Source organism: Sphingopyxis sp., assembly GCF_016793825.1.
Taxonomy (GTDB): domain Bacteria; phylum Pseudomonadota; class Alphaproteobacteria; order Sphingomonadales; family Sphingomonadaceae; genus Sphingopyxis.
The window spans coordinates 113021-168258 of record NZ_JAEULM010000021.1; the positions used below are offsets into that span (position 1 = coordinate 113021).

Consider the following 55238-nt stretch of genomic DNA (forward strand, 5'->3'; position numbering starts at 1 on the left):
GCCGCGCCTGTCGTGGTTGCCCGCGGCCGCGGCGATGTCGCGCTGTCGATCCGCGAACTGGCGCGCGCAGCCAATGTGCCGATCCTCGAATATCCGCAGCTCGCCCGCGCGATCTATTTCACGGCGCGCGCGGGGCGCACGATCCCCGAAGAGCTGTTCGTCGCGGTCGCCACCATTCTTGCGTTCGTGTTCCAGCTCGAACGCGCGGTCACTGAGGGCCTGAGCAAGCCTTGGGTCGAGGTTCCTCCGTCGCACCGCTTCGACCCCGAGGGCCGCCGGCAAAATTGATCCATCGGCCCTTAAGGTCCGGGAAACGGGACCGTTAAGAGATACGAAGGATATCTGCCATGGTTACGTCTATCGCCTCTTCGCTGGGTGCCGGGTCGGGAATCGACATCAAACAGCTCGTCACCGACCTCGCTGCGGCATCGCGCGATCCGAAGGTGACGCGCCTGAGCGGCCTTGTGACCGCGAACCAGGCGCGGATCAGCGCGGTATCGCAGGCCCGATCGGACCTCGTCGGCTTTGCCGATTCGCTCGAACAGATGATCTCCGACGGTTCGCTGCGCAGCAAGCCGACCGTTTCGGACGAAAGCGTGCTTTCCGCGACCGCACGCGCGGGGCTGCAGGCCGACAAGTTCGCCGCGACGATCGTCGTCAACAGCCTCGCCCGCGCCCAAAGCAGCTATTCGGGGATCGTCGCCGACAAGACCGCCGCGATCGGCACCGGCACGATGACGCTGACGGTCAACGGCGTCGCGAAGACGATCACGGTCGGGGCCACGAACAACAGCCTCGAAGGGCTTGCCACGGCGATCAACGCGAGCGGCGCCGGCGTCACCGCATCGATCATCGCCGACCAGGGCGGAAGCCGCCTGATCCTGAAGGGGGCAACGGGGGCAGACAATGCGTTTACGCTGACCGCCGATGGGGGCGCCGATCCCGGGCTCAACGGCTTTGCGACAAACGGCGGCCTGTCGGTCGGCCAGGCGGCGGCGAATGCCGAATTCACGCTGGATGGCGTCGCCTTCAGTCGCGCGTCGAACACGATCGACGACGTCGTGCCCGGCATGTCGCTGACGCTCAAGAAGGCCGCGCCCGGCCAACCCGTCGATTTGGGCGCCAACCGCCCGCTCGACATGATCAAGCAGACCGTCGGCGACTTCGTGGACGTGTACAACCAGCTCAAGAAGAGCTTGCAGGCCGCGTCGAAGCTGTCGGGTGTGACGACGGGCCTGCGCGACCTCGAAACACAGCTCCAGGGTTTGGTGAACAAGGTGCTGACCAGCCATGGCAGCATCAGCAAATTGTCGGATATCGGCATTTCCACCGCGAAGGACGGAACCCTGTCCCTCGACAAGACCAAACTCGATGCGGTTCTCGCATCCGATGCCGGCGCGGTCGAGGGGCTGTTCAATCCGCTGCGCGACGGGACGCACAACGAAACCACCGATCCGGGTATCGCCGGCATGCTCGACGCGATTCGCGACAAGGCGATCGCCAGCGACGGCGTTATCGGCCGCGTGGAAAAATCGCTTTCGGACAAGAACAAGTCGCTTGCCGACCAGCTCAGCAAGGTCGAGGAGCGCGAGGCGGCCTACAAGGCGCGGCTCGAGAAGCAGTATAGCGCGCTCGACGTCAAGCTGAACGCTTTCAAGGCGACGCAGGCCTATCTTGAACAACAGATCAAGATGTGGACGAAGTCGGACGATTGATGATTACGACCGTGCCCGCCACCGCCTCGACCGTCCGCGCTGCCGGACTTTACCGCCGCATGCAAAATGAAAGCCGCGCGGTCGCGTCCGACCCGATCGAACTCGTCACCATGCTGTATGACGAGCTTGAGACGGCGGTCGGCGTCCTCGTGTCGATGGTGCGCCAGGGCCAACGGGTGTCGGCGACCGAGCCCGCCCACCGCGCCCGCGCGATCCTGATCGGACTCGACGTCGGGCTCGACCATGACCAGGGCGGCGACGTCGCCGTCGCGCTATCGCGCGTCTATCGCAGCATGCGCCGCAAGCTCGACGATGCGGTCACGGCGAACGATGCTGACGACCTCGACGAGTTGCTCGGCGGGATTGTTACCGTCAGTTCCGCCTGGCGTCAGATTCGCCAATAATTTCCGTGATCTGAAAAGGGTTTCGGCACCGGCCGCTTCCCTGCTGCCGCCAATGTGGGGACAGGCGGCAGAGGGAAAGGTGCGACCGGTGCCGAATTCAGCGGCGCCGAAACTGGTGGGGTAGTTGTCAGGCAGCCTGTTGCTGAACTCCATATTTGCGCATCTTTTCAATCAGCGTCGTCCGCTTGAGAGTCAGCAGGCGCGCCGCCTCCGAGATGATTCCGTCGGCAAGGTCGAGCGCATTGTGAATCTGTTCGAGCTCGATCGTCTCGATCTCGCGCTTGAGGTCGATCGGACGACCCGGCGCCGGCGTCTTTGCAAAGGGCATCGCCGCATGATGGTCGTCATCGTCGCTGGCCAGCACCGCGGCCGGGCTGCTGGGGACAGCCGGCCGTGGCGCCAGCGCTGCGGTGGGGTTCAAAAGGATGAGGACGTCTTCGGCGCCGAGCGTCTCGCCACCATGCAGAACACTTGCGCGTTCGACAAAGTTGCGGAGCTCGCGGACATTGCCGGGCCAGCCATGCTGCATGAGCAACGCCATCGCGGCATCGTCATAGCGGCATTTGGCTTCGGTCGGCATCCTGCGCTGGAAATGGCGGATCAGTGCAGGAATGTCCTCGACGCGGTCCGAAAGGCTCGGGACCTGGACCACGACGACGCCAAGACGGAAAAACAGGTCTTCGCGGAAGCGCCCTTCGGCGATCGCGGCGCCAAGATCCTGATGGGTCGCGGAAATGACCCGGACATCGACGCTTTTCAGATCGCTGCTGCCGACGCGAACGATCGTCCGGTCTTCCAGCACGCGCAGCAGCTTGACCTGCATGTCGAAACGCATGTCGCCGATTTCGTCGAGGAAGAGCGTGCCGCCCTCGCTCGCTTCGAAATGGCCGATGCGGCGGGCGTGGGCGCCGGTGAAGCTGCCCTTTTCATGCCCGAAAAGTTCGGATTCGATCAGTTCGCCGGGGATGGCTCCGCAGTTGATCGCGGAGAAGGCCTTGCCCGAACGGGCGCCTTCGTCGTGGATGGCGCGGGCGACAAGCTCCTTGCCCGATCCCGAAGGACCGCAGAGCATGACCGAAGCGTTCGAGCGGGCGACCCGCCGGATCATGTCGCGCAGGCGGACCACCGCCGGGCTGTGCCCGATGATCAGCGCCTCGAGCGCCGATGGATCCGTCCTGTTCCCCACCTCAGTCATTGTCGTCTCCACCGCGCCCCCCAATCGGCGCTTTCGATGGCGACAGAGATTGAGGAAAATGGTAAACGAAAGATTATCCAAACCGACACAAGTCTTTGAAAATAAAGAGTTATTGCCAGATTGGCAGCAATCTTCTCGCAATTGCGTCGTTAAGGATTTTCAATGCTGCCAAACTGGCACTATTTTTCAGTGTCGACCCGCCAGCCCAGGGTGATCGAGATGCGGCGATTGCGCGGATCGAGTCGATCGGTGGGGTTGTAAGGCTCGCGATCGGCGACTCCTTCGATCCGCGCATAGCGTTCGCCGGCGACTCCGCGATATTCGAGGAAGCCCCGAACGACCTCGGCGCGGTCGACCGACAATCGCCAATTGTTCATGCCGGCGTTGGCCGACCAGGGCGCCGCGTCGGTGTGGCCGCGGATCATCACCTGGTTCGGCGTCTCGGCGATCGGCTTGGCGATTTCGCTGAACAGTTTCGCACCCGACGGGGTCAGCTGGCTGGTCCCCATCACGAACATCGAATAATCGGCATCATCGACCACATCGATCCGCATGCCTTCGGTCGTGACGGTGAAGCGCAGGTTGCGCGCGAGCCTCTTCAGGTCGCCCCTTTTCTGGATACGGTCCATCATCGACTTCGCGACCTGCGCGAACTTCTCTTTCTGGCTCTCGCGGCCCGCGGCCTCTTTCGGTCCGCCAACGGCATCCTTCGGGATGGTGAGCGAGCGCGAACCCGTCTGCCCTGCCCGGTTCGGATATTTGTCGGCCGAGACGATCGAATCGCCGCCGAACAGGCCTGAGCCCCCGGCCGCGTCGGTCTTGGTCTTGATGAGCGTCGGCGCGAAATAGTCGGCGAGCGCCTTGCGCTGCTTTTCGGTTGTTGCGCCCAGAAGCCACATCAGCAGAAAGAAGGCCATCATCGCGGTCACGAAGTCCGCATAGGCGACTTTCCACGCGCCGCCGTGGTGGCCGCCGTGCCCCTCCTCGATAACCTTCTTGACGATGATCGGGCGGACAAGGTTGGGACGCGCGGCCATCAGCGACCCCGCATCCCGTCAAAGACCTCGGCAAAGCTCGGCTGGTTGTGATGATCGACCCCCGACCGCGCGGCCTCGATCACCAGCGGCTGCGGGTGGCCGTGGAGCGAGGCGATGATCAGTTGCTTCACCGTGTGATAGATTGCGGCGTCGCTTTCGATCACCGCTTTCGCGCGCGTCGCGAACGGACCGACGAGGCCATAGGCGAGAAGCACGCCGAGGAACGTGCCTACGAGCGCAGAGCCGATCATCCCGCCAAGGATCGCGGGCGGCTTGTCGATCGAACCCATCGTCTTCACGACGCCGAGCACCGCCGCGACAATACCCAGCGCGGGCAAGGCGTCGGCGAGATTCTGCAAACCGTCGGCGGGCTTCATCGCATGGTGGCGATGGCTCTTCAGCGCATTGTCCATCACTTCTTCGACGGCATGCGGGTCGAGCGTCCCCGACGAGACGACGACGAGGCGCAGCGTATCGCAGATCAGATGGATCAGCGTGTCGTCCTTGAGCAGCTTGGGATATTGCTGAAAGAGCGGGGAGCTTTTCGGATCCTCGATATGCGGTTCGACCGCCACGGGTCCGTCGGTGCGCATCATCTTCATCAGCGTCGAGACGAGCAGGATGCAGTCGAGATAGTCCTGCTTCTTGTAGGCCGGCCCCTTGAACACTTTGCCCAGTCCGCCGGCCAGCGCCTTCAGATCGGCGCCCGAATTGCCGATGATCAGCGAGCCGATCGCGGCACCGCCAATGATGAGCATTTCGTGAGGAAGCGCATGGAGAACGGGCTCGAGGTTGCCGCCGGTCAGCGCGAAGCCCCCAAACACCAGCAGGATCAGTACGACGATGCCGATTACGGGAAACATGCGCGATCCACTCCACTCGGGGCCGACCTCGCAAGATCGGGTGCCCCGCAAAAATCAAAGGACGTCTTTATGCTTAACGGCAGGTGCCGGCAGACATTGAGGCCGATCAGGTCAAAAGATCGAATAAGGTCTGCCGATTGATCTTCGCAAAGGCAGCCTGCGCCGCGCTCAGCGTCAGATCCTGGGCATTGAGCTGCGCGATGGCGGTCTGGAGATCGACCTCCTCGACCGACTGCCGTTCGTCGGCAATCGCGATGCCACGCGCCGACAACCCGTCGCCGATGCGTTCGAGCCGGCCGGCCGCAAGGCCAAGTGCCGCATTCTGGTCGGCGATATGCGCGACCGCGCCGGCAATGCTGGTGAGCGAGGCGTCCATGCCCGTCCGGTCGCCTGCCGCCACCGCGGTGGCGGCATCGCGAAGACTGGTCGACAGCGCATTGCCGCCGACCACGAATGCCGCCGCTGCCGATTGCACCGGCGCAAAACTGACATCCGAATCGAATCGGACCACGCGCGCGCTTCCGGCCGCGAATAGCGGTTCGCCATTCGAATCGCGCGTTGCCGCGAGACCGTCGATCTCGTCGGCGATCGCATTGATTTCGGCTGCAACGGTTGCCCGGTCGGCCGGGCTCATCGTGTCGTTCGCGGCCGACAGCGTCAGTTCGCGCGCTCTGGCGAGCAAGTCGCTCGTCGATCCGAGCACGCCGGCCGCCTGCGCGACCTGCGCCTCGGCCGATTTGATGTTCGCCTGCCAGCTCGCCATGCTCGCCTGCGTCGTGCCGATCGTCAGGATGCGGCGCGCCGCGACGGGATCGTCCGACATGCGCTGAAGGCGCTTGCCGCTCGAAATCTGGATCTGGGTGCGCTCGAGCGCGTCGGCGAGTTTGGCCTGGCGCGCGATCTCGCGCGTCATGCGATTGCCTACGGCGTTAATCATCGTCCGCCCTTTCCTACAGGGAGTTCAGCAGCGTCTGCATGGTCTCGCGCGCCACCTGGATCGTGCGCGCTGCCGCCGAATAGGCTTGCTGGAAGCGCAGAAGTTCGGCTGCCTCATTGTCGAGATTGACTTCGCTCACCGTATCGCGCGCCGCGGCGGCGCCATCGGCGCGGGTCGTCGCGGCGGCATCCTGCGCGCGCGCCGAGGCCGTCGCCTGCGCCTGGGTGGCCAGATGCGCGGACCAGGTTGCCTCCGGATCGTTCGCGCCGCGCATGGCGCCGATCGTCAGCATATTGCCGTTGGTCGCCGTCGGCGTCGCGGCCGCGACCTGGCTGGCGGTGAGCGCAGTCGCGGTCAGCGTGGCAGCGCTGGTGCCGGCAAAGAGCGGCTGACCGGCGTTACCGTTCGCATCTACCCCCGCCTGATGCGCCGAGTTGAGCTGGGCCGCGAATTGCGTCGCCATCGTATCGAGCCCGCTGCGTTCGTCGGCGATATGGTTGGAAGCTTCCGCAAAGCCCGCGAGCGACCCCGTCGCGTTCGGGAACGCAGCGCCGCCGATGGTATAGGACACGCGGCCGTCGGCGGCGGTGGTCATCGCGATCGGTGTCACGACGCCGCCCCCGACAAGCAGGTCGCCGCTTCCAGTCGCACGCAGCGTCACGGCGCCATGCGTGTCGAAGGTCGCACTGACGCCGGCCTGCGACGATAGCTGGTCGAGCAACCGGTCGCGCTCGTCGAGCAGGGCCGCCTGATTGGTCGATCCTTCGCGCGCCTTGCGCAGTCCGACATTGATCTGTTCCAGTGCATCGAGATTGGTGTTGAATTGCGAGACCTCGGCCGTTGCCGCACCCGACACGCCGTCGGCGAGGCTCGACAGCCGGCTCGCCGCCGTCTGAAAGCCCGCCGCGATATCGCTGGCCGCTTGCAGGAATTGCGCGCGCAAGGTCGGATTCGATGGATCGGCGGTCAACTGGTCCGCCGTGGTATAGAGTTTGGTGAGTGCCGTCTTGACGCCGTTGGTATCGTCGCTGAGCGCACTCTCGACCCGGTTCATCCAGTCGAGTTTCGCCGACGCACGCTGGGAATCGCCCGACGAGATACGCGCATCGTTGATCAGCCATTGATCGACCGAGCGCACGACGCCCTTGATATCGACACCGCCCGGGGTGACGTTGCCGCGATACAACACCATGTTGCTCCCGGCCGGCACTTCGGACAGGGCAAGCCGGCGCCGAGCATAGCCGGGAGTCTGGGCATTGGCGATATTGTCGCCGACGGTCGACAGCGCTTTCGAATAGGCGCGCAGCCCCGTGTAGCCGATGCTGAGAAGATCGCTCACCGCGCGCCTCCCGTACCGGCACCCGCAATGCGTCCACGCAATTGCGCCTCGACCATGTCGGCGATGCCGAACTGGCGCAGCGATGCCATCGAATCCGCGGTCCTGGCGTCGGCCATTTCGCGGAAATTGTCCGATGCGCTCGATCCGAAGATATCGTCGCCGAGCTTGGCCTGTCGCATCGACGCCATCAACTGGCGGAGGATCACGGCCTCGAAGGCTTCGGCCGCCTTGCGCAGGCTGCCGTCGCCGCCGCCCGCCGCCGCTGGCGTCGGGGTGGGACCGAGGGAGGAGGAAATGGGCGTCGTCATATGATCACCAGTTCCGCAGTCAGCGCGCCGGCCTGGCTCAGCGCTTCGAGGATGGCGACAAGGTCGCCGGGAGGAACGCCCATGCGATTGATCGCATCGACGAGCTGGGACAATGATGCGGTGGATTTCACCATCATCATCGGACGATATTCCTGGTCGACGCCGATCTCGCTCGACTGTTCGACCGCCGTTTCCCCGCGGCTGAACGGTGCGGGTTGCACCACCGTGGGCGATTCCTTGATCGAGACGGTGAGCTTGCCCTGCGACACCGCCGCGGTGCCGACCCGGACCGCACCATTAATAACGACCGTCCCGGTACGAGCATTAACAATGACTTTTGCCGGCGGTTCGCTGCGGATAACCGCCAGATTCTCGATTCGGGACATCAACCGCATACGCTCGTCGCCACCGCCCGAGGCGCGGATCGCGATGCTGGCCCCGTCGATCATGACGGCGCTGCCGGGCAGCGCCTGATTGATCGCATCGGCAACCCGCTGCGCGTTGGTTGCGTCGAACTGGTGAAGGTTGAACGTCAGCTGGTCGGTCGTGGCAAAGCCGGTATCGACCGCGCGCTCGACCGTCGCGCCGCCGGCGATCCGGCCGCTCGACGGTACATTGACAGTCAGCTTGGACCCGTCGGCGGCATCGACGCCCAGACCCCCGATAACCAGATTACCCTGCACCATCGCATAAATCTGACCATCGGCCCCATAGAGCGGCGCAAGCACCAGCGTGCCGCCGCGCAGGCTCTTTGCCTTGCCGATCGCCGATACGGTGACGTCAAGACGCTGGCCGGGCTTGGCGAATGGCGGCAATTCGGCGGTGATCATGACCGCCGCGGCGTTCTTGAGCGCGGGATTGACCCCGGCCGGCAGCGTCAGGCCAAAGCGCGACACCGCCCCCTTCATCCCGAGCGTCGAGTAATCGAGACTGTCGTCGCCCGTGCCCGCAAGCCCGACAACGATGCCATAGCCGGTGAGCTGGTTCGCGCGCAGGCCCTGAAACTGGCCCATGTCCTTGATCCGTTCGGCCTGCGCCGGCGCGGCGAAGGCAAAGCTGGCCAGGAAAAGGGCGATCAGGGTGATGAGGGTCGGACGCTTGGTCACTTCACTATCCTCTATTCAGAATGGGCTGATGATCGAGAAGAAGCGCTGCAGCCAGCCTTGCTTGCTGGCGCGCGCGATCTCGCCCTTGCCCACGTAACGGATGTTGGCATTGGCGACGCGGGTCGACAGGACGCGGTTATCGGGGCTGACGTCGATCGCGCGGACAATGCCGGAAATCTGGACGCGCTCGTCACCGCGATTAAGCGTCAGCAGCTTCTCGCCCTTCACGAGCATCGTTCCGTTCGGATACACGGCGGCGACGGTCACACTGACCTCACCCGACAGCGCGTTCGACTGCGAGGCGTCGCCCTTGCCCTTGAACGCCTGGTTGCCGCTCGCGCCCACATCGCTGGGGTTGAAGAGCGACAGCGGACCGGTCGCGGGGGGCGTGAGGCCAACGCTGCCATCGCGCTGCATGTTCGCGGCGTTGCTCTTTGTCGCCGCTGTGCGCTCGACGAGCTGGATAGTCAGGATGTCGCCGACCTGCCCGGCACGACCGCCCGAGGTCAGCGGCGTATAGCCACCCTGGAAGATCGAGCCGTTGGCGGGCGACGCGGGCGGCGCCGCGGGCATCGATACCGCGAAGGCATCGGGCGCGACCTTGTCCTTCGCGACGGCGGGCGCCGACGCGACAGCCAGCATGATCAGGCCGAGGTTACAGAGTTTGCGCGGCATTTTTCATCATCTCGTCGGTCGCCTGGATCATCTTCGAATTGACTTCATAGGCGCGCTGCGTCTCGATCATGTCGACCAGTTCCTCGACGACATTCACGTTCGATCCCTCGAGCATTCCGCCGCGAAGCGAACCGCGGCCTTCCTCGCCGGCGGCGCCGACCTGCGGCGCGCCCGAGGCTTGCGTCTCGACAAGCAGGTTGTTGCCGATCGCCTGCAATCCCGCCGGATTGGCAAAGCGCGCAAGCTCGATCCGCCCCAGTTCGGTGATCGCGCCATCGGGTCCGGTCGCGGACACGGTCCCGTCGGCGCCGATCGACACATTGGTGGCATCCTCGGCGATCTGGATCTGCGGCTGGACCGGCTTGCCGTCCGACGTCACGAGCGTGCCTTCGGCCGAGCGGCCGAAATTGCCTGCACGGGTATAGCCGATCCGCCCGTCGGGCATCTGCACCTGAAAATATCCAGCCCCGTCGATGGCGACATCAAGGCCGTTGCCCGTGGTTGCGAAGGTGCCCTGCGTGTCGATGCGCGCAGTGCCGCTCAAGGCCACGCCGGTGCCCAGATTGAGCCCGGTCGCATAGCGATTCTCCGCCGACGAGGGAGCGCCCGGCTGGGTCATCATCTGATAGCTCAGCGTTTCGAAGCTCGCGCGATCGCGCTTGAACCCCGTGGTGTTCACATTGGCGAGGTTGTTGGCGATCACCTGCATCCGGAAACCCTGGGCATCCAGACCGGTTCGTGCGACGTGGAGGGCACCGAAGCTCATTTCAAATTCTCCTTAACGGGGCAGCTGCATCAGATTGGCGGTCGCGCTGTCCATGTCGCGCGCGTCGGTGATCATCTTGAGCTGCGTATCCCAGCTCCGGCTCGCCTCGATCATCTCGACGAGCGCGGTGGTTGCGGCGACGTTCGACCCTTCGATCGATCGGGTAACAAGGCGCGCCTCCGGGTCGTCGGGCAGAATCCCGCCGCCCTTGACGCGGAACAGGCCGTCGAGGCCCTTGACGATGTTCGATCCCGCCGGGGTCGCAAGCCGGAGCCGGTCGACCTCCTGCGGGCTCTGGGGGTCGCCGCCGGTCGGCACCACCCAGACACGGCCCTCGGTATCGATGCTGATCGAATCGGCCGGTGGAATGGTCACCGGACCCTGTGCGCCCTGAACGGGGCTGCCGTCGCCGGTGGTCAGAAGCCCGCTTGGCGACAGTTGCAGATCGCCGCGCCGCGTATAGGCTTCCTCGCCATTCTTGGCCTGCACGACGAGCAGCGCGTCGCCCTGCACCGCGACATCGAGATCGCGTCCCGTCTGGGTGACGGTGCCGGCCTTCATGTCGGCGCCGAGTACCTCTTCCGACGACAGCGCGCGAGTTTCGAAGCCGCTGCCGTTCAGCCAGAGCGACTGCGCCTCGGCGATGTCGGCGCGAAAGCCTGGAGTCTGCGCGTTGGCGAGGTTGTTCGCGATCGCCGTCTGCCGGGACATGCTGCCCCGCATCGCGGTGAGGCTGGTATAGATGAGGCGGTCCATCTGGATACTCCCGGCAGGCGGCTAGTCGCGCGTCTTACGTGCGCATGTTGATGACGGTCTGGGTCAGCGTCGAAGCGCCCTCGATCGCCTTGGCATTCGCCTGGAAATTGCGCTGCGCCGCGATCAGCATCACCAGCTCCTCGGTGATATCGACGTTCGAACGTTCGAGCGTGCCCGAACGGATCGTCCCCATCGGACCATTGGTCGCGGCATCGATCGTCGGATCGCCGCTTTCACCGGTCGACTGCCAGTGCGCGTCGCCGATCGGACGAAGCGCCTCCATCGCGGGAAAGGTCGCCATCGCCACCTTGCCCAGCACCTGGTCTTCGCCATTTGCGAAGGTCGCGGTGACGAGGCCATCGAGATCGACCGACACGTTGATCAAGGCCGCCGTCGGGTCCGACGGGGCGCCATCGGGAAGAACAAAATCCGACATCCCGGCCAGCGTGCGGTCGGTGACATTGCCGCTGGCATCGACGGGAAGAAGCTGGAGCTTCTGCCCCGTCGAATCCACGACGGTGCCGTCGGGCAGGGGCGAAAAGACGCCATTGCGCGTATAGGTCACCTGATTGCGCGGCGGATCGCCCTTCACGACGAACAGGCCGTCGCCCACGATTGCCAGGTCGAGCGTCTTTTCGCTCGTCTCGTACGAGCCTTGCGTGAACTGCTGGCTGATGCCGATCAGGCGCTGGCCCTGTCCGGCAACCGTCTTTGTCGACTGCGTCGGCGACGATGCGAAGATATCGCCGAACTGCGCCTTGCTGCGCTTGAAGCCGATCGAGTTGGCGTTGGCGATATTGTTGGAGATGACCGACATATCGGTCTGGGCGCCCTTGAGGCCCGAAAGCGAGGTATAGAACGACATGGACTTATCCTTCCTGCGAACTGGTTAGGTGGTCGGGGCGGCCGGCGTCTGTACGGTCTGCGCGGCCTTGATATCCTTGAGCAGCGCGGTCTGTGCCGAGAGTTGCTCGGAAATGCTCTTGAGCGTCGAATTGGTCTCGCTGACCCCGGCCAGGCTGGAGAATTGCGCCATCTGGGCCACCATCTCCTGGTTATCGACGGGGTTGAACGGGTCCTGCGACGATAGCTGCGCGGTCATCAGACGCAGAAAATCCTTCTGGTCGAGCTGCTGACCCTTGAGCTGGGTGGGCGTGTAGGACTGATATTGCGAAGCGATGGAATCGACGGCCATGATTATTGTCCCAACCGCAGCGTTTCGTTGATCAGGCCCTTTGCGGTTTCGAGGACCTGGACATTGTTCTGATACTGGCGTGCGGTCTCGACCATCTCGACGAGCTCGGCGGCGCTATCGACGGCCGCCTCCCACACATTTCCTTCCTTGTCCGCGAGCGGGTTCGACGGATCGTGGCGCTTGGAGGGCGCCATCTTGCTTGTCGTGACCTGATCGACCTGCACCGTGGCGCGGCCCTGTGCGTCCATCACCGTGCGGAACACGGGCTTCAGCGACCGGAAGGCTTCCTTCTCGCTGCCCGCGACCGTGCCGGCGTTGGCGAGGTTCGACGCGGTGGTATTGAGGCGGACGAGCTGCGCCGACATGGCGCGCCCGCTGATATCGAAGACCGAGAAATTGCCGTTCATGGTCATTCGCCCTTGATCGCGCGCGTCAGCGTGTTGACGCGGCCCTGCAGGAACGAAAGGCTCGACCGGTAGGCGAGCGCGTTTTCGGCGAATGCGGTCTGTTCGGTCGCCATTTCGACGGTGTTGCCGTCGAGCGAAGGCTGGACCGGGATGCGAAAGGCGGTCGCGCCCTCGATCGCGCCCTCGGTCGAACCGCCCTGCTGGGCGAGATCGAGCGCCTTCGAAAAGTCGAGGTCGCGCGCCTTGTAATTGGGCGTGGCGGCATTGGCGATGTTCGACGCGAGCATCATCATGCGCTGGCTGCGAAGCTGGAGCGCCGTCGCATGCAGGCCAAAGAGTTTCTCGGATGCCATCATCAACTTCCTTTCACCGGGGCCCGGACCGGATCGGAACCGGACGCGCGGAAAAACACCAAGGCATGATGCAATGGGCGTGCCAAAATCAATTTCACCATATTTTCCAGATGATTGGAGAAGGGTCCGTGCGCGGGCCAATCAGGCCGGACCGGCTCTCGTCAAAAGATTGACGTGGCCTGGCATCCGGGCGCGGAAACCCGCAGCAAAGTCCGACTGGCACGCATCCTGCAATTTGCTCCGGCGAATGGACCAACAAGGATTACGCCCATGAATCGCCAGATCGCATTCGGGATTGCCGCGAGCCTCGTCGCCCTTTCCGCTGCAGCCGTCCCCGCCGCCCGCGCGCAGCAGGCAACCGAAGATTGGCAGGCGATCGATGCGTTGACGCAAGCCGTGGCGACCGCGATGGGGCGCACCGCAAGCCCGATCGACCGGCGGATCAAGCTTGCCCGCTGCCCCGAAAAAGCGTCGGTCACCACGGTCGACGCCCAGACCCTCGCCGTTCGCTGCGCATCGCTCGGCTGGCGCCTGCGCGTGCCGATGACCGGCCCCGCCGGCGCCACTGCCGCGTCTGCCAGCTTTGCCGCCCCGTCTTCGACCCCGGCCATTCGCCGCGGCGACACCGTGCGAGTGTCGATCGAAACCGACAGCTTTTCGGTCGCCTACTCGGCGACGGCGACACAGGACGGCCGCGTCGGCGAGACGATCGCGCTACGCGGCAACGACGCCAGGAACCTGATAAGCGCCATCGTCACTGGTCCTGGGCGCGCACGCCTGATGGACTAGGGTCGGTACCCCGGGGTCCTGACCCTGCAGCCCGTCGAGCGCAAGCGGCGCCTGCCCGCCTGAGACAGGCACGCTCAAAGCTCCAACCCGTCAAGCCCCACTCACCCGGCGGCGTCGGCTTTCCGACACCGCCGGGCTTCTTTTTCATTTTTTCGGTAACCCGCCCTTAATCTCCCGCCGCACGTGCCGTTAAACCCTGCTGAGACGTTTCCGCCCAATTTTTCGGCGGGGCAAATGGAGGCAGCTATGTCGGGAGACAGCAAGATCGGACCGGTGGGCGGCGTTACCCGCACCACGCCCGTGCGCAAGCTCGCCGGCGGCGCAGACACGGCGTCCGCCGGCTCGGCCCGCGCGACATCGACCGGCGCCCTTCCCGGAGCCAAGTTGATCCGCCTTGCGAGCGACCTCGCCTCGCAACCGCCGCCCGTCGATGCCGCGCGCGTCGCTTCGCTGCGGTCCGCGATCATCGAGGGAACCTACACCGCCGACGCCAAGAACATCGCGCTGGCGATGCTCCGCTATGCCCAAGGGCGCACCGAATGATGCCGATGGAGACTATCCAGGCGAAGCTCGATCTTCTGGTCGGCGCGCTCGACGGACAGGATGCCGGCGCAATCATCGCCGCGACCGAAGATCTGGCGACCGCGGTGATCCTGTTTCGCGGCGCCGCAATTCCCGACGGCGGCGAAGCACAGGCGCGCACGTTGATCACCCGGACGCTGGCTCAGCTCGAAGCCGCCGCGATCCGCGTCAACGTGTTGAAGGACTGGACCCGTCAGAGGATTGACGCAAACCATCAGATCCGCGGAACCCACCATCGAGGTTTGGCATTAAGCTACTGATAATAGGCAATTAGTGGCACTGCCCTTCTAAATGGCACGATGATTGCTTTTGGTCTGCTGAAACAGCGGAACCATTTGCATGAATTCGATCAATCCCTATGCGACACCGGCGCCCGGCGCCGTTCCCGTCCTGGATGCGGTCCAGAATGCATCGGCGCGTACCGGCGTCGACTTCGACTATCTGGTCGATGTCGCACGGGTCGAAAGCCGTTTCGATCCGAACGCGAAGGCTCCGACCTCTTCGGCGCGCGGTCTCTATCAGTTCACCAAACAGACCTGGCTTGCCACGCTGCGCCGCCACGGCGCGAGCCACGGGCTCGGCTGGGCGGCGAATGCGATCGGGCAGGACGCATCGGGACGCCTCGGCATCACCGATCCGATGCTGCGCGACCAGATCCTCGGCCTGCGTGACGATCCTGTCGCAGCGTCGAACATGGCGGCGGCGCTGACGTCGGACAACCAGGACTATATCGAAAGCCGGATCGGCCGCGCGGCTGAACCGGTCGATCTTTATCTCGCGCATTTTCTTGGCAGTGCCGGCGCTGCGCGGTTCCTGGGTGCCTGGTCCGACAATCCCGACCAGCCGGGAGCGACGATGATGCCCGACGCCGCGGCGGCAAACCGCCCGGTCTTCTACAATCCCGACGGCAGCATGCGCAGCCTCGGCGAAATCCGCGAATTCTTCCGCGCCAAGCTCGAAGCAGACGGCGGCCCCGGCGCAATGCCCGGCGGCCCCGTGCCAACGCCCGGCTGGCGCATGCAAATGGCCAGCGCAAGCGGCGCCGGCGGCGGACGCCCGCCGCTTCCCATGATGGATATCCAGCCCATGCCCAAGAAACTGTCGATGGACTTCGCCGCGAGCGCTTACCGCCGTCTGGCTTCCCTGTCGGGAGGCGCGGCATGATCGGCGGCTTCACGCCGGGCAACCTGACCCGCATCGCAGGCGCCGCGGCCTTGCCCGCGGCGATGCTCATTCTCGTCGCGTTGATGGTGATCCCGGTATCGCCGATCATCCTCGATATCAGCTTCGTCGCGAACATCATGATCAGCCTGCTGGTCCTGATGGTCGCGATGCAGGCGTCGAAACCGCTCGATTTCTCGTCCTTCCCGACCGTGCTGCTGCTCGCCACCCTGTTCCGCCTGTCGCTGAACGTGGCCTCGACGCGCGTTGTCCTCGTCCACGGGCATGAGGGCACCGCCTCGGCGGGCCATGTCATCGAAGCCTTCGGCAAGGTGTTGATCGGCGGCGACTATGTCGTCGGCCTCTTCGTCTTTTTCGTGCTGATGATCATCAACCTGGTCGTCATCACCAAGGGCGCGGGGCGCGTGTCGGAAGTCTCGGCGCGATTCACCCTCGACGCCCTCCCCGGCAAGCAGATGGCGATCGACGCCGATCTCAATGCCGGCCTGCTCACGCCCGACGAAGCCAAGACGCGCCGCCAGGAAGTCGCCACCGAAGCCGATTTCTATGGATCGATGGACGGTGCGTCGAAATTCGTCAAAGGCGACGCGGTCGCCGGCCTTTTGATCCTGTTCGTCAACATCGTCGGCGGGCTGATCCTCGGCATGTTCAGCCACGGGCTGTCCTTTTCCGAAGCGGGCAGCACCTATGTCACGCTCGCGATCGGCGATGCGCTCGTCGCCCAGATCCCGGCGCTTCTGCTGTCGATTGCCGCGGCCGCGATCGTCACCCGCGTCGCGTCGCCGCACGACCTGTCGGGCCAGATCGGCAGCCAGTTCGCATCGCCGCACGTGTGGATGGCGGTCAGCGGGGTTCTGTTCGTCCTCGGCCTCGTGCCCGCCATGCCGCAAATGCTGATCCTGCCCGCCGCCGCGGTCGCCGGCGGTATCGGCTGGCAGCTCCGCAAATCCGCAAAACTCGCCGAAACCGCCCCGCCACCTGCGGCGCCGGCGCCCGATCCGCACCATATCGAATGGTCGGATGTCAGCGACATCGGTCCGTGCCAGCTCGAAATCGGCTATGCACTCGTCACGCTGGTCGATGAACGCAAGGGCGCACCGCTGATGACGCGGATCACCGGCATCCGTCGCCAGTTGTCGAAAGAGCTGGGGTTCGTCGTCCCGCCGGTAAAGGTCACCGACGATCTGTCGCTGCCGGGCAATGTGTATCGCATATCGGTCGCGGGGGTCATCGTCGGGGAAGACGAGGTCTTCCCGAACGAGATGCTGGCGCTCGATTCGGGCGACCTGGTTACCAAGGTCACCGGGCGCGCGTGCAAGGATCCCACCTTCGGCCTCGACGCATTGTGGATTCCCAAATCGTCGCAGAACGACGCGATCGCGGCAGGCTACACCGTCGTCGATCCGGCGACCGTGGTCGCAACGCATCTCAACAACAGCATCATCGGATCGGCGTACGAACTCTTCGGGCTCGACGATGCGCAGGCGCTGATCGACAATCTGAAGACACAATATCCCCAGCTTGCGCAGAGCCTGAGCCCGCAGGGCTATCCGCTCACGCGCGTCGCCGCGCTGTGCAAGGCGCTTCTGGTCGAGCGCGTGCCGCTGCGCGATTTCCGCAAGATAGCGGAAGCGATGGTCGGCCTCATCGGCCAGCAGCTCGGCGACAACGACCTTGTCGAGATGGTCCGTCAGCGGATCGGCGCGCTGATCGTCCAGACGATCGTGCCCAGCCGGATGCCGCTGCCGGTGGTGACATTCAGCCCCGAAATCGAAGTGCTGCTCAACCAGGCGGTGCGCGCCAATCCGGGGGCCGAATGGCCATTCGAACATGGCATGGCGATGAAGATCATCGAACAGATCGGCCAGGCGGTGGAACCGCTGCTCCTGTCGACACGCAGCTTTGCGCTCGTCGCCTCGCCGCTTTGTCGTTCGGCGCTGTCGCGGCTCGTGCGCGCCACGTTCCCCGACGTCGCGGTGATTTCCTATCTCGAAATACCCGCCAACAAGGCGACCGAGATCGTTGCGACGATCGGTGCCGACGTTCCGCGCCTGACCGCCGGCGAAGAGGCCCAGATGAAGGACGAGCCCCATGAGAACTGAGCGCCCCGAACAATTCGGAGCGAGCGCCCGTGCGGCGCGGCCGCATGGCTATGGCGAAAGCGCCGAAGCGTTGATCGAGGAATATGCACCGCTCGTTCGCAAGATCGCCTGGCAGGTCCATTCGCGCGTCTCGCGCACGAGCGACCTTGAGGATATGATCCAGGTCGGGCTGATGGCGTTGATCGAAGCAAGCCGAACCTATGAAGAACGCGGTTTCGCGTTCGCAACCTATGCGACGACGCGGATTCGCGGCGCGATGATCGACCAGCAACGGCGCGAAGCCGATGTCGGACGCGCGGCCATGGCCGCCGCCCGCCAGCTGCAACAGACGCGAGCGACCCTCGAACAGAGGTTGCGCCGCGCGCCGGCCGCCACCGAAATGGCCGCCGCACTCGACTTGTCGCCCGAGGAGTATTTCGCGCTCGAAAAAAGCGCGACGCACGGCCGCTCGACCTCGCTCGACGAACTGGTCGACGAAGGCAGTTTCCTGTTCGCCGACGATCGGATCGGCGCAGGCGATGCACTGGAACAGGAAAGCCTTCTCGAGGCCTTGCGTCTCTGCATCGGCAGGCTCGGCGAACGCGAGCAGATGGTGTTGCAGCTCTACTTCTTCGAGGAACTGAATCTGCAGGAGATCGGATTGGCGCTGGATGTCAGCGCGGCGCGCGTCTGCCAGATCAAGCGCGACGCCATGGTCAGGATCGATCGCATGATGCGCGACATGACCGATTGATCCCGGGCGGCTGGCCTCGCCGGGTTTCGACAGTCTTGTTTTCAGGCGGCGCGGCTGTACCCGCTGCGCATCGCGGCACCGAACTTCTCGAAATAGCTCGCCATGCGTTCGGAGCCCGCGTCGGTAAGCCGGACGATCGAACGCCGCCGATCGCGCTCGTCGATCGAGCGTTTGGCAAGTCCCATCGTCTCAAGGGACGCGATCATCCGAAGACCCGACGACAGCGGCACACCGGCGCCGGTGGCAAGGTCGCTCGCGCTGAGCGCGCGGCCGTTGGCGTTGGCGAGCATCAGGTCGAGCATCATGTCCCATGTGGGGCCCGACATCTGGCTGGTGCCAAAATGGCTCTTGCGCATGCGCCGCGCCTGGATGCTGAGCGCGAGCTGGTCGACCAGCCGCGGTTCGGCACTATCGGAGGCGAGGCCAAAGCCCGCCGCGCCGACCGCCAGTTGTTCCTCCGCCGTGCTTTTGGCAAGAAGGTCATGGATCTGATCGATCCTCGACCTGATTTCGGCAATTTCTTGGTTTGAAAACTGCTGCATGAGATGAAACCCTTCGGGCGTTCTTCATCAAGCCCCGGCATTCTCCGTCCGTCTGGTCGAACCCGATGCGTACAGGATCACGAAGAGGATCGGGTATGAGATATACATTGAAAGCAGCGCGTAGGGACGCGCCAATATCTCCGAAAACATCAGCTTCTGAAGATGCCCAAAGATTGCGATCAGTTGCCAACCGGTGATCCAGTAGGGCCAGAACCGCTGAGTTTTCAGGGCTATAAACCAGAAGCTCGCGAGCGCGACGATGTCGATCGCGAAGATACTATATTCAATATGCGACCAATCCGGAGCAGGAGCCAGGACGGTTGTGCAGACCGAAGCGAGCAAGGCGGTATAAGCTGCCCACCGTTCCAAATGGCCGCCGCGCCACATCGCGACGGCCACAGTGAGCAGCAATATTCCGTAATAGGTCGCGACGGCCCACATGATGCGTCCGCTTGCCTTACGATGCCTTGGCGAGCGAGAGGTGCGCGACCGCCGCTTCATCCATGTCGTTGCTGCCATCCTCGACCAGCGAAGCGCTCGCCGGCGGCTTTACGCCGGCGCCGAACATGCGCGTGCCGAGGCCGATCTGCTTTTGTGTCGCGGTAAGCGAGAGATGCGCGTCGGTGAGGAGTTGGCGTACTTCGCCGGCAGCGGCGAGCGCATGCGCCACCTTGGCCAGCGCTTCCTGACCGACGATCGCAGACATGTTGATATCGCGGCGCGCAGCAGGAAGCGTGGCAGCCAAGTTGGCGATACGGATCATGGCTTCATCAATGGCGTCTTCGGCCTGGTGCAGTTCAGAAGCGATCTTCTTCGCAGCGGAAAGTCGTTCGTTCAGCATGTCCTTGGTCCTTGCAAACGAATGCCACCGGAACCCCCCCCGCAGCATTCAGGTCAAAACACGACCAAGTCCGACAAGGATCGAGTAGAGAGCGGAGAAAGCCAAGATGGTCGCAAATGCGATCAGAATTGGCCAGATTATCCTTTCCATCAACCCGTGCCGGTTGGCCGGCTGGGATGCGGTAGGAAACGGCGTGCCTATATCGAAAAGCCGCCGGATCGAACCGTGCCCCGCACCGGCATCATCGGCTGCGACACGGTCGCCTAGGTCGAACAATTGATATGTCAAAGGCTGATAAGGAGTAACCTGGTCGAATACACCGTTACGGGAAAGGATCGTCGCGGCTTCTATCCTGTTGGAAGCATGTAGTTTTTTTAGAGCGCGCCGAACCCGTTCGTCGACCGTATGGGGTGACACATCCATAATGCGAGCAATTTCCTTGGAATTTTTGTGCTCAAAAACATGCCGCAGCGTTTCGATTTGCGCGGCGGAAAGGAGACTGATGTAATTGTCTGGGTCACCCTGCACGCGGTCGGGCATAGAGCATCAGGGGTCGAAATCAAGTTACGTGAACGCATGATTCGCTAACATGTTACCCTAACATCGCGCTACATTGCCGTAACGGAACCGCAAGAACCAGCCCGGAAGAGCACGCGACCGGTGCGCCGGCCCGTGCTTCGCGGGACGATCCGGGCATCAGGCAGCGGCAACGGGCGCCGCACTGGGCGTCCCCGCAGGATGCGTTATTTTAACACGGCAATGAGGACGGACCACATGGCGTTGCGGTCCGGCCGAGCACTCATCCGTCGTCAGTCGGTGACCCCCGCAAGCCACTCCGCCACCATCAACCGTCCCGCCGCAACCGCCGCCGGGCCAAGGCGCGCATGTCGCGTCCGCATGGCTGCGGCACTACTTCCAACCTCTTCCAGCGCATCGGGCCATTGTTCGATCCATGCCCCGAAGCGCGGATCGAGACCCATCTCCGCATGGAATTGCAGCGCCAGAATATTGGGGTCGCGACGAAAGGCCTGATGCCGATAGGCTGGGCTCGACGCCAGCAACTCGACATCGGCAGGAAGATCGAACGTATCGCCATGCCAGTGCAGCACGGCCACGCCCGCAAGGTGACGGAGCGGCGACGCCGTATCGACAAAGCTCAGGGGGTGGAAGCCAACCTCCTTCGCCCGCCCGGGATAGACGGGAGCACCCAGCGCCGCGGCCATCATCTGCGCACCGAAGCAGACACCGAGCGTCGGCCGGTTCGCCGCGAGCCGCCGAGCAAGCCGTCGCATCTGGCACGCTATCCAGGGATGGCGGTCGCCTTCATAGACGCCCATCGGCCCGCCCATCATGATGAGAAGGTCGGGTTCGACCAGATCGACCGAACCGAACGCCGGATCATCGACATCGATCCGGTCGAGCGAATAGCCGGCCGACTCGACGGGTTCGCGAAAGCCCGCGATCCCTTCGTGCGGCACATGCCGAATGATTAGTCCCTTTTTGCCGGTCATGGTCCGAAAGAAATGGCGATGAATGGATGGTCTGATGGGCTGTTTCGTTGCCCGGCCAACTAGCCAGATCCCAGCAACGATGTCACTCTATCTTTGCAGTAGAGATACTGTCGCGGCCCGTAGCGGAGCTTGGCTTCCCTCCGCGGCGGGCCGCCACGTTCCCGCTATCCTCTATCGCGCGTCTACCGCGTCACTCCGCCCGGCACACTCGACAGGCCCATTTCATTCTTGCAAATGACTTGCATTAACATATAGCGACGCGCTGGTGCCTAGCGGGAGTTCGTCATGTACGCCTATGTCGACCGGACAGTCGAAAGCCTGAGCAACTGCGGGCGCTTCCTGCTGTGGGCGATGCGCGGTTGGGTGCGCGCTGCCGCTGCCGGGACCTGTCCGCCGGCAGCGCTGCATCGGGGTTTCGCGCATGTTCGCGCCACAGCCGCGCTGCCCGATTTCCACGTCGCGATGGCGCTTCTGGCGTCCGATTCCCGCGAAACGATCGCTCTCGCACCCATCGACCACACCCACATCGCCGAGGACGAAGCCCTCCTTCTCTCGCTCTGGCGCACCTCCGCGCGGAGCGATTTGGACGCGGTCTCCGCCACCCTCGCGCTGTTCGTCGCCGACGAAACCGCCCAGCCCGTTGCAAAGGCATTCGGCGCAGTAGCCGCCGCGCTGACTGCGGCAGGTTTTGACCCACAACAGCTTCTCGCACCCGATCAGATAGAAGAAAGTCCCACCCAATGAGCGATCGTATCGCTGCCGCTGCCAAGCTTGCCCCATCCGCCTCGCTGACCGTCGAGGAGGTGCTGCGCGTGCACCACTGGAACGAGCATCTCTTCAGCTTCTCGATCACCCGCCCCCAAAGCTTCCGCTTCCGGTCCGGCGAATTCGTCATGATCGGACTTCCCGGCGGCGAAGGCCGGCCGCTGCTACGCGCCTACTCCATCGCAAGCCCCGCCTATTCGGATGAACTCGAATTTCTGTCGATCAAGGTGGCCGACGGCCCGTTGACCTCGCGCCTGCAACGGATCGGGCCGGGCGATCCCATTTACCTCGGTCGCAAACCCACCGGTACGCTGGTTGCCGATGCGTTGCAGCCCGGCAAGCGGCTGTTTCTGCTATCGACCGGGACCGGGTTGGCCCCGTTCCTCAGCCTGGCGCGCGATCCCGACATCTACGACCGGTTCGCGCAGGTGCAGATCGTCCATTGCGTCCGGCGAGTCAGCGACCTTGCGTTCCGCGACACGCTCGAAAGCCAGCTCGCCGGCGATCCGCTGGTGCAGGACCAGGCGCTGCTGCAGTTCCACTATCTGCCGACGGTGACGCGCGAAGCCTTCAGTACCGAAGGCCGGATCGGCGCCCTGATTGACGACGGCCGCCTCTTCGGCCACCCGCTCACCGGCCCGGATCACTTCGACCCCGCGATCGACCGCATCATGATGTGCGGCAGCATGGCGATGATCCGCGATCTCCAGACGCGGTTCGAGGCTCTCGGTTTCCGGGAAGGATCGAACGCCAACCCGGGGGATTTCGTCATCGAGCGGGCATTCGTCGGCTGACGGCTGCGCGCCGACGCCCGGAACCGGGGCGGCGCGCAGCGATATCGGACGGTCAGCGCGCCGGCACGTCCAGACCGAGCGCCTTCGCAACCCGTTCCCACGGCACCAGCTTGAAATTCTGATGCTCGGGGGGAGAGACGTTGCGACCGTCCTGCGCGACCATCAGACCGTGCGGGAAAGCGGGGCCCGCCGACAGGCTGGTAACGTCGAGACCATCGGTTTCGGATACGCCATCGATTCCCGCCGCCATGTCGGCACCGATCCGGAACGAGCCGACATAGGCATTATCGCCCTCGCGGCGGAAGACGGCGTAGCTGTCGTTGCCCTGGCTGGACACGACCAGATAGCCCTTCCCCCCGTCCATGGCATAGAGGCCGATCCCCTCCATGTCGTCCTTGAGCGCGGGGTTGTCGGTGACTTTCGCGAGCATATTGCGCGCCGGCCCGCCGCGCGGCTCGGCGCCCTCGCGCCAGATGCCGACATCTTCTTCGCCGGTGTAAAGCATCCCCGTCGCGTCGTCGGCGACGCAGCCTTCGACCTGGGTCGCGAACGGCAGGTCGCGCACAAGCTTCGCGCGCACCTTGCCCGCGGGGGTCGCAACCAGTTCCCATTGACGCATCTTGCCGTCGGTCTGATTGACGAAGACAAAGGTCTTTTTCGTCTTCGCGCTGCGATACATGCACAGGCCATAGGGGTCCTTGAGCCCGGTGTCCTGAAGCCCGTCCGCGACGTCGGTCAACTTGCGCGTCGCGGGATCGAGCGCATAGATGGAGATGCCCTTCGTCGTCCGATTGCTGGCGGTGACGAGCGTGACGTCCCGGCCGCCAAGGCGGAAACCGTTCCGAAGATCGACATTGTTCATACGTCCATCGGGAAGGAACTGCAGCACCTTGCCGTCCAGATCATAGACATAGAGCCCCGACTGTTTCTGGGTTCCGATCACGACGCTCTGCGCTGGATCGACGGGGTTGATCCAGATCGCCGGATCGTCGGCCGCATCGCCGCCGGTCTCGACGGGGGTCGTCTCGACCGTCGGCCGCGCGAGCGGCATCGTTTCGGGCGTGGGCACGGTGGGTCGTTCGGAAAGCCCCGCTGCGGCGAGCAGCGCCGGCCAGCTCGCGATTTTCAGATTGGGGTCTTCGGGCGAGTTGTCGTCGTCGGCGACCACCACCACCGGACCGGCAATGGTGACGCTGCCCGCATCTTCGACTCTGTCGGCGCCCGCAGCGAGCGATACCGAACCCAGATAGGCATAGTCATCGGCGGGGTCATAAATGTTCAGCCGGTTCGCCTTGGCATCCGAAACCAGCAATCGCCCATCCGGCGCGATGCCGATACCCTTCGCCTCTTCGGTGATATGGCCGAGCCGGACGATGTCCACGATCTCGGGCGTAATTTCGGCTTCCGGCTCGGCGGCGAAGCGCCACACGCCCACGGCTTCCTGCGAGAAGTAGACCGACCCGCGATCGTCGGCGGCGCAATAGCCGATTTCCGACCCCAACGACCAGCGCCGTGCAATTCGACCGCTAGTTGCGCCCGACGCGTCGGATGCGAGCCCCCATTGCTCGATCTCGCCCCGGTCACCGACAAGGAAAAGATAGAGCGTTCCGTCGCGATGGCTGCGCGACAGGCAAAGCCCGGCGACCGTCATCTGAGGCTGGATTCCCGCGAGCGCGATTGGCAATGGAACGCCCCCGGCGCCGACGCGAAACAGCTTTGGCGCATTCTCCTTGCCGTCGAGCGCGGCGAGCAGCGCTTCGCCGCCAGGCGCACTGTTCGCGCGCAGATCGAGCGCGCGGATATTGCCGACCTTGTGCGTCGCGACGCGCTGCCCGGCAAGATCGAAGACTTCGATCCCCGCCGATTCAGCACCAGCAAGAATCAGCATTCGCGACGCATCGGCGGGATCAGCGACCACGACGGCTCCGTCGGTTCCCGATCCCTGCGTCGCCTGTGTTTCGGCCGAAGCCGCCGCGACGGGGACGGGCGCAGCCTGCTGCGCCATGGCATCGACCGCAGGAACGCCAGCCAGCACCGCTGCGATTGCAAAGAAACTCGTTTTCACTCAACCCTCCCTCTTCTATTCGAAATCGCGCCCGGCGAAACGCCGGTCAAACAAGGCGGCGGTAACCGGAGTGACGGGACCGCAACATCATTTCAGAATATTTTTTCTATCTTTCTTATAAAACAGAACGTATATTCATTCCATGACGATGTCACCCCTTATTTCCGCCATGATCGCCGCCGCTCACGCCGCCGGCGAAGGACTGATCACCGACCGGGAGCGCATCGCCACGCTCACGATCCACAGCAAGGCCGGCGCCGCCGACATGTTCACCGAGGCCGACCTGAAGGCCGAGGCCACCGTCCGTGAACGGTTGATGACCCTTGCCCCCGACTACGGCTTCCTCGGTGAGGAAGGCGGGCTGACGCCCGGCCGCGACGCCGACCATGTGTGGGTGGTCGATCCCCTGGATGGTACAACCAACTTCCTGACAGGATCCCCACTCTTCGCCGTCAATATCGCGCTTGCGCGACAGGGCGATGTCATCGCAGGCGTAACCTATGTTCCTGCGATGAATGAACTTTTCTGGGCCGAGACGGGCAACGGCGCCTGGCTTGGCGAGAAACGCATCAAAATTTCGCCGCGCGCGACGATCGAGGAATCGGTCCTAGGGGTCGGCATCCCCTTTGCGACCAAGCCTGACCATGAGCAATTTTATGCCGAGATGGAGCGGCTGACCCGGCGCGTCACGGGAATTCGCCGCCTGGGCGCGGGAGCAATCGATATGGCTTGGGTCGCCTGCGGCCGGCACGATGCCTATTGGGAACAGAGCGTCAGCGCGTGGGACATGGCGGCCGGGGTCGCGATCGTTCGCGAGGCGGGGGGGATCGTCACCGACACGCGCGGCGACAAGCTCGACCTGACGAACGGCACGGTGCTGGCGTCGACGCCGGCGATTCATCAGGAGCTGTTGGCGGCGCTGGCACGGGTTTAGCCAGGAAGGCAGGTCGGGATCTCGCCGGCGCATCAGGCTGATAGGGTGAGGTGCCGGCTTTCGCCGGAATGACGGAGTTCGCTCGAACCCCACCAATTCCCCTCAGGGCTTCACCCAGCCGCCCTCCCGATGCGACCGTCTGATCGCGTCGGCGACCTTCTCGACTGCCAGCGCATCGGCGAAACTCTTCGCCGCCGAAGGCAGGCCGGCCGCCGCTTCGATCGCGGCCTTCACCTCGATCGTCTTCAAGTCGTTGTAACCGATCTGATGTCCCGACGCGGGGCAAAAGGCGCCATAATCGCCGTGGTCGGGCCCAGCGCAGATCGTCGTGAATCCGTTGGTGCGGCCGGGGCCCGAACGGTAGAGTTTCAGTTCGTTGAACTGCTCCTGCGTGAAACCGATCGATCCCTTGGTACCGGTCACCTCGAAGGCGAGACCCATCTTGTGCCCGTTCGCGATCCAGCTCGCCGCCAGCGTACCCGTCGCACCCCCGGCGAATTCGACCACCGCGTCCATCTGATCGTCGACCGTCACGGCCCGGTCGTTGCCTCCTGCGTCGCGGCGCGTCGGATAAGCGGTATGGAGCCGCCCCGACACCGACGCGATATCGCCGACCAGATGCTGTGCCATCGCGATGATATGGCTCCCGATGTCGGCAAGCGCACCGCCTGCCTGATCGGGCTCGCAGCGCCAGTTGAACGGGGCGTCGGCCGATGCCATGAAATCCTCGGCATGGATGCCGCGAAAGGCGGTCACTTCGCCGATCTCACCGCTCGCGATCAGCTCGCGCGCAAGCACGATCATCGGGTTGTAGAGATAGGTAAAGCCGACTGCGGTCGGCAGTCCGGTCGCTGCGGCCGCGGCCGTCATCGCTTCCGATTCGGCAATTGTCGTCGCCAGCGGCTTTTCGCAATAGACCGCCTTGCCTGCCTCGAGCGCGGCGATCGCAATCGGCGCGTGGAGCAGGTTCGGGGTTGCGATCGCGACCATGTCGATGCCCGCGTCGGCGATGGTTTCGCGCCAGTCGCCGCTGGCGCGCGGAATGCCCAGTGAAGCCGCAGCGGCTGTCGCCGTCGGCAAGTCGCGATCGGCAAGGACGGTCACCCGCGGCGTGCGCGGCAGATCGAACGTCCGGTCCGCAGCGGCAAAGGCGAGCGCGTGGGCACGGCCCATGAAGCCGCTGCCGATCAGCGCAATATGAAGGGGCGCGCCGCTCATTCGCCCGCCACCTGGTGAAAACGTTCGCGCAGTCGTTCCAGCGTTTTGCGCTTTACCGGCTGGCCGTCGCGCAGCTTGTACCAGCTATTCTGGCTGATCCGGTATGTCTCGAACAGGCCTTCGCGGGTCGCGCATGGCAGATGCGCTTTCATTGCCTCGAACTCGTCGCGCGCGATGGTCACCATCTCGAAACACATTTCTATTCGCCTCCATAATAGCTGCCGCCGCGCGCCACCCGCTCGCGCCGTTCGAGTTCGTCAGGATCGATAACCGCGCGCCAGCTCTGCCGCCCGTTGACCAGATCGGCGGCGCGCAGCACGACAGGCTTGCCCGAACCCGAGGCGCCGATCACATCGCGCACGCTCAGCGCGACGCGCGGTTCGGGATCGAAGCTGAATTCGAGGAGGCCGAAGTTGGCGCTACGCACGAACGGCTGGCGTAGCCGCACTTCGGGATGCTGATCGACGAACTTGGGCGCCAGATATTGCGCAAGCCCCGAACTGACGAGATCGTAGAAATCATAGCCGCCCTTGTCCGACCAGGGCACGCAATTGACCTCGCCCTGGTGGACATCGCCCGAGATGCCAAAGCAGCCGCCGATCCGTTCGTCGCGAATGAAATCGAGGATTTCGTTCCGTTCGTGCAGATAGGAGGCCCAGCTGTCGCCGTCCTTTTCGGCGAGCGACCAGCCGGTGCCCGAAGCGAGAATCTTGAACACCGCCTTCGAGGCCTTGAGTTCGCGCTTCAGCCAGGCCTTCTGTCCCACACCGAGCATGGTCTTGGTCGGGCTGTCGGGGTCCGACGGCGCATCGCGATAATAGCGACCATCGAGCATGAAGATGTCGATGGGGCCAAAGCTGTGGCGAAAGAAGATTCCCGGCGTATCGGGCAGGCCGGCGGCCGGATTGGCCCACCAGCGATCGAACAGGCGGCGCGTCATGTCCTTCACACCGTTGTGGCGATCCGAATTATTGTAGCCGAAATCATGGTCGTCCCAGACCGCAAGCTGGGGCACCGAACGGAGGAACGGAACGAGCGCCGCGACATTGCGCTGCCGCGAATAGAGCGTCGAATAGGCTGTCTCGCTGTCGCTGTCGGCGTAGATATTGTCGCCAAGCCACAGGAAGAGGTCGGGTTCCATCGCCGCGATTGCTTCGAACACCGGTTGTTCGGGATAGAGCTGGACGCGCGCGCACGAACCGAAGGCGATCCGGATCGGACGCGGCCGATCGGGCGCGGTACGGGTGCGATAGGGGAGCGGCTGGTGCCGGTCGTCGATCCCGTCGGTCTTGACCCGGTAAAAATAGTCGGTGTCGGGTTTGAGCCCGGTCACCTCGACCGTGGTGCAAAGATCATTCTCCTGCGTTGCGGCGGCGCTCGCGGTCGTCCTGGCGTCGCTGAAGTCTCGCTGCGTCGCATATTCGACGGCGACACCGAAAGCGCCGCTGGCGCGCGACCAGACGCGGAAACTGCCGGGCGTCGTCGCGCCGATCATCGGGCCATCGAGGAGGCGCGGATAGCCGAGCGTCGCCGCGTATAGCCGGCGTGGAAGCGCGGCCAGGAAGGCGAGAGCGGTGCCCCCACGCAGAAGGTTTCGGCGGTACATATACTCCCCCTCAGTCGCGCAGCTTTGTGTTCCAGAGCATCGTCGCAAGCAACGTGGCGAGGACCGAACTCCCGATCCAAAACCCGATCACCGGACCGAAATCATAGACATTCACGCCGTTCGCAATGTGCATGTTGGCGTCAATGAGCGCGCCCGACACCTGCTCTTGGATCGCCGCACCCAGATAACTGAACACGCCGACCAGCCCGAGGGCTGCGCCCGCGACGCGCTTCGGACAGATGTCGATCGCGAACAATCCGCCGAGCGACGTGACGAGCCCCGTCATGCCGAGCCCGAACAGGATCACCGCGACCAGAACCACCGCGGGATTGTTCGGGCCGAAGAAGAGCAGCAACAGACCGACGAGTTCAAGGACGCCGAACAGCAGATTGACCGGCGGCCGGCGCGCGCCGAAGAATTTGTCCGACACAAAACCGAAGGCAACGGCGCCCGCCACCCCCGCGAGCGTGCTCGCGGTCAGCATCGCCCCCGCCTCGGCCAGCGAATAGCCCCGCGCCTCCTGCAGATAGAGGATACCCCAACTGTTGATCGCATAGCGCGTTACGTAATTGGCCGCGCTCGCCAGCGCGAGAATCCACACCGCCGGAATCGCAAGGATCGACAATTGGGTCGCGAAGACCCCGCGTTCGGGAACATTACCGGCCGGCGGCGCATAATGATCGTTCCGCCAGTCGGCGACGGTCGGCAGGCCGAGCGAACGCGGGCGGTCGGCCATCGCATAATAGGCGGCAACCGCCGCTACCGTGGCTGCGATACCGGGACCCCAGAACCCCCAGCGCCAGCCGCCGACCGCGACAAGCGCGGACACGACCGCAAAGGTCAGCCCTTCGCCGATCGAATGCGCCGTCGACCATATGCCATAATAGCGTCCGCGCTCACGGTTCGAGAACCAACTGGCCAGCGCGACGACGCAAGAAGGCGCGCCATAGCTCTGGAACCAGCCGTTGAGCGCCCACAACATCACCGTGACCCAGAAGAGCGTCGAAAAGCCCATCGCGATATTGCACAGCGCCGACAGCAGCAGGCCGAATGCGAAGAGCCGTTTCACATTGCTGTGATCGGCCACGAAGCCATTGATCAGCTTGCCCGCCGCATAGGTATAGAACAGCGCCGAGCCGATCATGCCGAGTTCGAGCGGGGTGAATATCCCCTGGTCGATCAGCGGCTTCTTCACGATGTTGATCGCCAGACGGCAGGTATAGCTGATCGCGTAGGCGAGCGTGATCGTCAGGATGATCCGCATCCGATAGCTCTTGAAGGCACCGTCGACGCTGTCGTCGGCCCTAACCGGCAAGTCCGGCCCCGTTGCGAAATATCTCAGCATCGCCTCTCTCCCGCACCGGCGCCCCTCTGTCGTTTCGGGCGTCCGGTGCATGATGCTATTTCATTTTACATACAAATGGAAGATTTGTTTCGTTTATCACAAGCGGGTCACGATGTCGGGATGAGGAAGGCGTTGTCGCCGGCACCGCCATCGGGCCAGCGCTGAGTCACCGTCTTGACCTTGGTCCAGAAGCGCACACCCTCCATCCCATATTGGTTGATGTCGCCAAAGCCCGACCGCTTCCAGCCCCCGAAGCTGTGATAGGCGACCGGCACCGGGATCGGAACATTGATCCCGACCATGCCGACATTGACGCGCTGCGCGAATTCGCGCGCGGCGTGGCCGTTGCGGGTAAAGATCGCCACGCCGTTGCCATATTGATGATCACTCGGCAGGCGCAGCGCCGTCTCAAAATCGGGCGCGCGGACGATCTGGAGGACCGGCCCGAAGATTTCCTCGCGGTAGGCGCTCATGTCGGTCGTCACATGGTCGAAAAGCGTCGGGCCGACGAAAAAGCCTTGCTCGTGCCCTTGCAGGACAAGGCCGCGACCATCGACCACCAACTCGGCGCCTTCATCGACGCCGGTCTGGATCCATTGTTCTATGCGCGTCTTGTGCGCGGCGTTGACCACCGGGCCATAGTGCGCGTCGGGGTCGTTCGACACGCCGACCTTCAACGCCGCCATGGCGGGAATCAGGCGCTCGCGCAGAGCTTCGGCGGTGGCGTCTCCGACGGGTACGACGACCGGAAGCGCCATGCAGCGCTCGCCCGCCGAACCGAAGGCGGCGCCGCACAGATCGTGGACGACCTGGTCGAGATCGGCATCGGGCATCACGATGCCGTGGTTCTTCGCGCCGCCCATCGCCTGCACACGCTTGCCCGCTGCGGTGCCGCGACCATAAACATAATGCGCGATGTCCGACGAGCCGACGAAGCTGACCGCAGCGATGCCGGGATGGTCGAGGATCGCATCGACCATCTGCTTGTCGCCATGAACAACTTGCAAGATGCCTTCGGGCAACCCCGCTTCGCGCATCAGCTCGGCGAGGCGCACCGGCACCGACGGATCCCGCTCGCTGGGCTTGAGGATGAAGGCGTTGCCCGCCGCGATCGCCGGACCGAACATCCACATCGGGATCATCGCCGGGAAGTTGAACGGGGTGATGCCGGCAACGACGCCGAGCGCCTGCCGCATCGCATAAACATCGATGCCGGGGCCTGCGCCCTGCGTATATTCGCCCTTCAATGCGTGCGGGATCCCGCACGAAAATTCGATCACTTCCAGCCCGCGCAGGACGTCGCCGCGCGCATCGGCGACGACTTTCCCATGTTCGCTCGCCAGCAGCTCGGCAAGCTCCTGCATGTTCGCCTCGAGCAGTTCGCGAAAGCGGAACATCACGCGCGAGCGGCGCTGTGGATTAGTCGCCGCCCAGCCGGGCTGCGCGGCCTGCGCGATGGCAACGGCGCGGTCGAGATCGGCGGGAGCCGAAAAGGCGACGCGCGCCTGGACCAGCCCCGTGCTCGGGTTAAAGACATCACCGGCACGCGCTTCTTCGGGACGCACGGAGCCGCCGCCGGCGGCATCGCCGGCGATGAAGGAATCAATCTGTCTCATCGCTCTTCCTTACTGGCGCACGATCCAGTCGTGCGCGGGGTCGTTGCGGAACACCCAGTTGCGTCGGGGCCCCGCCATCACGTTCAGATAATAGAGGTCGTATCCGTGCGGCGCGCCGACCGGATGGTAGCCGCGCGGTACCATCACGACGTCGCCGTCCTCGACCGCCATCGTCTCGTCGATGTCGCGGTCGTCGGTATAGACGCGCTGAAAGGCGAAACCCTGCGGCGGCGACAATCGGTGGTAATAGGTTTCCTCCAGGAAGGTCTCCTCCGGAAAGGCATCGCGATCATGCTTGTGCGGCGGATAGCTTGACCAGTGGCCGCCGGGGGTCACCACTTCGACGACGAGCAGGCTTTCGGCCTCGTCGGCATCGGACAGAATGTTACGGACATGGCGCGTGTTGGTGCCCTGCCCGCGTACCTCCACCGTGTCGGAGCGAATCAACCGCACCGCGCCCATGCCAGTTCCTGGCGCAGTGCAGATTGCAATCTCGGCATCGGACGCCGCCTCGATCGTGTAGCGATGCCCCGCAGGGACATAGACCGACGTCGCGGCACCGTCGAACACCGTATCGCGTCCGCCGATATCGCCGAAATGCTCGCCCCCCGCATCGACCGACACCGTGCCGGTAAGGATCACGAGACACGCCTCGCGCCCGTCTTCTACATGATTGTAACGCGCGCCTGCGGTCAGCCGGACAATGCGAAAGCCGACATATTTCCAGCCCGCGCTTTCGGGGGTGATGTCGAGCAGCGTTCCATCGTCGTCGGGCGCGTGCGGGCGGACGAGCAGCGACATCAGACCAGCGCCTCCTCGCGGGCGAGCCGCTTCAGCGTGTCGAGGCCGAGCTGGCTGTACTCGCGCGGATTGGCAATCGCCGGATCCTGTTCGGCCTCGATCACGATCCAGCCCGAATAATCCATGTCGGCCAGCGCGCGCATGAAAGGCGCATAGTCATAGTCGCCGTCGCCCGGCGCGGTGAACATGCCGCCGACGACACCGTTCAGGAAGCTGGTGCCGTTCGCAAGGAACTCGTCATATTTGGCGTTGCGGACATCCTTGCAATGAACATGCGTAACGCGCTCGGGCCGCGCCTTGATCACGTCGATCGGCTCGATGCCGCCGAACAGGGCGTGGCCTGTATCGAGCACCAGCCCGACATGGTCGCCGGTCGCGTCAAAGAAGCGTTCGAGTTCGTCCTTCGTCTCGACGATCGTGCCGAGATGATGATGGTAGGCAAAGCGCAGACCGCGATCGGTGATGAAGCGCGCCACCGTATTCAGCCGCTCGCCGAACTGCTTCCAGTCGGCAACGGGAAGCACGGGATGCGTGTCGAGCCGGCTGCCGTAGCGGTCGCCGTGCACCGCGTTCGATGTTTCCGCGAGGATGAAAACGCTCGATTCCATATATTCGAGCAGCGCAAGATGCTTGGACAGCGCCGCGATTTCGGCATCGGCATCGTGCACGAGCAGGTTCGACGAGTACCAGCCGCTGACGATATCAAGGCCATAGTTCGCCATGATCGGCGCCAGCGCTTCTGGATCGCGCGGAAATTTGTTGCCGAGTTCGACGCCGTCGAACCCGATGTCGCGTACGTCGGTGAGCAGTTCATCGAGCGTCGTGTCGCCGCCCAGTTCGCGCATGTCGTCGTTGCACCAGGCGATCGGGCTCACGCCCCAACGGATCGTCATTTTCTCTCTCCGTGAATTCGGGTTTCATAAGCACTGCGCGCGGCGCGCACTTCGGCGCGAGTGGACACTTCGGGGACGGCGACGTCCCACCAATGCCCCCCCGCCCCGGTCGTGATCGCGGGATCGGTATCGATGACGATAACATGGCATTTGTCCGACTGCCTCGCGCGGCCGAGCGCCGCCTCGAGTTCGGCAATCCCGGCAACTTTCTCAGCCTCCGCGCCCAGGCTTCGCGCGTGTGCGGCGAAGTCGATATCGGGCAGCACGGCATGCGCCGAATCGGCGAGCAGATTGTTGAACGGGCGCCCGCCGGTCCCCTGCTGGAGCCGGTTGATGCAGCCATACCCACGGTTGTCGAGCAGGATGACGGTGATCTTCCGATCCAGCATGACCGCCGTCGCCAGCTCGGAATTCAGCATCAGATAGCTGCCGTCGCCGACCATCACATAGACGTCGCGCGCAGGGGCGGCCATCTTGACGCCAAGCCCGCCGGCGACCTCGTAGCCCATGCACGAAAAGCCATATTCGACATGATAGCCGCCCGGCCCATGACTGCGCCAAAGCTTGTGCAGTTCGCCCGGCAGTCCGCCCGCGGCGCATACCACGGTCGCATCGTCGCTCGCCTGGCGCCACACTGCGCCGATGACCTGCGCGTCGGACGGCAGCGCCGTACCCGGCGCGGTCGCCGCAGCCCAGGCGGTGTTCCATGCGGCGACCCGGTCACGGTTCGCCCCGCTCCATGCATCATCGACGCGCCAGTCACCCAGCGCTGCGGCAAGCTCCTCCAGCGTCGCGCGCGCGTCGCCGACAACCGCCTCGGCGCCCTGCTTGACCGCGTCGCCTGCTCCGATGTTGATCTGGATCAGCCGTTTCCCCGCAAACAATGTGCGCGATCCGGTCGTGAAGTCCTGCAGACGGGTTCCGACACCGACGATCAGGTCGGCGTGCTCCGCCGCGGCATTGGCGGCGCTCGTTCCGGTAACGCCGATACTGCCAAGCGCCTGCGGGTGATCCCAGACCAGCGCGCCCTTCCCCGCCTGCGTTTCGGCAACCGGAACGCCCGTCCGTGCCGCAAGGTCCGCGAGCGCGGCCTCCGCACGGGAATAGAGGACGCCGCCACCGGCGACGATCAAAGGCGCCTTCGCACCGCGCACCGCCGTGACAAGGGCGGCCAGTTCACCCGTGTCGGGGCGCGGGCGGCGGCGGCGCCACACCCGCGGTGCAAAAAAGCTTTCGGGATAGTCATAGGCTTCGGCCTGCACATCCTGACAGAGCCCGAGCGTCACCGGGCCGCATTGCGCGGGATCGGTGAGAATGCCCATCGCGCGCGGCAGGGCATCGAGAATCTGTTCGGGGCGAACGATCCGGTCGAAATAGCGCGACACGGGCCGGAAACAGTCATTCGCGCTGACCGTCGCGTCGGCGAAATCCTCGATCTGCTGGAGCACCGGATCGGGACGACGGCTGGCATAGACATCGCCGGGCAGAAAGAGCACGGGCAGCCGGTTCACATGCGCAAGCGCGGCTGCGGTGACCATGTTCGTCGCGCCAGGGCCGATCGAGCTGGTACAGATCATCGCGCGTTGCCGCCGGCTCGCCTTGGCAAACGCAATCGCTGCATGCGCCATGCCCTGCTCGTTATGACCGCGATAGGTCGGCAGCTCCGCCCCCACCCCGGCCAGCGCCTCACCCATTCCCGCGACATTCCCGTGGCCAAAGATCGCCCACACGCCCGCGAAATAATTGAGCAGGGCGCCATCGACCTCGACCTGCTGTGCCGCGAGCCAGCGCGTCAGGGCCTGCGCCATCGTCAATCGGATATGCTTGGTCATGCCTCCACCTTAGCACGCCGGGCCGCACGCCAGCCATCGGCGAGGACGCGCAGGTTTTCGGCAAGCGCGGTGATCGCAGCTTCGTCGCCGATCGCTCCCGTCAGCCACTGCTGCGCGACATCGTGAAAGATGGTGCGACCGACGGCAAAGCCTTTGACGAGCGGAAAGGGCGCCGCGGCGACGATGCCGGCCAGCACCTCGTCCTGAGGCGCCGAGAGGCCAAGCAGAACGATACCCCGGCACAACGGGTCATGCCGCAGGATCGCCGCTTCGCTCGCCGCCCAGGCCGCAGAGTCGGTCGTCGGCTCGAGCTTCCACCAGTCCGGATAGATGCCCAGCGAATAGACATGGTCGATGACCTTGGCGATCGTCCCGCTGTCGACCGGCCCATGTTTCGACGCGATGATTTCGAGCAGGAATTCGTGCCGGGTCCGGCGGCACGCATCGAACAGCCGCAGGAGCTGGCGATCCTGCCGCGCGCGCATCTCGGCATCGTCGTCGGGATGGTAGAAGACGAGGCACTTGACGACATGATTGGTCGGCCAGTCGCGCAGCGTCATGCCGACGTCGGGCGACCCTTCGAAACGCAGCGGACGCGACCCCGGAAACTCGATCGGGCGGCCGATCCAATAGGGGTGGTCGGCCGCCGCCTCCAGCGCACGCGCGCCGAAACGGCCATCGAGCAGAACGCCATAGCAGGGATCGCCGGCGCCCAGCCGATGAAGCGCCGCGAGCGCCAGATTCTTGAAGTGATGAACCCCCGCCTCGTCGTCCTCGCCCAGTTCGGCGAGAAGATCGTCGAACTGGCTGCGATGATCGATCGCAAGGACCGTCAGCTCGTCGCGATCGCCCTGACGGTTGCTGGACCAGTGAAGCTGTTCCAGTTCGGCGCTCTCGCGAAGGCGGTGAGGCCATCGTCCGGCAAGAAAGCGCTGCAGCTCGTCCCACGAGGCCATGGCCGGCGCGCAACCGTGACGGGACACGACAAGCGCACCGCAGGCGTTGGCGATCTCGCAGCATTTTTCAAGCGGCATGTCCTTCAGCCAGCCTCGCAGGAACCCGGCCATGAACGCATCGCCCGCGCCAAGCACATTGAACACCTCGATCGGAAAGCCGCGCCCGACCACCCCGGCATCGAGCGACGCGGGAATCTCGCCGGGAAAGGCTACGCAGCCATCGGCACCCCGCTTGCAGACCAGCAGCGCGGTGCTCTCGGCGCGGATCGCGCGCAATGCCGCCAGCGTGTCGGTCGATCCGCCGAGGATATGGATTTCTTCCTCGGTGCCGACGATCAGGTCGCAAAGCGGCAGGACGCGCTGCAGCGCCTCGGTTACACGGCTGTCGGCGACGAACCGGTCCTCGCCATTGTCCTTGCCGGCGAGACCCCACAATACGGGGCGGTAGTCGATGTCGAAAATGACGCGACCCCCGGCCGCTCTCATCAGCGTCGCGGCCTTTAGGCTCGCCGCGAACACGCCGGGCTGCGACAGATGCGTTCCGTTGATCAGCAGTGCGCCCGCCGACGCGACGAAATCGGGGTCGATATCGTCGGCGGAGAGCGCCATGTCGGCGCAATTCTCGCGATAGAAAATCAGCGGAAAGGTGTCGGGATCGCGGATGCCGAGGAACACGAGCGCGGTCAGCCGGTCGGGATCGGACCGAACCCCGCGCGTCGAAACCCCTTCGCGTTCCAGCTCCTCAACGATGAAGCGCCCGAAATGATCGGCGCCGACGCGGGTGATCAGCCCGGCCCTCAAGCCCAGCCGCGATGCCCCGACCGCGGTATTCGTTGGGCTGCCGCCAATATATTTGGCGAAACTCGCCATATCCTCGAGCCGCCCGCCGATCTGCTCTCCGTAAAGATCGACCCCCGCGCGTCCCAGCGTGACGATATCCAGCCGGCGCTTTCCGCCCGATTCCTGCCCTTGTTGCACCATCAGTTTCAGACCATCTCTCCTTGGCCTGTAACACATATTCCAACTTTAGAATCTTTGCAACAGATGTTTCATGTTGTCGGAATTTGGAATTCTATTTCGAACGCCGCGATTTTGGGGTGGGCGCGCGCGTCGATTCGAACGCGAAGTTGATCACCAGCGCCTGCGCGAGGCACATCGATGCCGACAACGAACGGAATTTCCGCACTTCCGACTCGCGCACCTGCAACACATGCTCCGCAGGCTTCGCGACCGGGCTCACCAGACTGTCGCTGATCGCGAGGACTCGCCCGCCGTTCGCCTTGGCGGCATTGACCACCGCAATCGTCTCTTCGGAATAGGGATGAAAACTGATTGCGATCAGCAGGTCGTCGGGACCCATGGCATGAACCTGCTGCAGCCCCAGGCCGCCGACCCCGTCGATGAACACCGCGCGCTTGCCGGCCTGAAGCAGCGAGTAGGCGATATAGGATGCTACGGGAAAGGATCGGCGAAAGCCAGCAACATGCACCGTGTCCGCCGCGATCAGCAGGTCGACCGCCGCTTGCATGTCGGCGCCGCTGACCGTCTGCAACAAGTTCTGGATCGCAAGGCTGTTGCCCTCGACGAACTCGGATAGCAGGTTCGCAGGCTCGGCATCCTGCGCACTGGTCGTCTGGTCCAACTGGCGCACCCGCTCCGAATAGCCGAGCGCGGCATTGTTGCTGAGCAACCCGTCGCGGAACAGGCGCTGCATCTGACTCGCGCCTTCGAACCCGAAGCCCTTGGCAAACCGCACGATCGCCGACGGCTGAACGCCGCAGCGGTCCGCGATGACGGCCAGTGTTTCGAGCGCGATGTCGTTAGGCTCGTCAAGAATATAGCGCGCGATCTGCTTGAGCCGCTTGCTCAGCGTTTCGTATCGGCTCACGATCTCGGCGCGCAACTCTTCCGCCGAAGCCGGGGCAGTCGGGACGTCGGTCAACTTCATTCTCCCGCTTCATCAAAAAAACGGAATATCTGTTCAAAACTTGTAACGCAACTGTCGCCCTGTGCCATTTTCCACGCTATAGAATAATTGTTCCATCAGTATGTGAGGTGGAATTTGGTTTCAACTGGAGAGGTTTGAATGCACGATATCGCACTGATCGGCGCCGGCAGGATCGGCAAAATCCATGCGGCGAATCTTGCTGCAAGCCCGCGCCTGCGGCTAACAAGGGTCGTCGATCCCTTCCCCGAAGCCGCCGCGGCGGTCGCGGCCCGCTATGACGCACGTGTCTCGACGATCGAGGAAGCGCTCGCAGATCCATCGATCGCCGGGGTCGTGGTGGCGAGTTCGACCGACACCCACCTTCCCTACAGCCTGGCCGCGGCCGAAGCCGGGAAAGCGATCTTCTGCGAAAAGCCGCTTGATCAGGATCTGGCCGCCGCGCGCGAATCGGCCGCGCGCTTCGAAGCGCTGCGCGCCCGCCTGTTCCTCGCCTTCAATCGCCGCTTCGACCCGAACTTCGCGGCCCTGCAGGCACGGCTTGCGGACGGCGCCGTCGGCGCGCTCGAAACGCTGCACATCATCAGCCACGATCCCGCCCCGCCGCCGGTCGACTATGTCACAATATCGGGCGGCATCTTCAAGGATATGGTCATCCATGATTTCGACATGGCGCGCTGGCTGCTGGACGAAGAGGTGACCGAGGTTTTCGCGAGCGCTTCGGTGCTCGTGGACCCGGCAATCGGCGCGGCGGGCGATTCCGATACCGCAAAGACCATCCTGCGCACCGCGTCGGGTCGGCTCTGCATGATCTCGTCGAGCCGCCGAAGCGGATATGGCTATGACCAGCGGATCGAGGCCTTCGGGTCAAAGGGTATGATCCGCGCGCAGAACCAGCTCGAAACGACGGTCGAGACGTGGGGCGAGAGCGGGGCCGCCGCCGACCGCTTCCAGAACTTCTTCCTCGATCGCTACGCGGTCGCCTATGCCCGCGAGGCCGAACATTTCGCCGACATCCTGGACGGTGGCGCACCGCTCGTCGATTTCCGCGACGGCGTTGCGGCGCTCGCGCTCGCCGAAGCCGCCGCGCGGTCGGCACAGACGGGCGAGCGCGTGCTGCTGTAATTTGCTGGTCGTCAGCAATTGACCGATTGCGGGGTTTGTCTCCCCTCCCGCTTGCGGGAGGGGAAAGCGGCTCGCGGCTGCAACGTTCCCCGCCTAAACTGGCTGGGCCTTCGGATAGGCCTTCCTACAATATCCCGCTATGCCGGCATCCGCCTGGGGTTCCCTGGCCCTAGGCTCTTTCACTCGGTGGACAAGGACGGTCGCGGCCCGGCTTGCGGGTACCGCCAAAACCTTGCGCGTCCAGCGCATTGCGCGGGCCAAATCAGGCCAAATCGCGGATGAACGGGGCTGAACTTTCCTGAACTTTGGAACAAGGCATTGGCGGATTTCCGCTCCTGAGCCGACAGCACCGCAACCATCGACAGCCGCCAAAAAGAAAGGGGCCGAGTTTCCCCGGCCCCTGCTCCAGTGCGACCCGCAGGGGATCAGAATTTGAACTGGACCCCCGTCTTGACCGAATAGCCGTAACGTTCGACCTCGTCGGTCCGCGACGAAATGCCCTGGAAGACACGATAGGGTTCATCGTTGAGGTTCGATCCTTCGAGGAAGATCGTCACATTTTTCACGATGTCGTACCCGATGCGCGCGTCCCACTGATTGAAAGCGCCAACATAGAGGTCGGTATCGGTATCTTCGCCCGGCTCAAGCAGATAGGCCGAACGGTAGGTGTAGGCGATCCGTGCCGAGAGGCCGCCCTTTTCATAGGAAAGGAAGGCCGACGCCACGCGGTTCGACTGGCTTGCCAGCGGCAACCGCTCGTCACCGCGACCCGGAATGCCCTTCGCCCGCGATTTCACGAACGTGATGCTGCCGCCGACGCTGAAGCCGTCAAGCGGCGACGGCAGGAAGCTCAGTTCGGTTTGTGCGTTGATTTCGATGCCCTTGACGAACGCACTGTTGGCGTTGACCGGCATCGTCACCTGCGCATCGACCAGCGCCTGCCCCGCGAACGTGCCGCTCTGATCGATCGTCGCCGAGTAGATCGGATTTTCGATCGTCTTGTAGAAGCCGGCAATGCTGACGATACCCTTGCGACCGATGTAGAATTCGCCAGCAATGTCATAGTTGGTCGAGGTGAGCGGTTTCAGATCGGGGTTACCCCTCGTGACTTCGTTGTCCGCCGTGTTCACGACCGTCGTCGGCGCAAGTTGTTCATAGTTGGGCCGGCCTATCGCGCGCGTCACCGCAGCGCGCAGAACAAGTGACGGTGTCGCGTTCCAGCGCAGGTTCAGGCCGGGGAACCAGTCCGAATAGCTTTGCGACCCAAAGCTGTCGTACGCCTTGTCGAGATCGGCGATAGTCGTGGTGTCGAGAATGTCCTTGGCCGCATAATTGCTCTTCGTCTTTTCCATGCGTACCCCGGGGATCGCAGTGAACTCCCCGAACTTCAACGTCGCCATCGCATAGGCAGCGAAGATCTTTTCGCGGATCAGATAGTCGGCCGCCAGGCTGTCGCCGACCGTCCCCTCCTCGTCCAGTTCGAACCCGGTCAGATTGGACTGGAAGAAGCCGTCGGCCGCCGGACGGCTGATCGTCGCGCCGAGCGGGTAGCGGCCCTTGAAGATGCTATCGATCGGGGCACCTGCAACCTGATCGAGCGTGAAATCGTCATCATAGTCGCCATAGATCACCGATTCGGCGTCATTCGTCTTGCGCCGCCGCGTGTATTTGGCACCGACCTGGATCGAGCTGTCGTCGCCGATGGCGATCGGCGTGCGGAAATCGGTGCGCGCCTGATAGAGATCCTCGCGCGCGCGGCGATGTTCATAACTTGTTTCGTCGAATTTATACTTGGTCGCATCGAACGCCGCCGCGCTCGACTGATACACCGGGATCGACCCCGACAGATCATAGGACCCGGTAATATTCTTTGCGGCAAAGATGATTTCGTCGCGATGCGGGTCACGCTTGTTAGCCTGGGTATAGCTACCCTCGACACGCAGCCAGCTCGGCCCGAGATCGAATTCGCCGCCAAACGACGAGGTGAAGGTGTCGGAATCTTCTTCGCGCGAGCGCAGGGCGCGCTTTGCCTTGGCGGCGGCGAAATCGCCGCTGGTCGCGGTCTGGTTCGTGATTTCCTCGTCGTCCAGGTCGACCTGGAATCCGGGGCGCGATTCCTTGTCCTTATATTTGGAATAGAGGAAGCGCGCGAAAACCTTCGCATCATCGGTCGGGCGCCAGTCGAAATTGGCGACCGCGCCATAGCGCTGACGGCGGGTGTGATAGTCGCGGAGCGTCTGGCGCAGCGGCACGAATTCGCCGTTCACCTCCTCCCATTTGCCGCCCGACTGGACGTTCTGCGCCTCGAACTCGCGGTTCGAATAGTTGAGTGCCAACACGACCCCGAATTGCCGGTCGGGACCAAAGCGCGATCCGATCGACGCATCGAACTCATAGGGATGCTTGCCGTTCAGGTCGTACTTGCCATAGGCGGCGCGCAGGCTGCCAAACGTCCCCGGTCGGTCGAAGGCCGACACCGTTTCGATGTTGGCGGCGCCCGCGATCGCATTGGCATCCATGTCGGGGGTCAGGGTTTTCGACACCGTCACCGCGCCGATCAGCGCCGAAGGGATATCGTCGAGTTTCACCTGGCGCGAATCGGGTTCGGGAGCGGCCGCGGTCTGACCGTTGAGGGTAACGTTGAGCAGGTCCGGCGACACCCCGCGAACCGTCAGGTAGCGGCCTTCGCCCTGATCATTGGCGACACTGAGACCCGGCAGGCGCCGCAGCGTTTCGGCGACATTCTGGTCGGGCAGGCGCCCGACGTCATCGGCGCGCACTTCATCGACCTGCGTATCGGTGTTGCGCTTCGTTTCAAGGGCGGCGCGATCCGCGGCGCGGCGGCCGCTGACGACAATCGTGTCGTCCTGCCCCGCCGTGGTCGATGCATCCTGCGCCCAGGCACCCGTCGCCGGGACGGCCAGACATGTCGTTAGCAAAAGCGCCCGTGCGAACCGCCGTGTCATTGTATTGCCTCTCCTCCCCGGCACGACTCCCTGTCGCGCTCGTTCGGACAGCATAATGACATAATTATTCTATATTGCAAGTGAAATAGAATATATCTTGCACATCGATGGCGAAAGACACGAATTATCAGGGCGCGGGGCACCCGTTCTGACACGAAGCTGACAGAAAGTTCAGTCGGATAGCGTCCAGTGCACTCGGACCTCGAGTCCCCCGAGCGGCGACCGCGCAAGCCCCAGCTCGCCGCGCGTCGCTTCTGCGAGTTCACGGGCGATCGCCAGACCAAGTCCATGGCCTTCGTTCGCCGAATCAAGGCGGGCACCGCGCAGAATCGCTTCGTCGCGTTGCGCCGTATCGAGCCCCGGGCCATCGTCGCCGACGAGCAGGATGCGCACGCCACCCACGGTCTCCACCGAAACGCGCACGAGGCGGCGAGCATGCCGCGCGGCGTTTTCAAGCAGGGGACCAAGCAGCTCGGCGGCATCGTCGCTGGCGAGCGGCAGCGTGGTGTCTTCATCGCAGGCCAGCGAAAAAGCGACGCGCTCGCCAGCCTCGGTCTGTTCGATGACCGCGACGAGGCGTTCGATCAGCGGCAACGCCAGCGTGCTTCGTCCTTCGTGGACAAGGCTGATCCGCGTCCGCGCCAGTTCGCCGTCGATAGCGGCGCGCACTGCCGCAATCGACGAGTCGAGACCGTCGGCAATCGGCACCGCCCCGCTTTCGCGCGCGCGCGCGCTCTGAACAGCCAGCGCGGCGAGGGGCGTCTTGAGTCCGTGGGCCAGATCGGCGGCGCGGCGCCTTGCCCGCATCAGATCGGCCTCACGCGCATCGGCGAGCGCGTTTATCGATTCAGTCAGCGGCGCCAGCTCGCGGGGATAAGTGCCGCCAAGACGGGCCGAAGCGTCGCGGCGGAGTCGCTCGACCTCCTGCCCGACACCGCGCAGGGGACGCAGCCCGAGACCGACCTGCGCCCAGGCCGCGAGCGCGAGGACGATCCAGAGGAGCGTCAGGAACAGCACCATTTCGCGCCCGAATTCGCGTTGCGCGGGTGCGAGCTTGGCAAGGTCATAGCCCAACTGGACGATAACCGCGGGCTCCTGCGGCTGAAGACGGATCGCCCTCTCCATCAACAACAGCCGCTGTCCGAAAGGACCAGCCGTGCGGCGGATATGCCAGGCATCGGCCGGCGCCGTCGCTGTACGCGGCAGGCGGCTGTCCCACAGCGAAATCGATCGGATCGTCCCCTTGGCGGTCGAGGCCTGCCAATAAAGCCCGCCGGCGGGAACCGCGAAGCGCGGGTCGGCGGGTTCGGACCCGGCAACCGGCATACCCCCCGACAGGCGAAGGTCGGCAAGCAGCGGCCGAACCTGGACCAGAAGTTCGTCCTCAACGCGCCGCTCGACATGTCCATTGAACAGCCAGGTCATCGCGAACCAGGCGACGATCAGCGCCAACGCGATCGCAACCCCGGCTCCCGCGATCAGCCGAAGCCGGAGCGATCCGCTCTTCATGCGGCGGCCACTGGCAAAAGATAGCCGAAGCCGCGCCGGGTCGTGATCGTATCAGCGCCCAGCTTGCGACGCAGCCGCGCGATCAACGCCTCGATCGCATTGGCGTTCTCGGCATCGGCGTCGCCATAGAGGTGGTCTGACAATTCGGTCGCCGGCACCGCTCGACCGGCATGATGTGCGAGATAATCGAGGAGCCGGTATTCGAGGGGCGACAGCTTGACGAACGCGCCGTCGAGCGTCGCTGTCATGCGATGCGTGTCGATCCGCAGTGGCCCTGCTTCGAGCGTCGGGCTCGACCGCCCCGCCGCCCGCCGGATCAGGCCGCGAACACGCGCCACCAGTTCCTCCATCGCCCAGGGCTTGGCCATATAGTCGTCGGCACCGGCCTCGATTCCGGCGACCTTGTCGGTCCATTCGCCGCGGGCCGACAGAATCAGGACGGGAAAGCTGCGCCCCGCATCGCGCCAACGCTTGACGACCGACAGGCCATCGAGCCGCGGCAGGCCGAGGTCGACGATCGCGACGTCATAGTCCTCGACATCGCCGCTGAACCAGGCCTGCTGTCCGTCTCCGGCAAGGTCGACGACGAAGCCCGCCGCCGTCATCCCGCGAACGAGCTCGGCAGCAACGACCGGATCATCCTCGACCACCAATGCGCGCATCAATCATCCTCGATCTTGATCACCCGGCCGGTCTTGGCGTCGATTTCGACCTCGCGCACCCTGCCGCCGGCGGTCAGGATTTTCACCTCATATTTGAACCCGAAGGATTCGCGTTCCAGCTTGACCTTCAGAACGTCACCGGGAACGCGCTCGGTTGCGATCGCGAGGACGCGCGCAATCGGCAGAATTTCTCCCCGCGCCAGAGCCGCGCTGGCGGCAAGCTGGTCGGCCTTGTCATCCTTCGCAAGCGAAAGGGCGGGGGTGGCGATGGCGGCCATGGCGGCCAGCAGGATCAGGGTCTTTTTCATGCTGGCGATCCTGCCACAGCGGCGCTGACATTATGCTGACATCGCAGCGGGAATATTTCTTCGGAGAACCGCATTGATGAAATATATTTTCTGATTTATGTAATGTCGATAAATTTGTTCCGAACGGGAGAGCGCCGTGAAGCGAATGTTCCTTTTGTCGACCGCCCTGCTGGCGGCCTGTGCCGCGCCCGGGCCCGGCACCGACGCATCGACCCCGGCGCCCGAAGAATCGCTGAAGCTGGAAAAGGTCGTGATGCTGATGCGCCACGGCATCCGTCCGCCGACGAAGGCTGCGGTGGTTCCGCCAGGCTATTCGACCGAGCGGTGGCCCGACTGGCCGGTCGACTTCGGGCTGCTCACTCCGCGCGGCGCGGCGGGCGTCAAGCTTCTCGGCGAAAGCGATCGCGCCTATTTCGGCGCGCGCGGCCTGTTCGCCAGCGGCTGCCCGGCGCCCGGCACGGTCGTCCTGAAGGCTAGCTACAAGGAACGTACGATCAACACGGCGCAAAGCTGGGCGGCTGGTTTCATGCCCGGCTGCGCGGCCGACGTCACCCACCCGGCGGGTGCCGACGACGATGCGATCTTTCATGGGCTCGACGGCGGTCCGGTCTCGTTCGACGGCAAACGCGCCTTCAACGCAGCGCTCGCTCAGGCGCCCGAAGGCGGCCTCGCCGCCGAAACCGAACGCCATCGCGGCGAACTGACGCTGCTGGCAAGAGTATTGAACTGCGCGCTGCCGACGTGCCCTCTCATCGCCCAGCCGAGCCGGCTGGTCGCCCAGCCGCACGACCGCCCCGATCTCGAAGGCCCACTCGACGTCGGGTCGACCGCCAGCCAGACGCTGCTCCTCGAATATCTCGAAGGCAAACCGATGGCCGAGGTCGGATGGGGCCGCGTCAGCCGCGCGGAGATCGAACAGCTCCTGCAGTTCCATCCGCTGAAATTCCGCTACGCGAACCGTCCGGGCTATATTGCCGCCGCCGCCGCTGCGCCTATCGTCAGCGAAATCGTCTCCGCGCTTGGTGGGAAAAGCGCGGCCCGCCTGACCTTGCTCGCGGGCCACGACACGAATGTCGCCGACCTCGGAGGATTCTTCGATCTGCATTGGCAGGTGCCAAGCTATCCGGCGGACGAGGTCCCACCCGGCAGCGCGCTGGGTTTCGAGCTTGTCAGCAATAGCAAAGGCGACCGCTATGTCCGCGCCTTTTATCGTTCGCAGACGATGGACCAACTCCGCGCGCTCGAACCGCTGGGCGCCGGCGACTCGCTGTTCCGGCGCTACCTTCCGATTCCGGGATGCGGAAATTCGGTTGCGGCGACTGCCTGCGGTTGGACCGAATTCGCGCGGCTCGCCGCCCCGCGAGGCTGAGCCCGCGGCCTATCCGCCGAAACTGCGCTGGACGGTCAACCCAACATAGCGGCCGCTGCGCAAAACCCGCAGTTCGCGATAGCGCAAGCCGCTATCGCCGCGAACGCCGGCATAAATGTCGCGTGTCCGCGTCGCAGGGCTGTCGGTCAGATTCTTGCCGAACAGACGGATCGTCCAGCGCGTGTCCGGATGATATTCGGCGAACAGATCGAGCCGTCCGCCCAGACTGTCATCCTCGACCTCCTCGACCTTGAAGCTCGTCTCGGTGCGGGCAAAGGCATAGCTTCCGCCCCAGCGCATCTTCCACACCGGAATATCGTGGGTCAGCGAGATCCGGGCCTCGACCGGCATGTCCCCCGAGATGCGGCGGCGCTCGCCGGTTGACGGATCGGTGGCCCGACTGCGCCGCGCCAGCAGGTCGGCGGTCACAACGACACCCTTCGCGCCGAGACCATCGAGCGGCCATTTCAGCGATGCCTCGACGACGTCGCGACGCGCGTCGCCGATGTTGCCGACCGCATCATAGACGACCCCATCCGCAATCAGGGGAAGCTGGTCGACAAGGTCCGATATCCATTCGCGCCGGACCGAGGCGGTGAACGAGCCCGCGCCGAACCGCCGTTCATAGGCAAATTCAAGACGCCAGAGGCTGTCCGGTTCCAGGTCGGCATTCCCCGCACTGACCGTTCCGTTGGTGAGCGAGGCAGCGCCGACGAAGTCACCGAAATCAAGTTGCCCGACCTCGCGCTCGAACAACAGGCGCAGCGTCTGATTCGCGGTCGGCGTCCAGCTCAATCGAGCGCGCGGCTTCCAGAAAGCGAGCGTCTTGACGAGGTCGATATCGCCCGTCTGCGACAGGCGCGACATTTCATAACGCACGCCGATTTCGGCGGTCACATGGGGACCGAGCGGATGGCTGCCCGTCGCAAACAGTTCGGCGCGGCGCTCCGACACCCGGACATCGGCTTGCGGGAGGATGACCGGCAGGCCGTCCTCGGTGAGCGCATTTCGGCTGTCGAGCGTGTTGAGCGCCCCTTCGGCGCCAACCTCGATCGTCGTGCCGCCGCGATGATGACGCAGGGCCGCGCGCACGATGGCCTCGCTGGCGTGCGAACGCTCGTCCGAGATGCTGCTGCCCGACGCCTCCTTCTCGCGATCGATGCCGACCGTCGCGACCGACCGATAGCTTCCTACCACGTCCAGATCCGTGGCCGCGCCCAGCGCCCGCTCATAGCGCAGCCCGCCTTCATAGGTCCGTGCGTGCTCGCGCTCGCTGCCGGTGATCGCCTCGCTCGCCGGGAAATAGATGGCATAGGCGATATCGGCGAATTTCCGCTTGTCCTGCACCAGCCCGTTCAGTCGCAGCGTCCCGCCAAGAACGGGCTGCCGGTAGGCGAGCGTCGCCTGCACGACGTCGGCGCCCTCTGGCTGCGCATAGTCCACCAGCCGCACCGGCGCTCCGTCCGGGGCAAACCGATTGCGGATACCGAAGCCATGCTCATCGTCGATCTCGCGGTACACGGTCCCGAACACGTCGATCACGTGGTCATGGCCATGGCTCGCCTGCACCGAAAAGCGCGGCGCTCGGCGGCCATGCCGGTAGAGCGCCTGTTCGGCCTCGATCCGGCCATTGATTGCGCCGGCCTTGACCAGCACAACGTTGGCGAGCAGCGCATAACCCTGCATGTCATAGCCGGCCGACCCGGCGCGGATCAGCTCGATCCGCTCCACCCGGGCCGCAGGCAGGCGTTTCAATATGGCCTCGAGCGTGTCGGTCTTTCCGGCCGGACGCTGGCCGTCGATCAGGACATTGCCCGCCGCGCCCGAATAGCCGCGCACGTCGGCATCGCCCTCTACAAGCGCAAACCCCGGCAGCAGCGCCACCATTTCATAGGCGTTCGAAGGCTGGGTCCGGTCGAAGAAGTCCTTGTCATAGACCGGACCGCCAACCGCAGACGCATCCTGACCGACCGCCGCCGTGCCCGTGCAGAAGCCTGCCCACACCAGCAGCGCTATGCGAATACCATGAGCCATGCGACGAGCCGTTCCTCCGACAAGCGGGCCGTACCCCGCTCTCGGCGCCTTCTTGGACTCGTTCTGCTGACATCTGCTCGTCAGACCCCGTCAGCTTCCTGTCAGGTCGGCCATCCGCGCAGGTTTCCGGGCAACGGTCGCCAGCGCATCAGCGCCGCCGCGGACGCAGCGATCCTACCGCTATTTCCTGTCGTCCCGATAATAATATGGCCCCAGCGATTCAACGAGCATCCGGGCATCGAGCGTCCGGGCATTGGCCGCATCCGCCTCGACAAAGCGGATCACGATATCGCTCTTGTAGCCAGCTGGTATGCGGCTGATCTCGAATCCCTGGCGACTGGTCGTCTGGAAACGCGCATAATCCTCGCGCCCGACGATCTCGAACGCCGGCTTCTTGTTTTCAAGCGCCAGTTCCGCGGCCCGCAGCAACACCATCTCGCGCACCACGGCCGGCGCAGGCGTCGCTCCGGTCAGCGAAACGCGAACGCTGCCGTCGCCATTCTGATTCGCACTGAATCCATCGGTATTGTCGACGCCCTGAAGAAGCGAGACCCCCATCGTAACCGCGGCCCCAACCAGCGCGCCAAGGATATTCGGTCGCGAACGCTTGTACACCGAGTTGGTTTTGGCGGTCTCAGGCTCGACGACGGCAAGCCAGAGCATCTTGTCGAACAATTGCTTGCGTACGCCCGCTGCCTGCTCATCTGGAATATCGGATGCCGAGGGCGGCGCGACAAAGGGTCGTGAAGCATCTGGAGACGTCGGCTTGTCGCGCATCGCGACGAAGAGATCGGTCGATATGGAATCGAGCGGCAAACTCTTGTCGTTGATCTGCGCTTCGGCGTCCTGTCGGCGGCCCTCCGCCAGCGCGATGCGCGCGTTGATCCGGATATCATAGGCCGCAATCAGGTCGCTATCGCCTTTCAGCAGGCGCTTGCGCGCCTCCTCGCCAAGCGTCGCGGAGGCAGAAGAGGCCAGCGTCTCGTAGCGCGATCTGGTTTCGGCCAGGCTGCGCCTGGCACCCTCGCCATCCCCTGTCGCCGCGCGAGCATAGGCAATAGTCAACCGGCTGCGAAGCTGTTCGCGCGCCGCGTTCAGGTTCGCCAGCGCAGCACGGGAAGGGTCCTTCTTGTCATCCTCGCTCTCCACCAGCGCTGGGGTGGGAATTTCGAGCTGGGTCATTGCCTTGAAATCGCCCAGCAGGGCGAGAAAGGATGTCTGGTAGAGAATGAAATCGGGATCGAGACGATTGGCCGACCGGATTGTTGCGGTCGCCTCCTCATCCTGCTGGCGATGCGTCAGCAGAAGGTGTGCCGCGACCCGCTGCACCTCCACCGCAAAGGGCCGAGCCGCAGCGCTCCGGCGCGCGAGACGCAGCGCCTCGTCGGTTTTGCCCATCCGGTCGTAGACAAGCGCCCGCACCAGGTCGAGTGATACCGCGAAACTCCGCGCATAAAGCGGGTCAGTCGCACTCGGGCCGGCCGCCACACCGGCCGCGTCGATATCCTTCAGTGCCTCGTCCAGCTTGCCGCCGCGCACATAAGCCAGAGCCCGCGCCCGCAACAGGTGCGCCCGCCGAAGCCCTTGCGAAGGCAGGAGCTTCGGGTGTGCCAACGCCGCATCGCAGGCCGAAACGACACCGTTCGTCGCCACCGAAAACTCGCTGAATCGCGCCGCATTGGCCGGCCCGCTCAGCCCTCCAGGCGATTTTCCCGGCTTGCCCAACCCGTCGCAGCTCGCAAAGATGTCGGAATCCGACGCCTGCGCCGACGGCACAGCAACCCCGGCAAGAATGCCGAGGCCAAGCATCAGGAACGTGGCGCGCACTGCGGTCATGAAAGAATCTCCCCGTCGATCCCTTAGACCGACACCGGCGGAGGACGCGACGGGATTTTTTTGGAGGTCCGTCCAATTTGAATACAAACAAAGCACCCAGCGCCAGCGGCGCCGGAAAGCCCGCGATCCGAATCCCGGAACCTCGCCAAAATATAGGATTATCAGTGAATTGCTTGTCTATGGCGCACCCGAAGGGATTCGAACCCCTGGCCTCTGCCTTCGGAGGGCAGCGCTCTATCCAGCTGAGCTACGGGTGCTGATAGAGCGCGGCCTCTAGCAAGAGCGTCGCGCGCCAGCAATGGCCTATCGACCACGGCTTCCGGATATGCGAAGCGGGCTTCAGCGCGGGGAGAGCGTATGCGGGCGTCCGAACATAGCTGGCCGATGGCCGCCGACCTCTATGGCGAGATGCAGCTTGAAGCGCAGCCGCCCGAAAAGCGGAGGTGGCGCGATTATCTGCCCGGGGCATTCGTCACGGGCATCGCCGCGCTCGCCGCGGCGTGGCTAGCCGATCATTATGCCGCACCGATCGTGCTGATGGGTTTGCTGATCGGGCTCGCCCTGTCCTTCCTGTCGCAGGACCGGCGCACTCACGCAGGGCTCGACCTGATGTCGCAGACCGCGCTGCGGTTCGGCATCGTGCTCGTCGGGGCACGAATCACGGCTGGACAACTCGCGGAACTCGGCCCGCTGCCCTTCGCGCTGCTGGTCCTCATCATGCTCGCGGTGATCATCGTGACCGTGGCAAGTGCCCGGCTGTTCCGGCAGGACAAACATGCCGCGCTGCTTGCAGGCGGCGCGACCGCGATCTGCGGCGCGTCGGCAGCCCTCGCGCTCTATTCGCTGATCGGGGACAAGCGGGTGGATCAGGCGCGGTTCACGCTCACTCTCGTCGGCATCACCGTGGCGAGCGCGCTGGCGATGACGCTCTACCCCGTGCTGGCAGCGCAGCTCGGCCTTTCCGAGAGCCAGGCGGGTTTCCTGATCGGGGCGTCGATTCATGACGTCGCACAGGCGATTGGTGGCGGCTTTTCCTTCTCACCCCATGCAGGTGAAGTCGCGACCATCGTCAAGCTGACGCGCGTCGCGTTGCTGGCGCCGATGCTGATGCTCGTCGCGCTCTGGCTCGGGCGCGGGCGCGGGGGAGAAACCGCTGGCGGCACCGACAGGCCGCGCATTCCGCTGCGCCTGCCCTGGTTCATTCTCGGCTTTCTCGCCGTTGCGGCCGTCAATTCGCTCATCGCGATCCCGCAACAGGTGCAAGGGGCGGCCGCCACCGGCGCGCAGGCGCTGCTACTGCTCGCTATCGTCGCCACAGCGATGAAGGCGCGGCTCCACCTGCTGCTCGATCAGGGATGGCGAAGCTTCGCGCCGATCATCGTCGCAACGCTGACAAGCTTTCTTCTCTCGCTTGCCGCCGCGCTCAGCCTGTGACTGCGTGACGTCACACCGGCGGCGGCGATTCAGCCTTTGGGCAGCGCCCAGCTGACGGTCAGTTGCGTCGCGCGGCGCGGAATATCGAGCTTCGCCTCGCTGAAATTGACCTTTTCATTGGGCGGCAGCATCCGCACCGGCGGCTTGATCGTCCAGCTATAGACGATCGTACCCTGCGCATCGCGAAGCTCGGCCAGAATGGGCGGAACCCGCTGCTCGCGGTCGGTCGGGTTGATGATCACCCCCGAGGCCGCAAAATAGATCGTGCCGTCGGCGAGTTCGCGGTGATCCTGGTTCGGTGGCAGCTCGATCACGAGGTCGGGCTCATCGGCTATGCCCGGAATCCCGAGACTCTGCGCCCAGCTCGGCAGACCGAACCAGTATAGTGCAGCCGTCGAAGCCAGCATCAGCGCCGCCGCGCTCGCCGCGATCCACGTCCAGCGCTTCGCCGGGTTGCGCCGCGGACGGCGGAACGGCAGGGGAGTCTCTTCGGCGGGCGGCTGGACAATCTGCGGCTCGGGCGCCGCAAAAGCCTGAGGCGGCGGCGGAGCGGCCGCTTCGGCGACAGGTTCGGGCGCAGGCGGTACAACCGGAAGGACGCTCTCCTCGGCAACCGATGCAGGCGCAGGTTCTGGCGCGGGCGGCGGCGGGACGGTCACCACGGTCGGCGACGGCTCCTGGAACCAGCTATGACGGCAGCTCGCGCAGCGCACGGTTCGCCCTGTCGGTCCTATCGCCGTATCGGGCACGACATAGCGGGTATGGCAGGACGGACAGGCTAGGATCATGACGTCCCTCTAAACACGCCGATTCGCGCGTGGCAAGCGCCGCGTTGCGGTTCGCGCTTTACCTCGGTGGACAGGCGTGTAACAGGCAGGCGCATGAGCGCTCGGGCTCCCCTCTTGTGCGGTTCCGCAAGGGCGCGATGCCGCGCCCCGCTGGCGTCATGACTTCGCCTTCGCGCCCGGGCGGTGCGATGGTCGAATTCAATGGTGTCGGGCTGCGATACGGTCCGGACGCGGAGGTGTTGAGCGACATCAGCTTCAATCTGCAGCCCGGCAGCTTTTATTTCCTCACCGGCCCCTCGGGCGCGGGAAAGACGTCGCTGCTCAAGATGCTCTATCTGGCGCAGCGTCCGAGCCGTGGCATCGTCCGGCTGTTCGGCGAGGATCTCGTCAGCATGCCGCGTCACCGCCTGCCCGGATTTCGCCGCCGCATCGGCGTCGTCTTCCAGGACTTCCGCCTGATTCCGCATCTGTCGGCGCGCGACAATATCGCGCTGCCGCTGCGTATCGCCGGGGTGAGCGAAGAGGATCTGGCAGGCCCCGTGGGCGAAATGCTGAGCTGGATCGGGCTCGACGAGCGTGCGCACGCCTTTCCGCCCACGCTGTCGGGCGGCGAACAACAGCGCGTGGCCATCGCGCGTGCGGTCATCGCGCGGCCACAATTGCTCGTTGCCGACGAACCGACGGGTAACGTCGATCCCGACATGGCGATGCGCTTGCTGGGGCTGTTCGAAGCGCTCAATCGTCTCGGCACCACCGTTGTCGTCGCGACCCACGATATCCACCTGATCAGCCGCATCGAAAATGCGCAGATGATGCGGCTCGAGAAGGGCCGTCTGTCGGACCCGACCGGCGCGCTTCGCTATCCACCGAACCGCTCATGATCATTCCCCGCGTTCCCGCCCAGCATCGCCGCCTGCTTCCCGATCGCCGGCTTTCGGGGCCGACGCCTTGGGTGATCGCAATCCTGATGCTGCTGACGCTGCTCTCCGCCGCGGCGGGTATCGGGCTGGCACGGTCCGCCAACGCGATCGGCGACGCGATCGCCGGCCGAGTCACGGTGCAGATCGTCACCGCCAATCCCGTCACCCGTGCTGAACAGGCCATCGCCCTGCGCCGCACGGCGGCGGCACAGCCGTTCGTCCGCACGGCGCGCGCCGTCGAACAGGCCGAACTTCGCGCCACGCTCGACCAGTGGTTCGGCAGCGCCGAGGGCGACGATCCCGTCCTCAATTCGCTCCCGCTCCCGGCTCTCGTCGATATCGACTTCGTCGGGGAAGATCGCGCCGGTCACATGACGCAACTACGCGCGCTCGTCGCCCGCGAGGCGCCGGGTGCGCGGATCATTCCCCACGCCGAGTGGCTTGGCCCCGTCGCGCGGCTCATCCGTTCGCTTGCCTGGGTCGCCGGGGCACTTGTGATCCTGATGACGCTGGCGAGCGCCGCCGTGGTGATCATGACCGCCCGCGCCGCCCTCGGCACGCATTATACAACGATCGAGATGCTGCATATGATCGGCGCGACCGACCAACAGATCACGCGCCTGTTCCAGCGCCGCATCGCGATCGACACGGCGTACGGCATCGCCCTCGGCAGCGTGGTTGCCGCCCTGATCCTGCTGCTCATCGGCTGGCAATGGTCGGGGGTCACGTCCGGCCTCGCGGAAACGGCTTCGCTTGGCCCTGCCGGCTGGGCGCTCTTGCTGGCGTTGCCGCTATTGGCTATCGCGCTTGCAGCTCTTACGGCGCGGCAGACGCTGCTCGCCGCGCTTCAGAAGATACTATGATCAAGCGCCTGATTTCTCTCCTCTTCCTTGCCTGGGTCCTGGGCTTTGCCTGGTTCGCCCTGCTGCTGCCGCAACCTGCGCCAGCGCAGAAGACCGAGGCGATCGTCGTGCTGACAGGCGGGCCGGGGCGCATCGATCGCGGGCTCGAACGGCTTGAGGCGGGCGATGCCAAGCGCCTGTTGATCAGCGGCGTGGCGCGCGAGGTCAAGCCGAAGGAACTCGCCGCCGAGTACAAGCGGCCGCAAAAGCTATTCGACTGCTGCGTGGCATTGGGGTTCGAAGCCGAAGACACGCGCTCGAACGCGACCGAGGTCGCAACGTGGGTTGCGCGGCGCAACTACAAGAGCGTCCGGCTGATCACCACGGACTGGCACATGCGCCGCGCCCAGTACGAAATCGGTCGCGCCGTCGGCGACAAGGTGACGATCGTGCCCGACGCGGTCCGCAGCCAGCCCAATTTCGCAACGCTGTTCCGCGAATATCACAAATATCTCGCGGGCCTTGCCGGCGGCATTCTGGGTCTCTGATCGCCATGCGCTACGCGATCGCCCTCGTCCGCTCGATCCTGTTCTGGATCCTGTTCGTGATCATGAGCAGTATCAGTTCGATCGGTGCCGTGATCTCGCTGCCGATTTCACATCACGGCACGATCTTCTTTGTCCGCATATGGGCGCAGTTCCATCGGCTGATCTGCCGCTTCGTGCTGGGGCAAAAAGTGGTCGTCGAGGGCGACATGCCCGATATCCCCGTGCTGTACGTGTTCAAGCATGAAGGCGCTTTCGAGACGATCGAACAGCCGATGCTGTTCAGGCATCCCGCCGTTTTTGCGAAGGAAGAGCTGTTCTCGATTCCCGTGTGGGGGCAGGCGGCGCGCTTTTACGGCCTTGTTCCGGTCGATCGCGACGGCGGCAGCAAGGCGATGCGGGCGATGCTGGGCGCTGCGAAGGCCGCACTCGCAAGCGGCCGACCGCTCGTGCTGTTTGCCGAGGGTACGCGCGTGCCACATGGGCTGGCGCCGCCGCTGCGTTCCGGCTTCGCGGGTGTCTATCGCCTGCTCGGCGTCCCGGTGATCCCCGTCGCGGTGAACAGCGGCCTCGTCTACCCGCCGCGGCGCTGGGTCAAGTGGCCGGGAACGATCACCTACAAGATCGGCGAGACGATTCCTGCGGGGCTGCCCCGCGAAGAAGCGGAAGAGCGCGTGCGCGCCGCGATCAACGCGCTGAATCCGCCCGAAGCGTTGCTGGCCGCCAGGCCCGCCGAGTCCGCGATCGGCGACTAAAGATCCTGACCCTAGTGCCGCCGGCCGAAATCGGGTG

Annotated in this window: 57 protein-coding genes and 1 tRNA gene (2 of these 58 running past the window's edge); 19 read left to right on the forward strand and 39 right to left on the reverse strand. The window is 64.5% G+C overall.

Annotated elements, in window-relative coordinates:
- The 3 genes in view from flhB to JNM03_RS06790 are tightly spaced (at most 59 nt apart) and all read left to right on the forward strand, a layout consistent with a single transcriptional unit that may run on beyond the window.
- On the forward strand, window positions 1-288 hold the final stretch of the coding sequence (flhB, locus tag JNM03_RS06780) for a flagellar type III secretion system protein FlhB (RefSeq protein ID WP_294035552.1). 852 nt of this gene lie to the left of the window's left edge; only the last 288 of its 1140 coding nucleotides appear in the window; its start codon lies beyond the left edge, outside the window; its stop codon occupies window positions 286-288.
- 59 nt (window positions 289-347) lie between these two features.
- Window positions 348-1715: a flagellar filament capping protein FliD gene (fliD, locus tag JNM03_RS06785; protein ID WP_294035554.1), complete on the forward strand. Its 1368-nt coding sequence runs from the start codon at window positions 348-350 to the stop codon at window positions 1713-1715.
- Window positions 1715-2119, forward strand: a complete 405-nt coding sequence (locus JNM03_RS06790) for a flagellar protein FliS (protein ID WP_294035651.1) — start codon at window positions 1715-1717, stop codon at window positions 2117-2119. The genes fliD and JNM03_RS06790 overlap by 1 nt, the downstream gene beginning before the upstream one ends.
- Window positions 2120-2246: 127 nt before the next feature.
- On the opposite strand, the gene JNM03_RS06795 is transcribed toward JNM03_RS06790, so the two are convergent.
- The 14 genes from JNM03_RS06795 to JNM03_RS06860 form a co-directional block, all read right to left on the reverse strand.
- A complete protein-coding gene (locus JNM03_RS06795) occupies window positions 2247-3314 on the reverse strand; it encodes a sigma-54-dependent Fis family transcriptional regulator (protein ID WP_294035556.1) in 1068 nt (355 codons plus the stop codon).
- Between the two features lie 179 nt (window positions 3315-3493).
- Window positions 3494-4351 (reverse strand): flagellar motor protein MotB, encoded by an 858-nt coding sequence (locus JNM03_RS06800; RefSeq protein ID WP_294035558.1) that lies wholly within the window; start codon window positions 4349-4351, stop codon window positions 3494-3496.
- Complete coding sequence (gene motA / locus JNM03_RS06805; protein ID WP_294035560.1) at window positions 4351-5214, reverse strand: flagellar motor stator protein MotA; 864 nt, start codon at window positions 5212-5214, stop codon at window positions 4351-4353. The genes JNM03_RS06800 and motA overlap by 1 nt, the downstream gene beginning before the upstream one ends.
- A 106-nt stretch (window positions 5215-5320) precedes the next feature.
- Window positions 5321-6151 (reverse strand): flagellin, encoded by an 831-nt coding sequence (locus JNM03_RS06810; protein WP_294035562.1) that lies wholly within the window; start codon window positions 6149-6151, stop codon window positions 5321-5323.
- A gap of 13 nt (window positions 6152-6164) precedes the next feature.
- Complete coding sequence (gene flgK, locus JNM03_RS06815) at window positions 6165-7490, reverse strand: flagellar hook-associated protein FlgK (RefSeq protein ID WP_294035564.1); 1326 nt, start codon at window positions 7488-7490, stop codon at window positions 6165-6167.
- The gene (locus tag JNM03_RS06820; RefSeq protein ID WP_294035566.1) at window positions 7487-7798 is read right to left on the reverse strand and encodes a rod-binding protein; all 312 of its coding nucleotides are present in this window, start codon (window positions 7796-7798) and stop codon (window positions 7487-7489) included. The genes flgK and JNM03_RS06820 overlap by 4 nt, the downstream gene beginning before the upstream one ends.
- Window positions 7795-8883 carry a flagellar basal body P-ring protein FlgI gene (locus JNM03_RS06825; protein ID WP_294035653.1) on the reverse strand — a complete coding sequence of 363 codons (1089 nt, stop codon included), beginning with the start codon at window positions 8881-8883 and terminating at the stop codon, window positions 7795-7797. The genes JNM03_RS06820 and JNM03_RS06825 overlap by 4 nt, the downstream gene beginning before the upstream one ends.
- A 36-nt stretch (window positions 8884-8919) precedes the next feature.
- Complete coding sequence (locus JNM03_RS06830; protein WP_294035568.1) at window positions 8920-9579, reverse strand: flagellar basal body L-ring protein FlgH; 660 nt, start codon at window positions 9577-9579, stop codon at window positions 8920-8922.
- Window positions 9560-10345 (reverse strand): flagellar basal-body rod protein FlgG, encoded by a 786-nt coding sequence (flgG, locus tag JNM03_RS06835; protein WP_294035570.1) that lies wholly within the window; start codon window positions 10343-10345, stop codon window positions 9560-9562. The genes JNM03_RS06830 and flgG overlap by 20 nt, the downstream gene beginning before the upstream one ends.
- 12 nt (window positions 10346-10357) lie before the next feature.
- Window positions 10358-11101: a flagellar basal body rod protein FlgF gene (locus JNM03_RS06840; protein WP_294035572.1), complete on the reverse strand. Its 744-nt coding sequence runs from the start codon at window positions 11099-11101 to the stop codon at window positions 10358-10360.
- Between the two features lie 34 nt (window positions 11102-11135).
- Window positions 11136-11966: a flagellar hook-basal body complex protein gene (locus tag JNM03_RS06845; RefSeq protein WP_294035574.1), complete on the reverse strand. Its 831-nt coding sequence runs from the start codon at window positions 11964-11966 to the stop codon at window positions 11136-11138.
- A 24-nt stretch (window positions 11967-11990) separates the two neighbouring features.
- Window positions 11991-12296: a flagellar hook capping FlgD N-terminal domain-containing protein gene (locus JNM03_RS06850; RefSeq protein ID WP_294035576.1), complete on the reverse strand. Its 306-nt coding sequence runs from the start codon at window positions 12294-12296 to the stop codon at window positions 11991-11993.
- 2 nt (window positions 12297-12298) lie between these two features.
- Window positions 12299-12709 carry a flagellar basal body rod protein FlgC gene (gene flgC, locus JNM03_RS06855; RefSeq protein ID WP_294035577.1) on the reverse strand — a complete coding sequence of 137 codons (411 nt, stop codon included), beginning with the start codon at window positions 12707-12709 and terminating at the stop codon, window positions 12299-12301.
- Entirely contained in the window at window positions 12706-13059 is a 354-nt protein-coding gene (locus JNM03_RS06860) for a flagellar basal body protein (RefSeq protein WP_294035578.1), read from the reverse strand. The genes flgC and JNM03_RS06860 overlap by 4 nt, the downstream gene beginning before the upstream one ends.
- A gap of 267 nt (window positions 13060-13326) precedes the next feature.
- Here JNM03_RS06860 and JNM03_RS06865 point away from each other — a divergent pair, with 267 nt between their 5' ends.
- From JNM03_RS06865 to JNM03_RS06890, 6 genes are all read left to right on the forward strand, one after another.
- Window positions 13327-13845 (forward strand): flagella basal body P-ring formation protein FlgA, encoded by a 519-nt coding sequence (locus JNM03_RS06865; RefSeq protein ID WP_294035579.1) that lies wholly within the window; start codon window positions 13327-13329, stop codon window positions 13843-13845.
- Window positions 13846-14091: 246 nt separating this feature from the next.
- Entirely contained in the window at window positions 14092-14388 is a 297-nt protein-coding gene (gene flgM, locus JNM03_RS06870; protein WP_294035580.1) for a flagellar biosynthesis anti-sigma factor FlgM, read from the forward strand.
- Complete coding sequence (locus JNM03_RS06875) at window positions 14385-14687, forward strand: hypothetical protein (protein WP_294035581.1); 303 nt, start codon at window positions 14385-14387, stop codon at window positions 14685-14687. Before flgM ends, JNM03_RS06875 begins: the two co-directional genes overlap by 4 nt.
- A gap of 79 nt (window positions 14688-14766) precedes the next feature.
- Entirely contained in the window at window positions 14767-15591 is an 825-nt protein-coding gene (locus JNM03_RS06880) for a transglycosylase SLT domain-containing protein (protein WP_294035582.1), read from the forward strand.
- Complete coding sequence (flhA, locus tag JNM03_RS06885) at window positions 15588-17711, forward strand: flagellar biosynthesis protein FlhA (RefSeq protein WP_294035583.1); 2124 nt, start codon at window positions 15588-15590, stop codon at window positions 17709-17711. The genes JNM03_RS06880 and flhA overlap by 4 nt, the downstream gene beginning before the upstream one ends.
- The gene (locus JNM03_RS06890; RefSeq protein WP_294035584.1) at window positions 17701-18444 is read left to right on the forward strand and encodes a FliA/WhiG family RNA polymerase sigma factor; all 744 of its coding nucleotides are present in this window, start codon (window positions 17701-17703) and stop codon (window positions 18442-18444) included. Before flhA ends, JNM03_RS06890 begins: the two co-directional genes overlap by 11 nt.
- A gap of 41 nt (window positions 18445-18485) precedes the next feature.
- Here the strand turns inward: JNM03_RS06890 and JNM03_RS06895 are convergent, their stop codons facing one another.
- The 5 genes from JNM03_RS06895 to JNM03_RS06915 all read right to left on the reverse strand — a co-directional run bounded on the left by JNM03_RS06895 (window position 18486) and on the right by JNM03_RS06915 (window position 21338).
- Complete coding sequence (locus JNM03_RS06895) at window positions 18486-18986, reverse strand: winged helix DNA-binding protein (RefSeq protein WP_294035585.1); 501 nt, start codon at window positions 18984-18986, stop codon at window positions 18486-18488.
- 27 nt (window positions 18987-19013) lie between these two features.
- Window positions 19014-19385 (reverse strand): hypothetical protein, encoded by a 372-nt coding sequence (locus tag JNM03_RS06900; protein WP_294035586.1) that lies wholly within the window; start codon window positions 19383-19385, stop codon window positions 19014-19016.
- Window positions 19386-19443: 58 nt separating this feature from the next.
- On the reverse strand, window positions 19444-19827 hold the full coding sequence (locus JNM03_RS06905) for a hypothetical protein (protein WP_294035587.1): 384 nt from the start codon (window positions 19825-19827) through the stop codon (window positions 19444-19446).
- Between the two features lie 48 nt (window positions 19828-19875).
- Entirely contained in the window at window positions 19876-20367 is a 492-nt protein-coding gene (locus tag JNM03_RS06910; RefSeq protein ID WP_294035588.1) for a response regulator transcription factor, read from the reverse strand.
- A gap of 269 nt (window positions 20368-20636) precedes the next feature.
- On the reverse strand, window positions 20637-21338 hold the full coding sequence (locus JNM03_RS06915; RefSeq protein ID WP_294035589.1) for a glutamine amidotransferase: 702 nt from the start codon (window positions 21336-21338) through the stop codon (window positions 20637-20639).
- A gap of 285 nt (window positions 21339-21623) precedes the next feature.
- On the opposite strand from JNM03_RS06915, the gene JNM03_RS06920 reads away from it, so the two are divergent.
- Together JNM03_RS06920 and JNM03_RS06925 are read left to right on the forward strand one after the other, a co-directional pair.
- Window positions 21624-22082 carry a hypothetical protein gene (locus JNM03_RS06920; protein WP_294035590.1) on the forward strand — a complete coding sequence of 153 codons (459 nt, stop codon included), beginning with the start codon at window positions 21624-21626 and terminating at the stop codon, window positions 22080-22082.
- A complete protein-coding gene (locus JNM03_RS06925; RefSeq protein WP_294035591.1) occupies window positions 22079-22897 on the forward strand; it encodes a ferredoxin--NADP reductase in 819 nt (272 codons plus the stop codon). The genes JNM03_RS06920 and JNM03_RS06925 overlap by 4 nt, the downstream gene beginning before the upstream one ends.
- 52 nt (window positions 22898-22949) lie before the next feature.
- Here JNM03_RS06925 and JNM03_RS06930 read toward each other — a convergent pair whose 3' ends face one another.
- Complete coding sequence (locus tag JNM03_RS06930; protein ID WP_294035592.1) at window positions 22950-24962, reverse strand: phytase; 2013 nt, start codon at window positions 24960-24962, stop codon at window positions 22950-22952.
- Window positions 24963-25110: 148 nt separating this feature from the next.
- On the opposite strand from JNM03_RS06930, the gene JNM03_RS06935 reads away from it, so the two are divergent.
- Window positions 25111-25896 (forward strand): inositol monophosphatase family protein, encoded by a 786-nt coding sequence (locus tag JNM03_RS06935; RefSeq protein ID WP_294035593.1) that lies wholly within the window; start codon window positions 25111-25113, stop codon window positions 25894-25896.
- A 102-nt stretch (window positions 25897-25998) separates the two neighbouring features.
- Here JNM03_RS06935 and JNM03_RS06940 read toward each other — a convergent pair whose 3' ends face one another.
- The 10 genes from JNM03_RS06940 to JNM03_RS06985 all read right to left on the reverse strand — a co-directional run bounded on the left by JNM03_RS06940 (window position 25999) and on the right by JNM03_RS06985 (window position 38111).
- A complete protein-coding gene (locus JNM03_RS06940) occupies window positions 25999-27114 on the reverse strand; it encodes a Gfo/Idh/MocA family oxidoreductase (protein WP_294035594.1) in 1116 nt (371 codons plus the stop codon).
- Window positions 27111-27311, reverse strand: a complete 201-nt coding sequence (locus JNM03_RS06945) for a hypothetical protein (RefSeq protein ID WP_294035595.1) — start codon at window positions 27309-27311, stop codon at window positions 27111-27113. The genes JNM03_RS06940 and JNM03_RS06945 overlap by 4 nt, the downstream gene beginning before the upstream one ends.
- Before the next feature lie 2 nt (window positions 27312-27313).
- Complete coding sequence (locus JNM03_RS06950; protein ID WP_294035596.1) at window positions 27314-28720, reverse strand: alkaline phosphatase D family protein; 1407 nt, start codon at window positions 28718-28720, stop codon at window positions 27314-27316.
- A 10-nt stretch (window positions 28721-28730) separates the two neighbouring features.
- Window positions 28731-30065, reverse strand: a complete 1335-nt coding sequence (locus JNM03_RS06955; protein WP_294035597.1) for an MFS transporter — start codon at window positions 30063-30065, stop codon at window positions 28731-28733.
- Window positions 30066-30172: 107 nt separating this feature from the next.
- Complete coding sequence (locus tag JNM03_RS06960; RefSeq protein WP_294035598.1) at window positions 30173-31681, reverse strand: CoA-acylating methylmalonate-semialdehyde dehydrogenase; 1509 nt, start codon at window positions 31679-31681, stop codon at window positions 30173-30175.
- 9 nt (window positions 31682-31690) lie between these two features.
- Window positions 31691-32482 (reverse strand): 5-deoxy-glucuronate isomerase, encoded by a 792-nt coding sequence (gene iolB, locus JNM03_RS06965; protein ID WP_294035599.1) that lies wholly within the window; start codon window positions 32480-32482, stop codon window positions 31691-31693.
- On the reverse strand, window positions 32482-33375 hold the full coding sequence (gene iolE, locus JNM03_RS06970; protein WP_294035600.1) for a myo-inosose-2 dehydratase: 894 nt from the start codon (window positions 33373-33375) through the stop codon (window positions 32482-32484). The genes iolB and iolE overlap by 1 nt, the downstream gene beginning before the upstream one ends.
- Window positions 33372-35207 (reverse strand): 3D-(3,5/4)-trihydroxycyclohexane-1,2-dione acylhydrolase (decyclizing), encoded by a 1836-nt coding sequence (gene iolD / locus JNM03_RS06975; protein ID WP_294035601.1) that lies wholly within the window; start codon window positions 35205-35207, stop codon window positions 33372-33374. Before iolD ends, iolE begins: the two co-directional genes overlap by 4 nt.
- On the reverse strand, window positions 35204-37180 hold the full coding sequence (iolC, locus tag JNM03_RS06980) for a 5-dehydro-2-deoxygluconokinase (RefSeq protein WP_294035602.1): 1977 nt from the start codon (window positions 37178-37180) through the stop codon (window positions 35204-35206). The genes iolD and iolC overlap by 4 nt, the downstream gene beginning before the upstream one ends.
- A gap of 55 nt (window positions 37181-37235) precedes the next feature.
- Window positions 37236-38111: a MurR/RpiR family transcriptional regulator gene (locus tag JNM03_RS06985; protein WP_294035603.1), complete on the reverse strand. Its 876-nt coding sequence runs from the start codon at window positions 38109-38111 to the stop codon at window positions 37236-37238.
- Between the two features lie 138 nt (window positions 38112-38249).
- On the opposite strand from JNM03_RS06985, the gene iolG reads away from it, so the two are divergent.
- On the forward strand, window positions 38250-39233 hold the full coding sequence (gene iolG, locus JNM03_RS06990; protein WP_294035604.1) for an inositol 2-dehydrogenase: 984 nt from the start codon (window positions 38250-38252) through the stop codon (window positions 39231-39233).
- A 425-nt stretch (window positions 39234-39658) separates the two neighbouring features.
- Here the strand turns inward: iolG and JNM03_RS06995 are convergent, their stop codons facing one another.
- The 4 genes from JNM03_RS06995 to JNM03_RS07010 form a co-directional block, all read right to left on the reverse strand.
- Complete coding sequence (locus JNM03_RS06995; protein WP_294035605.1) at window positions 39659-42199, reverse strand: TonB-dependent receptor; 2541 nt, start codon at window positions 42197-42199, stop codon at window positions 39659-39661.
- Window positions 42200-42370: 171 nt separating this feature from the next.
- Window positions 42371-43708 (reverse strand): sensor histidine kinase, encoded by a 1338-nt coding sequence (locus tag JNM03_RS07000; RefSeq protein WP_294035606.1) that lies wholly within the window; start codon window positions 43706-43708, stop codon window positions 42371-42373.
- Window positions 43705-44370: a response regulator transcription factor gene (locus JNM03_RS07005; protein ID WP_294035607.1), complete on the reverse strand. Its 666-nt coding sequence runs from the start codon at window positions 44368-44370 to the stop codon at window positions 43705-43707. Before JNM03_RS07005 ends, JNM03_RS07000 begins: the two co-directional genes overlap by 4 nt.
- Window positions 44370-44678, reverse strand: a complete 309-nt coding sequence (locus JNM03_RS07010) for a PepSY domain-containing protein (protein WP_294035608.1) — start codon at window positions 44676-44678, stop codon at window positions 44370-44372. Before JNM03_RS07010 ends, JNM03_RS07005 begins: the two co-directional genes overlap by 1 nt.
- 145 nt (window positions 44679-44823) lie before the next feature.
- Between JNM03_RS07010 and JNM03_RS07015 the strand changes: the two genes are divergently transcribed.
- The gene (locus tag JNM03_RS07015) at window positions 44824-46047 is read left to right on the forward strand and encodes a histidine-type phosphatase (RefSeq protein WP_294035655.1); all 1224 of its coding nucleotides are present in this window, start codon (window positions 44824-44826) and stop codon (window positions 46045-46047) included.
- A 9-nt stretch (window positions 46048-46056) separates the two neighbouring features.
- On the opposite strand, the gene JNM03_RS07020 is transcribed toward JNM03_RS07015, so the two are convergent.
- The 3 genes from JNM03_RS07020 to JNM03_RS07030 all read right to left on the reverse strand — a co-directional run bounded on the left by JNM03_RS07020 (window position 46057) and on the right by JNM03_RS07030 (window position 50174).
- Window positions 46057-48081, reverse strand: a complete 2025-nt coding sequence (locus JNM03_RS07020; protein WP_294035609.1) for a TonB-dependent siderophore receptor — start codon at window positions 48079-48081, stop codon at window positions 46057-46059.
- Between the two features lie 180 nt (window positions 48082-48261).
- Complete coding sequence (locus JNM03_RS07025) at window positions 48262-49917, reverse strand: hypothetical protein (RefSeq protein WP_294035610.1); 1656 nt, start codon at window positions 49915-49917, stop codon at window positions 48262-48264.
- Between the two features lie 180 nt (window positions 49918-50097).
- Window positions 50098-50174: transfer RNA gene (locus tag JNM03_RS07030), tRNA-Arg, on the reverse strand.
- Window positions 50175-50274: 100 nt separating this feature from the next.
- On the opposite strand from JNM03_RS07030, the gene JNM03_RS07035 reads away from it, so the two are divergent.
- Entirely contained in the window at window positions 50275-51351 is a 1077-nt protein-coding gene (locus tag JNM03_RS07035; protein WP_294035611.1) for a putative sulfate exporter family transporter, read from the forward strand.
- Between the two features lie 29 nt (window positions 51352-51380).
- On the opposite strand, the gene JNM03_RS07040 is transcribed toward JNM03_RS07035, so the two are convergent.
- Window positions 51381-52139, reverse strand: a complete 759-nt coding sequence (locus JNM03_RS07040) for a zinc-ribbon domain-containing protein (RefSeq protein ID WP_294035612.1) — start codon at window positions 52137-52139, stop codon at window positions 51381-51383.
- Window positions 52140-52297: 158 nt separating this feature from the next.
- On the opposite strand from JNM03_RS07040, the gene ftsE reads away from it, so the two are divergent.
- Genes ftsE through JNM03_RS07060 form a run of 4 tightly spaced genes read left to right on the forward strand, consistent with a single transcriptional unit; the run spans window position 52298 to window position 55201 of the window.
- On the forward strand, window positions 52298-53020 hold the full coding sequence (gene ftsE / locus JNM03_RS07045) for a cell division ATP-binding protein FtsE (RefSeq protein WP_294035613.1): 723 nt from the start codon (window positions 52298-52300) through the stop codon (window positions 53018-53020).
- Window positions 53017-53922: a cell division protein gene (locus JNM03_RS07050; protein WP_294035614.1), complete on the forward strand. Its 906-nt coding sequence runs from the start codon at window positions 53017-53019 to the stop codon at window positions 53920-53922. The genes ftsE and JNM03_RS07050 overlap by 4 nt, the downstream gene beginning before the upstream one ends.
- On the forward strand, window positions 53919-54449 hold the full coding sequence (locus tag JNM03_RS07055) for a YdcF family protein (RefSeq protein WP_294035615.1): 531 nt from the start codon (window positions 53919-53921) through the stop codon (window positions 54447-54449). Before JNM03_RS07050 ends, JNM03_RS07055 begins: the two co-directional genes overlap by 4 nt.
- A 5-nt stretch (window positions 54450-54454) precedes the next feature.
- On the forward strand, window positions 54455-55201 hold the full coding sequence (locus JNM03_RS07060) for a 1-acyl-sn-glycerol-3-phosphate acyltransferase (RefSeq protein ID WP_294035616.1): 747 nt from the start codon (window positions 54455-54457) through the stop codon (window positions 55199-55201).
- An 11-nt stretch (window positions 55202-55212) separates the two neighbouring features.
- Here the strand turns inward: JNM03_RS07060 and JNM03_RS07065 are convergent, their stop codons facing one another.
- Window positions 55213-55238, reverse strand: partial view of a prephenate/arogenate dehydrogenase family protein gene (locus JNM03_RS07065; RefSeq protein WP_294035657.1) — the end only. Its footprint extends 880 nt past the window's final position; 26 of the gene's 906 nt are visible here — the last part of the coding sequence; its start codon lies beyond the right edge, outside the window; it ends in the stop codon at window positions 55213-55215.

What these genes read in the sequence shown, in the direction of transcription:
- fliD (WP_294035554.1), top strand. Translation starts at nt 348, where the DNA reads ATGGTTACGTCTATCGCCTCTTCGCTGGGTGCCGGGTCGGGAATCGAC.
- JNM03_RS06790 (WP_294035651.1), top strand. Translation starts at nt 1,715, where the DNA reads ATGATTACGACCGTGCCCGCCACCGCCTCGACCGTCCGCGCTGCCGGA.
- JNM03_RS06795 (WP_294035556.1), bottom strand. Translation starts at nt 3,314, where the DNA reads ATGACTGAGGTGGGGAACAGGACGGATCCATCGGCGCTCGAGGCGCTG.
- JNM03_RS06800 (WP_294035558.1), bottom strand. Translation starts at nt 4,351, where the DNA reads ATGGCCGCGCGTCCCAACCTTGTCCGCCCGATCATCGTCAAGAAGGTT.
- motA (WP_294035560.1), bottom strand. Translation starts at nt 5,214, where the DNA reads ATGTTTCCCGTAATCGGCATCGTCGTACTGATCCTGCTGGTGTTTGGG.
- JNM03_RS06810 (WP_294035562.1), bottom strand. Translation starts at nt 6,151, where the DNA reads ATGATTAACGCCGTAGGCAATCGCATGACGCGCGAGATCGCGCGCCAG.
- JNM03_RS06820 (WP_294035566.1), bottom strand. Translation starts at nt 7,798, where the DNA reads ATGACGACGCCCATTTCCTCCTCCCTCGGTCCCACCCCGACGCCAGCG.
- JNM03_RS06830 (WP_294035568.1), bottom strand. Translation starts at nt 9,579, where the DNA reads ATGCCGCGCAAACTCTGTAACCTCGGCCTGATCATGCTGGCTGTCGCG.
- flgG (WP_294035570.1), bottom strand. Translation starts at nt 10,345, where the DNA reads ATGAGCTTCGGTGCCCTCCACGTCGCACGAACCGGTCTGGATGCCCAG.
- JNM03_RS06840 (WP_294035572.1), bottom strand. Translation starts at nt 11,101, where the DNA reads ATGGACCGCCTCATCTATACCAGCCTCACCGCGATGCGGGGCAGCATG.
- JNM03_RS06845 (WP_294035574.1), bottom strand. Translation starts at nt 11,966, where the DNA reads ATGTCGTTCTATACCTCGCTTTCGGGCCTCAAGGGCGCCCAGACCGAT.
- JNM03_RS06850 (WP_294035576.1), bottom strand. Translation starts at nt 12,296, where the DNA reads ATGGCCGTCGATTCCATCGCTTCGCAATATCAGTCCTACACGCCCACC.
- flgC (WP_294035577.1), bottom strand. Translation starts at nt 12,709, where the DNA reads ATGACCATGAACGGCAATTTCTCGGTCTTCGATATCAGCGGGCGCGCC.
- JNM03_RS06860 (WP_294035578.1), bottom strand. Translation starts at nt 13,059, where the DNA reads ATGATGGCATCCGAGAAACTCTTTGGCCTGCATGCGACGGCGCTCCAG.
- JNM03_RS06865 (WP_294035579.1), top strand. Translation starts at nt 13,327, where the DNA reads ATGAATCGCCAGATCGCATTCGGGATTGCCGCGAGCCTCGTCGCCCTT.
- flgM (WP_294035580.1), top strand. Translation starts at nt 14,092, where the DNA reads ATGTCGGGAGACAGCAAGATCGGACCGGTGGGCGGCGTTACCCGCACC.
- JNM03_RS06875 (WP_294035581.1), top strand. Translation starts at nt 14,385, where the DNA reads ATGATGCCGATGGAGACTATCCAGGCGAAGCTCGATCTTCTGGTCGGC.
- JNM03_RS06880 (WP_294035582.1), top strand. Translation starts at nt 14,767, where the DNA reads ATGAATTCGATCAATCCCTATGCGACACCGGCGCCCGGCGCCGTTCCC.
- flhA (WP_294035583.1), top strand. Translation starts at nt 15,588, where the DNA reads ATGATCGGCGGCTTCACGCCGGGCAACCTGACCCGCATCGCAGGCGCC.
- JNM03_RS06890 (WP_294035584.1), top strand. Translation starts at nt 17,701, where the DNA reads ATGAGAACTGAGCGCCCCGAACAATTCGGAGCGAGCGCCCGTGCGGCG.
- JNM03_RS06895 (WP_294035585.1), bottom strand. Translation starts at nt 18,986, where the DNA reads ATGCAGCAGTTTTCAAACCAAGAAATTGCCGAAATCAGGTCGAGGATC.
- JNM03_RS06905 (WP_294035587.1), bottom strand. Translation starts at nt 19,827, where the DNA reads ATGCTGAACGAACGACTTTCCGCTGCGAAGAAGATCGCTTCTGAACTG.
- JNM03_RS06910 (WP_294035588.1), bottom strand. Translation starts at nt 20,367, where the DNA reads ATGCCCGACCGCGTGCAGGGTGACCCAGACAATTACATCAGTCTCCTT.
- JNM03_RS06915 (WP_294035589.1), bottom strand. Translation starts at nt 21,338, where the DNA reads ATGACCGGCAAAAAGGGACTAATCATTCGGCATGTGCCGCACGAAGGG.
- JNM03_RS06920 (WP_294035590.1), top strand. Translation starts at nt 21,624, where the DNA reads ATGTACGCCTATGTCGACCGGACAGTCGAAAGCCTGAGCAACTGCGGG.
- JNM03_RS06925 (WP_294035591.1), top strand. Translation starts at nt 22,079, where the DNA reads ATGAGCGATCGTATCGCTGCCGCTGCCAAGCTTGCCCCATCCGCCTCG.
- JNM03_RS06935 (WP_294035593.1), top strand. Translation starts at nt 25,111, where the DNA reads ATGTCACCCCTTATTTCCGCCATGATCGCCGCCGCTCACGCCGCCGGC.
- JNM03_RS06940 (WP_294035594.1), bottom strand. Translation starts at nt 27,114, where the DNA reads ATGAGCGGCGCGCCCCTTCATATTGCGCTGATCGGCAGCGGCTTCATG.
- JNM03_RS06945 (WP_294035595.1), bottom strand. Translation starts at nt 27,311, where the DNA reads ATGTGTTTCGAGATGGTGACCATCGCGCGCGACGAGTTCGAGGCAATG.
- JNM03_RS06950 (WP_294035596.1), bottom strand. Translation starts at nt 28,720, where the DNA reads ATGTACCGCCGAAACCTTCTGCGTGGGGGCACCGCTCTCGCCTTCCTG.
- JNM03_RS06955 (WP_294035597.1), bottom strand. Translation starts at nt 30,065, where the DNA reads ATGCTGAGATATTTCGCAACGGGGCCGGACTTGCCGGTTAGGGCCGAC.
- JNM03_RS06960 (WP_294035598.1), bottom strand. Translation starts at nt 31,681, where the DNA reads ATGAGACAGATTGATTCCTTCATCGCCGGCGATGCCGCCGGCGGCGGC.
- iolB (WP_294035599.1), bottom strand. Translation starts at nt 32,482, where the DNA reads ATGTCGCTGCTCGTCCGCCCGCACGCGCCCGACGACGATGGAACGCTG.
- iolE (WP_294035600.1), bottom strand. Translation starts at nt 33,375, where the DNA reads ATGACGATCCGTTGGGGCGTGAGCCCGATCGCCTGGTGCAACGACGAC.
- iolD (WP_294035601.1), bottom strand. Translation starts at nt 35,207, where the DNA reads ATGACCAAGCATATCCGATTGACGATGGCGCAGGCCCTGACGCGCTGG.
- iolC (WP_294035602.1), bottom strand. Translation starts at nt 37,180, where the DNA reads ATGTGTTACAGGCCAAGGAGAGATGGTCTGAAACTGATGGTGCAACAA.
- JNM03_RS06985 (WP_294035603.1), bottom strand. Translation starts at nt 38,111, where the DNA reads ATGAAGTTGACCGACGTCCCGACTGCCCCGGCTTCGGCGGAAGAGTTG.
- iolG (WP_294035604.1), top strand. Translation starts at nt 38,250, where the DNA reads ATGCACGATATCGCACTGATCGGCGCCGGCAGGATCGGCAAAATCCAT.
- JNM03_RS06995 (WP_294035605.1), bottom strand. Translation starts at nt 42,199, where the DNA reads ATGACACGGCGGTTCGCACGGGCGCTTTTGCTAACGACATGTCTGGCC.
- JNM03_RS07000 (WP_294035606.1), bottom strand. Translation starts at nt 43,708, where the DNA reads ATGAAGAGCGGATCGCTCCGGCTTCGGCTGATCGCGGGAGCCGGGGTT.
- JNM03_RS07005 (WP_294035607.1), bottom strand. Translation starts at nt 44,370, where the DNA reads ATGCGCGCATTGGTGGTCGAGGATGATCCGGTCGTTGCTGCCGAGCTC.
- JNM03_RS07010 (WP_294035608.1), bottom strand. Translation starts at nt 44,678, where the DNA reads ATGAAAAAGACCCTGATCCTGCTGGCCGCCATGGCCGCCATCGCCACC.
- JNM03_RS07015 (WP_294035655.1), top strand. Translation starts at nt 44,824, where the DNA reads ATGTTCCTTTTGTCGACCGCCCTGCTGGCGGCCTGTGCCGCGCCCGGG.
- JNM03_RS07020 (WP_294035609.1), bottom strand. Translation starts at nt 48,081, where the DNA reads ATGGCTCATGGTATTCGCATAGCGCTGCTGGTGTGGGCAGGCTTCTGC.
- JNM03_RS07025 (WP_294035610.1), bottom strand. Translation starts at nt 49,917, where the DNA reads ATGACCGCAGTGCGCGCCACGTTCCTGATGCTTGGCCTCGGCATTCTT.
- JNM03_RS07035 (WP_294035611.1), top strand. Translation starts at nt 50,275, where the DNA reads ATGCGGGCGTCCGAACATAGCTGGCCGATGGCCGCCGACCTCTATGGC.
- JNM03_RS07040 (WP_294035612.1), bottom strand. Translation starts at nt 52,139, where the DNA reads ATGATCCTAGCCTGTCCGTCCTGCCATACCCGCTATGTCGTGCCCGAT.
- ftsE (WP_294035613.1), top strand. Translation starts at nt 52,298, where the DNA reads ATGACTTCGCCTTCGCGCCCGGGCGGTGCGATGGTCGAATTCAATGGT.
- JNM03_RS07050 (WP_294035614.1), top strand. Translation starts at nt 53,017, where the DNA reads ATGATCATTCCCCGCGTTCCCGCCCAGCATCGCCGCCTGCTTCCCGAT.
- JNM03_RS07055 (WP_294035615.1), top strand. Translation starts at nt 53,919, where the DNA reads ATGATCAAGCGCCTGATTTCTCTCCTCTTCCTTGCCTGGGTCCTGGGC.
- JNM03_RS07060 (WP_294035616.1), top strand. Translation starts at nt 54,455, where the DNA reads ATGCGCTACGCGATCGCCCTCGTCCGCTCGATCCTGTTCTGGATCCTG.